Origin of the sequence: Embleya scabrispora DSM 41855 (assembly GCF_000372745.1) — a bacterium.
Lineage (GTDB): Bacteria > Actinomycetota > Actinomycetes > Streptomycetales > Streptomycetaceae > Embleya > Embleya scabrispora.
Window position 1 is genome coordinate 1 of sequence record NZ_KB889711.1, and the last position, 45,481, is coordinate 45,481.

The following is a 45,481-nucleotide window of genomic DNA, read 5'->3' on the forward strand; positions in this document are numbered from 1 at the left end:
CCCGGTGCTCGCGTCCCGCCCACCGCATCGCGCCGCCCCACCGTCTTCGTTGGCATGCACCCACCCTGCCGGAGCGAGAGAGCACACCCACAGGGGCGACCTACTCAACCGAGCGCGTCCACGTACTCAACCGACCGCGCTCACCCCGGCCGTCGCCAGGACCCACGCGAGGCGCGGCACAGGCCGGAGACCGGGCCCGCGCGCGTGAACGCCGGGGGCCGCACCCGCGAATGGCGCACCGCGGTGGGTGGTCCACGTACCGTCGGCACGGCGTTGTGTCGGGACAGGCCCGACACAACGCCGTGAAAGTTCGCCGAGCCGGGCAACTTCGCGCAATCGTGCCCGTGTTGAGTGACGCCCGCTCGACCGTCCGGCAGCTCATGGCCCGGCTCAACCGCCCGCCCTCAACCCGGGCCGGTACGGAGGTCGTCACGGGCATCGAGGACGAACACCTCTTCGTGATCCGCGATCGGGATTCAAAAAGGAGAGGTGGCGCGCGGGGCGGCCGTGCAGGATGCGGTCATGGTGAACCGTCGCGTGTATGTGGACCTGGACCAAGTCGAGGATCTCGATCACGACTGGCTCTACGTGGTTCTCGAGGGGCCCTCGGGTTCGTCTACGAGATCCAGCACGGAGGTCATTCCTGTTGCCAGGGCGCGATCGAGGGTTACCTGGTGCCGGTCGAGTCGCTGGACGGGTACGCCGCGCTGATCGACCTGTTCGTGAACCGACTGCACAGCGCGCCGGTGGCGATGGCGTCCATTCCCGAACATCTGCCCGCATTGCGCGCGGCCGTCGCCATGATCCGGATTCCGGCGAGCAGCGGGTCCTCGCGCACGCTCGACTACGACCTGAGCCCGATCGTCGTCGACGAGACGCGCCTGGAGGAGATGACCGAGGCACACGTCCCGGTGACCACGGAGTTCGGCCCCGGCATCCTGGTCTGGTCCAACTCCGACTGAACCCCGCCACCGAACGAAGCAACGACCGCCTCGGGCTGCCGTCGGGGTCAACACGGTTTTCGAACACCGGATGGCGGTTGCGTGTTGTCGGGGCGGGTGCCGGTTCCCCCCGCGGCCGACGGCGGATCGGTTCCCGACCCGACGGACCCGCCGATCCCGCGGACACGGGCGGTACTGCCCATGAACCCGGTCGCGACCCGCAGCTGTCCACGGCGGCGCGGCGCGTTCGTCGAGGATCGAAGCGGCCCGCCCGGCTCCGGATCCATCGCCTCCTGCGGACAGCCGTCACGTGCCGACGACAGAGCCAACCTGCCTGCGATACAGGGCACTTGTCCCCCGACACCGAGCGCAGCGCCGCCACCGCGTCGTAAGCGCGTCCGGACTCCCCCGACCGCTCCATCGGGGAAGCGGGGCCGGCGGGCGCGGAAACTGCCGGCGAGCAGGCGCAGCTCGTCCGGGCGGTCGTGTCGGGCCGGGATCGCGGTCGACTCGTCGGGCCTCGTTCGTCGACACATGCCGTGTCCCGTGGATCCGCGCGCGGCACCTCGACCGTCTCGTCCGTGAGGCACGGCCTGTGTCGACGACCGGGACACGCCTGGCCGCCGCCCTCGACAGCGCGAGATGTCCCCGAGGGATCAGCCGGCGCTCCCCCGGCTTCGGTGCCCGTAGCGGCTCAGGTCCGCGGAACGCCGCCCCGGGGGTTGGAGGTCGGCGTAGGGGTGCCGGCGGGCGCCGGTGCCGTGGACCAGGACGCGCCGCGGCTGTGCGGGTGTGGGGCGGGGGCGTGGCGGGCCGGACTTCTTCGACGGGAGAGGTCCGGCGTGTCCCTGTCGACCCCTGCGTGACGCCGGGCGGCCGGGTCGTCGTCGGTGTCGGCCACGACCGTGTACGCGTCGGCCGGCTGTCCTGCGAGACACGGGCGTGGCTCGCCGAGGCGACCGGTCTGGGCACCACGGTCGTCCACGTCACGCACGACCTGGCGTCGGCGCGGCTCGCCGACCACTGCCTGCTGCTGCACGGGGGTCGATTGGTCGCGGAGGGCGTCCCCGAAACGGTGCTGACCGGTGCGACGTTGCGGCGCGTGTGGGGCCTCCCCGACTCCCTCTGACCGGGACGACACCGGACACGACAAGGCACTGCGCTCCGGCGCTCATGCCGCACGGCCGGCTCTCGAAGGACGCGAAGGGATCCGATGTGCGCGGGGTCGGTCAATGACCGAAACGCCGTCGCCCTCCCGGATACCGAGACACTCGGGGTGAAGCACGGCCACCGACCGGTCGTCCCCTCCACAGGAGGGCGCGACGAACGAGCTCGGCTCCGACCGCGCGTTGCCGCGGTCGGAGCCGTGCTGAGATCGGCACAGCCGCGGCGCGCCCCGCCTGGGGCGCAGGCTCCGGACCCGCCCTCGGTTGCGGCCGACCCGTGACGAAACGTCCGCAACAATCACGGGCCGGCCGTACCCTCCGTCGCGCGGCCGCCGCTGTCGACAGTTCGCCGTTCCGTGCGGCCGTGACGTCCTCGTCCCGGGCCTCGTTGGGCACGCTCCGGCGCGGACGGTCGCCGAGGTGCGCCAAGAGGCTGGGCCATCGTCGACAAGACCGGGAGGAACCTGGGCGACGTCCGCTCGCACCCGACGAACGACACGTCCTCGAACCGAAGCCACCCCGCTGTCGACGGCACTGAAACAGCGCGAGCTGCTCAGCGAGGCCGTGGGTCGAGCCAGGCCGGGCCTGCGGTGGGTCGGCTCGTCGCCACGACGCGGCCTCCCGCGCCGGTCCGTGGACGCCTCCTCCCCCGTGACCGGCGGTCCGGGAGTCACCGGGGTTCCCTGGCGGGGAGTGACGTGGTTGGCCGCAGCGGCTCGGAGATGAACGACCTGTTCGTGTTGCATGGCGAGCAGTGCCCGGGCCTGGTGCGAAGGTTGGTGAGCTCGTCGATCACCTGCTCCGACTGGGCCGCCGCGAAGTTGTCGTTCGCTCTGTCCGTGCAGTCGGACTGTGTGGTCAGGTGGTCTGCCGGAGTGCGCTGACCAGTGCGCGCGGATCGTCGGCGTGGAAGCGGATGGTGTGGGCCTGTCCCATCACGCCGAGTGGGCGGGTGAAGGGGAGTGGCCGGTTCAGCTCCAGGGTCACGGAGGTCTGGCTGCCCACGATCAGGTCGAGGACCCCGTCCTCGGACAGGGTGATCAAGCGGCCTTCGGGGTAACGCCGGTCGACCCGGACCGAGGCGACAGCGTCGGACGGCACGGCGAGGTCGAAGAGGACTCCGTAGCGGATCCGCACAGAGCCGTCGGGGTGCACGACGTGCGGCCGAGTGACGCAGGCGGCGTGCAGGCCCAGCACGAGGACGACGCCGTACACATCGAGTACCAGGATCACCCCGTGGAGCGCCGGCCAAGGGATGAGGAAGGCCAGGCCGACCGTCTCGACGACCAACACGAAGAGCAGCCCGTACATCATCGCGGTCTGGGGCCCGGTGTACGCGGCGGCGACATCCCCGGGGCGCACCCCGTGGGTGCCGCGCCGGATCCACCGACCCAGGGAGGCGAGGTTGCGCAGCTCGTGGAGGACCAGGCGGCGGACCGGCACCGGCACCGCCTCCCGTATGGTGGCTCGCCGCGCCGCCTTGCGGTCCGCGCCGCGGGCGCGCGCGGCAACGTACAGCGAGCGCAGCACGCAGGCCTCCAGCAGCAGCACCGCGAGCACCAGCGCCTCGGCGCCCGCCGGCACCCACCCCGGTGGCCGGACACCGGCCGCCAGGCAGACCACCATGACCAGTTCCCCCGGCAACACGGTGGCCATCGCGACCCGCGCCGTCCGTATGCCCCGGCGTCCGCCGCTCATCCCCGGCCCCTCTTCATGAACGCGTCCATGAGTCGGCGCACGACTTCCGCCTGCGCGGGGGCGTACTCGGCGAGCAGCGCCTCCTTGAGCCCGGCCACGACCACCCCGTCCTGAGGGATCGCGGCGAAGAGCTCGTCCGGGACGGCTGCCATCAGGTCGGCTGCCAGAAGTACGATCCGCGGATCGTCGGCGGGGGCTTCGGCGAGCGCGTCGAGACGCTCGTAGAGTTCGACGACCGCGGGGTCGGCGACCAGCGTTGCGAGCAGCGCGAAAATCTCCTGGCTACCGGTGCCGGTGGCGTCCACCAGCGTGAGGTACTCGCGGTCCTTGGCCGCGCTCGGCGAGTCCGTCCGGGGAGCCTGGGCCAACAGGGCGGCAAGGCCGGGTGAGACGGGCCCTGTCGCGCCGGGCGGCTCGGCGAGCAGGGCGCCGAGCCGGCGGCGGCGCTCCCGGATGTCGGCTTCCTGGCGGGCCAGGTCGGCGTCGAGCTCCTTCAATATCTCGGCCAGTTCGCGTCCGGCATCGTCGGCGAGGGCGTCGCGGACTTCATCGAGGCCCAGGCCGAGTTCGGTGAGCCGGCGCACCCTGGCGAGCAGGACGGCGTCGCGGACGCTGTAGGCCCGATAGCCGTTGGGACGCCGCTCCGGTTCCGGGAGCAGTCCGACGTGGTGGTAATGCCGGATCGCCCGGGTGGTGAGCCCGACGAGCGCGGCGATCTCTCCGATTCGCATGCCTCCAGTAGAAACCCTGCCGTTGCGTCAAGGTCAAGGGCTCGGCAGCCTCGTCGAGGAGGCCGAACGACTCGAAGGTGGGCGGGCTCCGGGCCGCCGAAGTCGAGTGCGGCCCGGTTGCGGCGCCGGTGCCGTGCGTGGTGGTGAACGTGGACTACCGGCTCGCCCCCGAACACCGGCGACACGCCGAACTCACCGGCGCCCGCGTCGCCACGACACCGCTACCTCCGCCACCGTCCCAGCCGCGACGGGCCGTCCGGCGCGTCGGAGCCGACGGCACCTTCGCCGTCGTCGCCCCCACCTCCGCCCCGGCATCGCACACGCGGCAAGACCGTCACCGTCGTCATCGAGCCGAAGACGGTGCGCAACCTGACGATCCCGCCGCCATCAGGACACCGGCGCCCGGCCGTCTGTGATCGTCTCCGCCGCCGCATCCGACTGGTCTGGGCCGACGGCTCCTACACCGGGCCCCTGGTCGACTGGGCCGCCGACGCCCTGGGTATCGCGTTGACGGTTGTCCGACGCCCCGACGGCACCCGGGGGTTCACCGTGCTGCCGCGCCGTTGGGTGGTGGAGCGCACGTTCGGCCGGCTGATGCGTTCACGCCGCCTGGCCCGCGACTACGAAACCCGCCCCGTCGCAAGCGAAGCGATCGTGATGTGGTCGATGACGATGCTCATGACCCGGCGTCCGGCCCGCCGGGCTGCGGCGCGCCCACAGACCCAGCCCGCGGCGGCAGCGTGAACACCCCCGGCATCTGTTCGGCCGGCCACCCGCGAGCCACCAGCCGCTTCGCCTTCGACCGCACCCCCTCCAGCTTTCCCGGCACCGGCTCCAACCCCAGCCCACGGGCCGGGTCCTTCAGCCGCGAACCCGTTGCGGCCTCGGGAGCATCCACCAACTCCACGATCCGCCGATAGACCGGCGCCGGCACCTCCACCGACCCCCCTTCCCGCCGATGCGGCACCACCGAACCGGCCACCGCGGTCTCCACGACCACCGGCTCCGGCGGCCCGCCCGCCGCTTCCCGCGGACCATGCGTTTCGAGGGCCTCCGCCAACTCCGCCACCGCGATCACCCGCCGCTCCAGCACCGCTTCGGTGTCCCGCAACGCGGCCGGCACCCGATCCGCCTCCGCCCGCAACTCCTCCACGCGCACCCGAGCCGCGGTCTCCCGGTCTTCCAGCAACCCCATCACCGACGCCACCACAACCCCCACGAGTGAGACGACCCGACGCGGTCATCCCTCCCGCACAGCAACGGACTTCATGCCTGACCAGCAGAAACTCAGCGATCACATTCGATAGGACAACGGCTTCTAATGCCACATCACGGGTCATCACGTCATGGCTGCGGACACTCGGTAAGCGCTGCGCATGGGTCGGGCGCTGTTCGGTTACGTCGCTGCGTGAGAAGCAGGAGGACGAGTGAGGCGGCGACGCCTGCGGCAGCGATCAAAGGCAGTAGTTTCAGGTTCTGCGCGACCACAAGACCTCCTCCTCCCGCCCCGGCCGCGATGGCGATTTGCATGACCGACTGGTTCAAACTCATGAGGACGTCGGAGGCATCGGGGGCCAGCGAGGCCACGCGGATCTGCTGCGTGGAAGTACTTCCCCAGGCAGCTATGCCCCACAACAGAACTGCGCCTACTGCACTGCCGGTTGCGACTCCGAGCACCGGGAGGGCGATGAGCACCAGCACGTGGAAGGCCTTGGTCACCGTCAGCGTTCGATGAGCTCCCACACAGTCCGTCAGGAAACCACCGATTCGTATGCCGACGATGCTGGTGAGGCCGAAGAGCAGTAGGACGAGGCTCACCGCGCCACCGTCGAGACCGACGACACGGACCAGGTATGGCGTGAAGTACGTGTTCAATACGGCGTAGCCGCCGAGCCAGAGAAATGTGACCGTCAGGCCCAGGATGATGCGCGAGTCGGCGAGCAGGCCGAGTTGGCGGCGGAGCGGCACAGGAGCATGGGGAACGGTACGCGGGAGTGTCGCCCGCACCAGGCCCGCCACGAACACCGCGAGCGCGGCGTTGAGCGGGAAGGTGGTTGTCCAGTCCCAGTGTTCGGCGATGGTGCGCCCGGCCGGTACTCCGAGGACGAGGGACGCCGTCACACCCATGACGACGGTTGCGACCGCTCGGGCGCGGCGTTCCGGAGGCGCGAGGCGTACGGCGAGACTCAGTGCTGCGACGACGACGAGCCCGGTACTCGCCGCCATGACGACTCGCAGCGCCATGATCGACAGGAAAGTGGGGCTCAGCCAGGACACGATGTTCGCGGCCGCGAAGACGAGCAGCGCTACTGATATGAGAAGGCGCCGTTCGACTCGTGCCGTCATCACGACAAGCACAGGAGTCGTCAGCCCGTATGCGAGGGAGAAGACGGTGACGAGCCGGCCCGTGGTCGCTTCACTGATTCCGAGCCCTTGGGCAACGAGGTCAAGCTGCCCGGGCAAGATGTATTCGGCCACTCCTGCTGTGAACGTCGCGCAGAAGAGCACGGCGGTGATCAGCGCGGAATGATGTCTCACAACGATATTCCCAGATTTGCGGGGGTATGAATGGTGATCGATGTCGACTCATGGGGATTGATTGCTGGGCGTATATCGACCGGAAAGCCGTGGGGGCCTCCTGGCGGCGCGAGACCGGGCAGGTCCGCTCAGCCTTGAGGCCCCCACGGCGTGCAGGCCGCTTCAGCTCGCCGAGCTCGGCGGCCGGGTGCGGTTACAGATGCGCGGCCAGGAACGGCAGGACGACGTCGGCCATCTCGTCGGGCACTTCCTCCGCGAGGTCGTGGCCGGCGTCGAATACGTGTCCGGTGACGTCGTGGGCCATGAGCCGCATCTGGGACTCGTTGCGGTCGCCGATGAAGGCGGATCCGCCGAGCGCCAGGACCGGGATGTCCAGCTTCTTCTGCGCGGCCTGCCGGTTCTGTTCGGCGTCGACGAGCATCGCCCGGTAGATCGAGAGCATCGCGCGGATTCCGCCGGGCATGGAGTAGCAGCGCACGTATTCGTCGACCGCGTCGGAGCCGGCGCTGTCGGGGTGGCTGCGCTCGAACTTGATCATGTAGGTGATCAACTCACGCTCGTGTCCGGCGATCAGCATCTCGGGTACGTCCGGCTGAAAGTAGAAGCCCAGATGCCACAGGTGCATGCCACCGGCGACATTCTCGGGGGTGAGGGCCGCGTGGTCCTCGAAGCCGAATCCGGGGAACAGGGCCTCGGCGAACACGAGGGCGGTGACGTGGTCGCGGTGGCGGGCGGCGAGTTGGTAGCCGATCACCGCTCCCCAGTCCTCGCCCGCCACGGCGTACGTCTCGTGTCCGAGGTGGGTCATCAACTCGGCGATGTCGTCGCTCATGGTCGCGGAGTCGTAGCCGTCCGCGGGACGGGCGGAGTCGCCGAGGCCGCGCAGGTCCGGTACGACGACGGTGTAGTGGGGCGTCAGCTTCGGGACCAGCCGGCGCCAGTGGTAGCCGGTCTTGGGCACGCCGTGCAGGAGTACCAGCGCGGGGCCGAACCCGGCCGTGCGGTAGTGCAGACTCGTTCCGTTGACGGCGGCTCGGCCCGTGCGGACGGGCATTTCGTCGTGGTCGAACATCATGTTCTCCAACCTTTCTGTCCTACCTCGCGATACGGGTGTCAGTGGGCTTGGGGAGGGTCGACGACAGTCACCAAGCGGCTCGGTCCGGTGCCGTCCGTGGTTGTCCGGGCGGCGATACGGCCCGCGGAGCGCAGAATGACGTTCTCCGGGTAGAGCCGACCGAGCAGGGCCAGCAGCACGAGGTCGTCCTGGCCGGTGGCGTCCAGGGTGACGTCGCCTGCTTGCGTCCACACCAACCCCGGTGCGCGCAGTGCGGACCACACAGTCGCGGTGCGAGGCGCGGCATCGGAGTGCGCGTCGTCCGCGGCGGGGTCCGGCCGGTGGGCGAAGCGGTGGCCGCGCAGGGCCTGGCCGAGGTCGACGTGGGCGGTGGCGCCGTCGTGGGTGATCTCGATGCGCGCGGTGCGGGTCCCGTCGCCGACCGGCCCGGTGCCGGTGCGGGCGGTGAGCGGCCCCGACACGGTGACGGCGGGCGGCAGGTCCTCAACGAGGGTGCGGGGGGCGGCGTAGTAGTCCTGCACCTCGGCGACGTACGTGGTGGTGTCTTCGGCGGCCGGGTCGGTGCGCCAGGTCAGCAGGTGCCGTGGTGCGGTCAGGGGTGGCCGGTCGAGGACGGCGGGCAGGGCGGTGCCACCGCCCGCCTCGAAGCCGTAGCCGGCCGGGCCGGAGGTGCCGGTGACGACGCGGCGGGCGAAGTCCACGATGCCGGCGTGCCGGATCTGGCGGACCAGCAGTTCGGTGAGGAACGCGTCGCGGGCCGGTTCGGTGTGCCGCAGACCGGTCGGGGTGATCAGGAGCGGAACGTCCTGCCAGTTGGTGAAGGGCAGCAGGGCATCGCGCAGCAGGACCATCTGGTGCAGCCACTCGTTGTAGAGCTGCATCGTGACGGGCCCGCCGCGCCGGCCTCGGAGCAGATCGGCCGCGGGAGGGGTGAGCACGTGGCCGTAGCAGTGGCTGCGGACGACCAGCGGTCCGGCGGGCAGCGGGATCCGGCTGATGAACAGCCTCTCCAGGGCCGAGGCGGCCCAGGAGGCGAGCTCCCGGCCGATCGTCTCGGCCTGCCCGCCCAGTTCGCGCACTGCCGAGGCGCTGTCCGGGCCGATGCCCAGCGGCAGGGAGGTCTCCCGGGTGCCGAGTGCAAGTGTCGCGCGGACCTGATCCCCCAGCACCTTGCCGTCGGCGCTGGTGAGGGCGTTGTCATCGATGATGCCCTGCAACAGCGGCTCGGTGGCGGTGAAGAAGTCGCGGGCTGTCAAGGTGGTACCGGCCGCGGCAAAGGTGTTCCAGCGGCTACCGCCCAGAGCGGGCGTGCTCGGGATGGGTGCGGGGGGCATGCGTCCTCCGAAGTCTTCGATTGAAGCAGGGCGGGGTCGCCGGATCCCGTGTTCGGGCGGGCAGGCGACTTTTCTGGATCGTCTGATACAGATTGCGGCCATGAAAAAGGGCTCTGTCTCCGGAAGCGTGAATGATCTTCGAGTCGCGGGATCAGACGGGGTGAACCAGGCCTGGAACAGCGCCGATTCCTCGCCGCCGTCGCCAAGCAGCCACGGCGGCCTGGGAATTCACGCTTCCGGAGACGGAGACTGAAAAAATCAGTCGAGGGCGGCCAGCGCGACCTCAACGAGGGGTTCGAGGGCGTGGACGTCCGGGGTGATCTTCGCGGAGACCAGCAGTCCGTTGAGGAACGTGACGAGGAAGGCGGCCAGCGTGTGCGGGTCGTGTCGCGTCGCGATCTCGCCGCGCTCCGCCGCGACCCGCAGCACCTCGGCGAGCGCGTCCCGGCTGGCGTCCTGCATGTCCCGCACGGTGCGCCGGATCGCCGCATCCTTCGGCAGGCGCTCGCAGGCGGCGTTGACCACCAGGCAGCCTCGGCCGTCGTCTTCCACGGCGATCCGGACCCGCTCGACCAGCATCACACGGATCGCCGACCGGGCGTCCGCCCCCTCCTCCAGGCTGCGCAGGGCGGCCGCCGCGAGGGTGGTGCGGTAGTGCTCCAGAGCCGCCCGGTACAGGCCCTCCTTGTCGCCGAACGCGGCATACAAGGATCCCTGCCCGATCCCCAGCTGCTGGGTCAGGTCGCGTACCGAAGTCGCCTCGAAGCCACGCCTCCAGAACAGTTCCATGGCGCGGCTCACCGCCGCCTCGGTGTCGAACTCCCGGGTTCTTGCCATGACCCCACCGTAACCTATCTGGATCGATTGCTCAAGAAAAGGGATTGCGTCCTGACCACGCGCCGCCTCACAGGCCGTACGCCCGCCCCGGCGTCGGCTCGTCGCTGAACGCGCCCCCCGCCGCCCGCCGCCCGCCGCCGCAGGTGAGTCCGAGCACGTCAGGACTTCAGGATCATCCCGTTGCCGCTTTGGCGCGTATCTCGGTCACACCCCTGGTCCTCGTCGGCGCCGTCGGGGTCGCGATGGGCTTCCGGTCCACGAACGCCACGGCACTGGAGCTCGCGGCGTTCGGGCTGATCACGCTGTCCTCCTGGCACTCACCTGGATCGCGGTCGGCATGGGCGCGGCCAGTCCGAACCCCGAGGCGGCCGGCAATACGGCCATGCCGCTGATCCTCCTTCCGCTCAACGACAACGACGCGGCGGCGCAAACGCCATGACCCCGGCACAGCGGGCCACGCCGGCCGAGATCGACGTCGATGTGACCGCACCGCAGGAACGGCCGGCGGCACGTCAGCTGCGGCGACGAGGGCGGACAGGTGGACCCTCACCCTCGCACCTGTACCGCTCCATCCCTGCCCGACACCGCCCCGAGAGCCCGGTGCGAGAACTACGCGACGTCCTGTCGGCTTGAGCCGGGGCGGCCGAGGGGCCGATCCGTGGGAGCGGCAGGTGTTCCGGCCCGTTTACCGCACGAGACCCAACCCCTGCGCGCCAGTCGGTATGCCCTGCCGGTGCCCGGTCCGGGCACCGTGCGGGTCGTGGACCGTCGCGGTCGAACCGCAAGCACCGTGCGTGAAAGGCAAGATCGGTCGCAGGCGGGCGCCACCACCACATGGTGGTTGACGCGTCGGATGCGCCACCGCCGACAGGGTCACACAGCCGCGGTTACCCGGATGTTTCCGGAACGCGACGCGTTGCTCGGGGCGGTGTCGAGCTCGAACTACTCCCAGAGCAGCGGGCCCAGAACGACGAGCGACTCCCGGTACATCTCCTCGAGTTGCCGGCGTCGCGCGCTCGCGGAGTGGCCGAAGAAGACCTCGAGATCACGCATCCAGCCGTTCAGGGCGAAGAGGACCATGTGAGCCGCCGACGCGTACAGCGACGACGCCGTGGTGCTTCCGCCGTCGGGCGTGAGTGTTCCGGGCTCCCGGTCGAGGGCGTCGCGGTGGCGTGCGCTCGAACTCGCATTTCCTGCGGGATTGTCGTCCGGTGTCCATACTCTCCGGACGGGCGTGCGCGGATCGGTCGCGCGCCCGCGGGTCGTCGGATGCGTTATCGGAGGTCGGGCGTGGAAGCGGACGTGTGGGCCGTGGTGGAGGAGTCGCGGCGGACGGCGTGGTCGTCCGCGCCGTTCGGCGTGGTGGCGGGTGACCGTTCCCCGCCCGTCGGGGAGCGGCCTCTGCGAAGCGTCGCCCTCGCGCCCACGACGGTTCGAGGCGCCGATCCGCTCAAGGATGCCCTCCGGGGGCGCAGCGCCGTCGCCGGCCTCATTCGCCACCCGCAGCCGGACAGTGCCGGTGAGAATCCTTCCGCCGCATTGCAGGCAGCGGCAAGGGAGTGGATCGACCCAGAGACTCTCAGCCCGCTCGTTGCGCGGTGGATGCCCATCGCCCGTGGCACCGCAGAAGCGGTCGACGCACTCGTCGGCTTGATCGAGACCGCGTCGGAACCCTGGCAAGCCGCCACCGGACTCCAGTGGATCGACGAGTTGATCGGCGACAACCACGCTGCCGTCGCGTCCCGATCCTGGCGACTCGTGCCGTGGTTGGAGGCACTGAGTACGTCATCGCACCTTCGCCCCCCAAGTCTGGCTCGGCTCCGGCACATCGTCGACGGCCTCGCCACCCACGGCGACAGCCGGGCAGCAGCACTGCAACGCCTCGATGGTTGATACGACGCTCTGTTCGTCCTCCTGCGGATAGCAACCTCAGGCTCCCTACGCGCCACCGGACGCCGACACCCCGAATGATCGCCGCATCGACCAGGCTCCGTTCGGAACGTGGCTGCCACAGCGTGGAGTTCTTCGCAAGTCGGCCGGCAGGTCTTCCGCATGCTCGGTCGCGGAGGTGCGGCCGAACAGCGACACCGTGACGTCCCGGCGAGTTGCCGTCGCCGTGCCGCAGACCCCGGCAGGGTCGACTGCGCCACGTCCCGGCGCCGCCGGCCTTGCGTGACGGGCTCACCCGGCAGATGCCCGGCCGAATCGGTGATCAAGTGACGTATTGCAGCGTGCCCAACGAGGTCCCGGCCTCGGCTGCGACGGCGCGCAGGGACGCCCGCACCACTCCGTCACGGGCCGGCGCGTTGCGTACAACCGCGACCGGGTGTTTGCGACGAACCGGAGCCTCGACGTACGACCTGGCATTCCCTCCCGGTCGGATGACCGAGGTTTCGTCGTGCCCGGTCCGTTGTCCGAGGCGTGCCGTCAGCTTGCCTCGGCATCGAAACCGGCTGCGCGCAGGTAGTCGCCGACGGCCGTGTGGTTCTTCGTGAGAACTTCGATCTTCTCGGCCATGCGATCGCGAACCTGCTCGAGGGCGGCAACCATGTCCGGCGTCAGATAGGGCATGTGAATCGTTCGAGGGCTGTCCAGGCACGGCAGGATCTGCCTGATGATCTTCGTCGGCAGGCCGACGTCGAGCAAACCCCTGATCTGGCGGACCCGATCGACCACGTAGTCGTCGTAGTCCCGGTATCCGTTGTGCAGACGCTCCGACACGATCAGATTCCGCGCCTCGTAGTAGCGCAACATACGCACCGGCGTACCCGTGCGCTTCGACAGCTCACCGATCCTCACGTGCGACCCTCCCCACGAACGGCGCAAGTCATCGATTTGACCCTGACATCAATGTCATCCGTTGATCGTATGGCCATGCCAAGAACGGATCGCACCACGTCGATTGCCGCCGCTGTCCCACGGTTTCCCCTCGCGGGGCTGCTGGCACTGGGCACCGCAGGACTGATCACCCTCCTGACCGAGACGATGCCCGCCGGAGTACTGCCCGCGATGAGCCACGATCTGGGGGTGAGCGAGTCGGCAGCCGGTCAGACGGTCACGACCTTCGCCCTGGGGGCACTGCTGTCGGCTCTCCCCCTGACACGAGCAACCATCGGATGGCCACGCCGACACCTGCTGCTGTCCGCGATCTCGGGATTCGCCGTGACCAACACGATCACGGCCCTCTCGCACAACTTCCCCCTCACGCTTGCGTCCCGGTTCATCGGAGGTGTCGTCGCGGGACTGCTCTGGGCCCTGCTCGCCGGGTACGCCCGTCGCATGGTCGCCCCGCACCAACGCGGCAGGGCCATGGCAATCGCGATGGCAGGCACTCCCGTCGCGCTCTCGGTCGGTGTACCCGCCGCCACATTCCTCGCGAAAGTCGTCGGCTGGCGTTTCGCCTTCGGACTCACGACCGCAGCCACCCTGGCACTGATCGTCTGGATCATCGCCACCGTGCCCAACTTCCCGGGACGGCCCAAGGAGTCCCGGCTCCCGCTCGCCCGAACTCTGCGCATCCCCGGTGTCGCCCCCATACTCGTCGTGACGCTGACCTTCGTACTCGCGCACAACACCCTCTACACCTACATCGCGCCTTTCCTCGACTCGCTCGGCATGGCGGACCGGGTCGACGCCGTCCTCCTCACCTTCGGACTGCTGTCGTTGGCGAGTATCTGGATCACCGGCGCACTCATCGACCGCCACCTGCGCACCCTCATGATCACCAGTTGCGCCCTCTTCGCCACGACGGCTCTGCTCCTGGGAGTCTTCACCGGCTCCCCCATACCGGTCTTCGTCGGCACGGCCGTGTGGGGGCTCGCGTTCGGCGGCACGGCGACCCTGCTCCAGACCGCCGTCGCCGAAGCAGCCGGTGCGGCCGGGGACGTGGCCCAATCCCTGCTCGTGACCGGCTGGAACACCGGCATCGCCGGCAGCGGCATCCTCGGTGGACTCCTGCTCGGCGGACCCGGAGCAAGCTACCTCGGCTGGAGCGCCCTCGCGCTTTTGCTACCGACTCTGGCGATCGTCGCCGGTGCACGCAGGAACGGATTCCCCGCGCACCCACTCCACCACGCCGAAACGACGCCAGGATGAAACCACCCCTCCTCGAATGTGACCGCGGCCCTGACGCCCAGGCGGCGACGACCGTGTTCGCAACCTGTGGCATCCGGCGCCCCGCCCCCGCTTCCCGCCCGGGCCGCCGGGAGCCGGGAATGTCGGTGCCGGCGTAGCGGGCGGGACGAGTCCGACTGCCCAGCGTCGCGTGCCTCGCTCCAAAGACGCCGGTGCTCGTGCCGGCCCGAAGCGCGCTTCGGGCCGGCCGCGGCTTTCGGATTCGGTCCTGCCCGGCACGCCGGTCCCGAAGCGGCGGCGGGCCGGGAGACGGCCGGTGGCCGACTCGCACATGGCCCGCTCTCCCCTTCCTGGGGGGCGGGAGGGAGCGCCTGGATTCAGGTGACGGCTCCGAGCGAGGATAGAGGTTCGTGTGACCACCCAACGCTACGGTGATCTGGAACTGCGCTTCACCCCGGACCTTCATGGTCGAGGACCCGCCCGCAACGCACACTGGCAGATCCGCACCTCGCCGTTCTACCGGATCCGCCGCATCCGGCACTTCGATGTCGCCCTGTTCCGCGACAACCGCAACGGGATGGTGCCGCAGGAGCAGTCGGAGACCGTCACCAGCGGCGCCAGTCGGGAGGACAGCACCACCTTCAGCATCACCACCGGCATCACCGTCGGCGCGTCGCTCGGCATCGAGGTGTCCGCGAAGCCCTTCGGCGTGGGCGTCGCCGCAACCACCACGTACTCGGTGTCGGCGACCGTCGAACTGGGCTACGAGACGCGCCGGAACGTGACCGTGATGAACCAGGTGGCCAGGATGTACGCGCTGACCGTGCCGCCGCGCAGTTCCGGTTGCCTGTGGATGGAGCACCACGAACTCGTCCCGGTCCGCGCGGACGGCAGCGTTCTCGGCCCCCGGGCCTCGCTCGGCTTCCGCACCGACCACTACGTGACCGGTGAGTTCCCCGGCGGGCCGGCGTACGCGCCTTCACCGGGGAGGACGGAGGCGAACGGACACCACTGCCCGACAACCTCCCGCCCACCGTCATCCCCGCGGCCGCGGCCGCGGCCGCGGAGGGCGATCCGTCCTGACCGGGGTGCCGCGCCACCCGTCGGGGTGACGCCCTGCTCCGCCCACCCGGCGGAACTCACGCCGAAGGCGTCCGTGACGTCGTCGGGGTTCATCGCCTCGTCGCTCGTGCCGGTACCCACGCGGCGCGCCCCCGGGGGAGGTCACCGCGACGACCACGCCGAGTCCGGCGGGGGTCCGGGTCCGGACCCGGACCGGTACGGGTCGGACCCCGGACCCGAAGCGGGAAGCCGGGGTTCGTTCGCTGCGGGGTGCGCTGCGCGGTGGGTTCGACGGTGAAACATGCCCGGGCCGAGCCGGGCGTGTTTTGCCTGGTCAAGGGCCGTGGACAAAGGGTCGTCGGGGCGCCGACATCTCTCCCGGTACGTGTGGCTGTACCGGGCGGGATGCCTTTCCCTCCCTCCTCCATCCGGGCGGCGCGGGGCCCGGCGCCGCGCCGCCGCTGCGAGCGGCACGCGCGGTGGAGTTTGGACGCGAACGCCGACGGCGTGCCGGAACACCTCGCGTTGCACGAAGTACCGGAGGTGGTCCAGGCGCAGCGGCGGTGGGCCGGTGTGGCGCGGCGCGCGGCGCGGGCGGGGGTGGGGGTGGGTAGCAGGGCGGGCATAGGTCGAGCAGCCACGCCACGGCCGTCTCCTCCCACCCCTCGACACCGGGCGGACGGACGCCCCGAGGCCACCCGGGCGGCGCGATCCCGTCCCGGCCGCGGGGCTTGAGCGCAGCGGCGGTGTCCCGGCCCGGCTGCTCCCATGGTGGGGGTCCGGATCGCCGCTTTCGTACATACATTCGATTACGGCTGGTCGTACGGAACCATGTGTTCCGATATTGCGTGTCCGGTGACACCGAACCACCAGGACCGTACGAATGAATGCAGGGGTGGGGAACATGATCGTTCCGGTGCTGCTCGGCGTTGTGGCGCTCGCCGCCGGCGGATGCGCGTGTGTGGTGTGGGCAGAGCGCGGCGGACCCCGATGGGTCCGCGTCGTGGCGACCATGACGCTTGCCGCCGGCAGCCTGCTGCGCCATGCCCGGAAGCACCGGCGCCGGAGCAACAGCGGGGACGCAGGCAGCGGCAGCGACGGCTAGGAACCTCAACGAACCGCCCCCGATCCACTACGGGCACAGCCTCGGACCCGGGCGGGCAACAGCCCGGGGCACGAGTTGGGGGGCACGGCGCAGACTCGGGCACGGCCCGACGGCGGCCCCGAGGAACCGGGGGCGATCCGCGTGGACGAACAGCGGCGGATCGAGTCCGTGACGGCAACACACTCCGAGCGCGCCCGCCACCGACGGCAAACGCGGCGACCCACGATGGCCGGCGTTCGCCACCCGCCACGGCTTCGACGTCGACCACCGCGTCCAATGAGGTCGAGGCGCTGGAACCCTCCGAGCTGCGCCGCCTGGTCCTGGCCGCCGTCGAACCGTGGATCGACCGCGAGGTCCTGGCAACCAGCGCGCGCCACCGGTCCCGCGCGGACCGGTCGCCATCGATCCACCGCGCCGGCGACGGGGTGTCGAGCCGGAAGTCGGCCATGAAATGGCCGATGTCGACGTAGTAGGCGTAGTCACCTCCCCGGGTGAGCTCACCCAGGCGGGAGATCGACGCCGTGATCTTCTCGCGGGCACCCTCGACGGCGTGGTGGAAACACAGGGCGAGTTCGAGCGTGGTCGCGACCGAGGCCAGGCCGGCAACGCCGATCTCGGCGCGCAGTACGAGGGCGCGGTCCTCGATGTCGGCGGCGGTAACGGCGTCGCGGACGAGTTCGGCGATCCGGGTCTGGCACGAGGTGGGCATCGGCGGCCCCGACGACACCGAACTCAAGACCCGGATCACCGGCCTCGAACAGCAGGTGGTCGATCTGGAGCTCAAACTCCAGGACCAGGGCGACGAGCCGGCCGCCGCCCGCGCGACCAACCGCGAGCTCATGGCCCAGGTCAACCGCGACCCGTCCCGCCCGGACTGAAAGCACAGGTCAGGCACCTCGGACGCCGCGCGGTGTTTCGCGCCAATCTCCCGGACACGCCCACACGGCGGCCACGCCGGGTGGGAAAACCGGATCCGGCCGCGCGATGCGGTGCCCTGCGCGCGTCGGTGACCGGGGCATTCACGCTCCGGCCAAGTCCCGTCGGGAAACGGCCCGATGTGCCGGGCCATGCCGACGGGCACGTCGGTTGACCTTCGATTGCCCGCTTTTCTGCCATCCGCACGGAGCACCTGATTCATGGGGGTCCACGCCTGTTCTCCTTGACGTCCGCTTCGCCGGCCCCGGAGGATCGGTGATCGATTGGGTGCGAGGAGTGATCACGATGCCGAAGCACACCGAATCGGCCACCGTTGTCCCGAACGAAACGGGTTCCTCATGCGGCACCTTCCCGGGTCGCCACGTCGAAAGGCCCCCTCGTGCCCGAGCAGTTGGTGGATACGTTCTTCACGATCGCCGCAGGACCACACGGCGAGCAGACCGGGTTCGTGGTCCAGGGGAACCGCGTCGCCCGTTACGGGTGGGCGAGCGGCCGGGTGCTCGACCGCACGTACGTCACGCTCGGGCGGAAGTGGCCGAACCTGCCGGAGGCCTTCCAAGCGGGCCTGGACGCCGCCTTGACCACGCCCGCGGACGACCCGTGGACACTGGTCTTCCGCGGGCCGCAGTGCCTGCGGTTGCACCCCCTGCTCGGGACGGTCGCCGAGGTCGGCACGATCGCCGCCCGATTCCCGGGGCTGCCCGCGGAGTTCGCCTCCGGCGTCGACGCGGCCCTGCCCGGGACCGGCGCCAACCAGGTCTTCCTCTTCCGCGGCGGTCGGTGTGTCCTCTACGACACGCGGATCCCAGCCGTGGTCGAGACGAAGTCGCTCGCCGACATGTGGCCCGGGCTGCAGAGCAAGGCACCCGCGTTCGCGAACGGGATCAGCGCGGCCACCCTCGATCCGGGCAAGGGCGAGTTCCACTTCTTCCGCGGCACGCAATTCACCAAGGGCGTCCTCGCCACCCGCACCATCACGCTGAACGCGACCACGATCGACGACACCTCCTGGCCCGGTCTGGTCGGCGCCCTGTCGGCCGGCTTCCTCTACGTAGGCGGGGGCTGGCGGGTGACGAGGATCTTCGATCTGGACACCCGCCGGGTCGTCGAGGAACTCCCGATCGATACCTACAACCAGATGGAGCGAACCGTCGCCACGGGGCCGGACGGCAGGTACCTGTACCTCTCCAGCTCCTATCAATCGAAGACGTGCGTGGACACGACCACCAGGACGGGCGTCGCGCAGATCCCGAACGAGTGGGGCCTGAACGGCGGGATGGCATTCAGCCCCGACGGAAACCGACTCCATCTCGTGTATTTCGTCCGCGGCAACGGTGACGCACACCTGGACACCTACCGCGCCGGTTCGTTCGAACGCCTCGGTCGGATCCCCCTGCAACTCGACGGAACCACGCCGCCCACCGGCCACTGGCCGAGCCCGGTCGTCGCCGCGTCCGACGACAGGACCGTCTTCATCGGCCGCGGGAGTATCGTTTTCGAGGTCGACGTCCACAGCCAGAAGGTTCGCCAGGGGTTCCACCCCAACCACGGCGAAATCATGGACCTCGCACTCTCCCCGGACGACCGGACCCTGACCATCGCCAACGGCACGAACGGCACGTTCGCGCTCGACACCTACACCGGCCAGGTCGTCCGGAACCGGATACTCCCGGACTGTATGCGCTTGGAATCAACCCCGAACAGAACCGAGCTGTACTGCATCCCCTCCACACATCCCGCGAGCCTGCCGATCGCCGACCCCACCAGTCATCGGGAGCTCCACGAGATTCGGTTCCCCGGCTCCGCTTCTCCGAGCGAGGCGGTATTCAGCCCCAGCGGCGAGTTCGCGTACGTCGAGTCCGTGTCCGGGGAGGACACCAAGAGCCTGGCGGTCATCGACGTGGCCGCGCACCGGATGGTCGACTTCTTCCCCATGCCGGGCATCGTACGAGTCACGGCCATCGCCTACTCCCCCTACTGACGCTCCGGGACATCGGCGAGGCGGTCGTCGAGTCCGCTGACCCGGTCGCCCGTCGGCCGAGGCCCATCCGCCGACCCAGGGCCGCCGCGCGTCGTCGGTTCGGCTCGACCGCCACACTCGCCGAGGTCCACGCCGCGCGAGCCGCGTCGGTCAACGCGGACGCCGCCGATCGTGAAAGGACGACGGCCGAGCGGTTGCGGCGTTCGTGCGCGGGGCGTCACCCGGGGCGGGCCCGGTCGTCGGGCCCGGCGTGGTGGTCCGGCGTGTCCCCGTCGCCGGGATGTCGCCGCGCCGGTCGGTTCATCCCCCGAGGCCGACCGGGCGGGTCGCGGACGGGCGCCGGGCGGCACGACACCGGCGCCCGCCCCGCGACCGGCGGGCGGGCGGCGGGCGCCTTTCGGGTGGACCCGCGCACGCGAACGATAACCGCGCGAACCTGAGCGGCGCGAACCTGATCGACGTGCGCCCGCCCCAGCGGGCTTGACGCACCACTACGGTGACCGCGTTCGACGGCCGGCCGGAGGACGTCGGGCCGGGGGTGTGGGTGACGACGACCAGGAGCAGGCGGGCGAAGCCGCCCGCCGAACGAATCGCGGCGTCGGACGCGTCGGGCAGCACGGCCGTGAGGGCGGCGGGCCGGGCCGGCCGGTGGGTGGGTGGGTGGATTGGGGTTGCTCACGATGAACCCCATATACAGTCTGCGCATCCGCGAGGGTGCACATCCGCCCCGACCGGCCCGAACACCGCCGTGGGCCCCGTCGTTTCCCAGTGCGACGGGGCAGGCCACGGGCAATCGGTCGGCCGGGCCGGCAGTCGGGGTGCGCCGTGGATGCGTGTCTATTGGCAGGTCACCGAGCCGCCGGGGCCGATGAACGCCACGGTGGTCGGCCCGTCGGAGTCGGCGCACACGGAACCGCCGACCTTGTCGTCGTTGTACGTCATGACGCCCACGTATCCGTCGTCTTCGGCGAGGGCGCTGCCACCGGCGGTGGTCAGGAGGCAGGTCAGGGCCGGGGCGGGGCGATCAGGGCGTTCGGATACGCATCGACTCTCCCGAATGATTACGCAGAGTGGTTTTCGGGGTTCATATTGTCACTGTGCGGTGTCGTCGTGTGTCGGCCGTCGCCCGTGTCGCCGCACCGGCCGGATGCGCGTCCCGGGTGTGAGGCCGCGTACCGCCGGGGGCGCACACCCGCCCCCGACCGGCCCGGACGCGGCCGTGGGCCCGTCGTTTCCCGGGACGACGGGGCAGGCGACACCCCGGGCGACGGGCGATCGGTCGGCCCAGCCGGCGGACGGGGTGCGTGGCGAACATAGGGCCGACGTGTGGGTCGTGTCGGATCCGCGTCCGGTTCACGAGGGGTCCGGGTTCTCGCCGGGAACGGATCCCTGGGCGGCTGACGTCCGTCACGCCTCGATCGTCGACCTCCGCGTCGGACTCGGGGTGTGTTCGACGAGGCCGGCGGTGATTCAGGTCCGCCTTCGTGTGGTCGTCGACGAGGAACCCGGGCCTCGGGCCACCACTCCCGGTGATGACAGCGGCGAGCCTGCGCACACCCGGCGTGTTCTTCCGGCCGCTTTCGACCCTTTGCTATAACCATGTGGTTGGTCGGTGGTCCCACCGGCCCATCACGCATGGTTCGCTTCGCGCGCCGGATCCCCCGCGAGGCGCGCCAGCAACGCGAAGGAGGAGTGATGTCGGTCGACTTCACTCGCGACATCGACGCCGTCACCTTCTGCAACGGCAGCTTCTGGTTCTTCAAGGGCGACGAATGCGTCAGCATCGACGGGAGCAGCGACAAGGTCGACAAGGGCCCCATGGAGATCATCGCCGCCGGGGCCTTCCCTGCCCTTAAAAGTCCCGGTTGCGCGCAGTTCGCGGACACGCCGGACGCCGTCGTGGCCCCCACCGGGGGAGGCGGGTTCTGGTTCTTCAAGGGTGACCAGTGCGTCAAGGTGAACGGCGCAGGCGACGAGATCGTCTACGGTCCGTTCGGGATCACCGCACCGGACGCGTTCCCCCACCTCCCCGGCCGCTGACGCCCCGCACCGGACAACGGTCGGTCCGGGCGAAACGCGCGTTCCCGCGCCCGCGGGAACGCGCCGACGCGAACGACACGGCACCGGCTTCGACCCGCGTGCCACGCTCGCGAACGACCGCCCCGCCGACTCCGACCCCCCGGCCCCCGCGAGCCCTCCGCCGGCGGGGGCCGAGGCGCGTGTGCCCGACACGGGCCCGGCACCGCCGAGTGGAGCACCGGGCCACCGCCGGAGGGGCGGACGACCGCTCGACATCGCGGGGGGAGTACCCGATGCCGAGCGGTCGACCGGACGGTCGACCGGGCCCTCGCGCGGGCCGGGGGAACCCGCCTTACGGGTGATCCCGCCCGGTGGACCGGGCGCGTCGCACGCCCCGTGACGCCGCGACAACAACGATGACGACACCACCGCTTCCCCATTCCGCAAGGAGACGTCCATGCGCGTTCGCACCGCCGTCGCGGCCCTGTCGCTCGCCGCCGTCGGCATCCTCGCAGCCGCCGGCATCGCACACGCCGACGACGACTGGCACGTGCAGGTCACCAGGCCCGCCCCGCTGGGCACCGGGGACTGGTCGAACACCGGCTCCGTCGACGTCTCGCCCGACGACTCCCGCGGCCTGTGCCTGAGCGACCTCTACTGCTGACGGACCCCCGGGGGCGACGACCGCGTCGGGCCCGACGGCCGGCGCCGGCGCGTGTGCCTGCCCCCGGACCGCCGGGGTGGGGGCATCGAGGGGTCGTTTCGGGGGTCGTTCCTCTTTCGAGTGAATCGCCGGGCGCGGTTGTGCGGATTGGTTCCGGGCGCGGGTACCTCGGTCGGCGGGAGTGACGCGGTACCGGATCGATTCGGGTTCCGGCGCTCCCGGACGTGTCCCCTTGTGTGAACCCCGGATGGGAGTCCCCCTCATGCGCATGCTCCTCCGCCCGCGCGTGGCCCTCGTGGTCACCGCCGGCGCCCTCGCCCTGTCCTTCGTCGCCGCCTCGACCGCCACCGCCGCCCCCGGGGCCGTGATCATGGACAACGGCACCCAGTCCAGGGAGGTCCGGGACCCGAAGGCCGTCCAGTGCCACCCCGGCCTCGGCCCCGGCACCGCGATCACCAACCTGACCGCCGGCACCATCCTGCTCTTCCCCGACGGCAAGTGTGCGACGAAGGTCCTCAACCCCCTGGGACCGGGCGAGTTCCGACCGGACGAGAACGTCGGCAGCTTCCAGGCCCTCGACTGACCCCACCCCCCGTCGCCCCCCGGGGCATCGCAGCCCGGTTCCGCCACCCGGCCGCGATGCCCCGGGGGCGATCGCAGTCGCGACGTCCACCGATCAGGGGACGGGCCGCCTGCGGTGCGGGTGCCGGCTTCACATCACGATCCACGGAGCCGGGTGACGAGGCCCGCGCAGTCTCCACCGTCGCCGTGACGGCCCGTCCCGGCTCGGTCGATACCGGGGTGCCGTCCGTCCGGTCCGCCCGGGTTCGGTCGTCAGGTGCGGCCGCGGCCGGTGGTGTTCTCCCACACGTAGGTCCCGGCGACGATGTTCCGCAGCCCGGCCACGTGGCGTCGGAGGTCCGACGTCGGCGCGGCCGGCGGCGGGTTCGGGTCGACGGTGTGGCGTTCCAGGTGTTCGAACCGCTCGTATCGCTCGCGCAGCATGCCCGCGAGCCGCCGCAGCGCCGCGTGGCGGGTGAGGCCCCGGGTGGTTTCCAGGACCAGCAGCAGGTTGTTCCGGAGGTCGCCGCGTGCCTTCTCGCGGTCCGCCGACACCACGTCGTTGTCGATCGCGACGATCTCGGCGGCGATCAGCCGCAGTTCGGAAAGGCCCGGCATGTGCGCGACCAGGTCGTCCACCTCGTAGCCCTCGACCCGCTCCGCGAGGTCGCAGACCACCAGGGTGGAGGTCGTGCTCACCCGCCGGTGCAGACAACTCGTCGGATCCGGCATCGAACCGCGGCAACGGTCGACCACCTCGGCGAACTGCCCGGCGAGGTAGTCCTTCCAGTTCCGTGCCGCCCGCAGGCGCCAGGCAGGGGACATGCCCGCGACACTACGGCGGAACAGGTCCGCGAAGGCGCGCACCACCGGGGGTTGCCCCGGGCCGGCCACGGGCAGCGGCCGGTCCACGTTCGCGGTCATCTCGCCCAGGAGCCGACCCGCCCCGACCGGATCGCGACCCAACTCGCCGTCGAACAGGTCGTCGAACGGCGCGAAGTACCAGCCCATCAGGTCACAGGCCAGGTCCAGCCCCTCCGCCGTCGCGTCGGGGAAGCACATCGCGGCGAGCTCGCCGATCCTCCAGTCCCGCAACTGCCGCGCGTTCGCCCGCGGATCCTCGACCAGAGCGAACCGGTACATCCACTCGGCCGTGTGCCCATGCGCCCGCTCCAGGTGCGGACTCGTCCGCACCGGCCACGGACACACCAGGTCCGGATCCGCAACCGGACGGCCGGCACCGGCCGGCCGGGCCGCCGAGGTACCCGGACCCACCGGACCCCACGTCCTCCCCGGCCCCGCGGGCCCGGCCGACCGACCGAGAACGAATCCCGCCGCCGAGGTCCTCGAACCCCGCGGGTCGGCGGCCGACCCCGGATACTCCTCACCACTCATGCACGGGACAACGCCCCACCGGCGACGAACGACACGACCCACCCCGCGCGAAGCCCCCACACGCATCAGCCCGGGCCTCGGCCGCGCCTGCGGCCCGCCGCCGCGCGGCACCCGGCCAGCCCATGGACGCGAACCCGACCGGTGCGTGCGCGTCGCTCCCGAGCCGGAACGCGCCGCGGGCCGAGCCGGGCGTCGGCGTGCGCAATCCGAGTGATCATCCGGCGAGTTGGTCGCGTTCGGCGCGGCCGGCCCGGTACGGATGACGCCGTGCCGCGGAACGCGGCCCGTCCCCGGAGAGAGGCTCTTCCCGTGAAACTCGTGCGTTGTCTCGCCGTCGGCGGCCCGGCCGTGTCCGCTCCCGCCGCCTCGGCAGCCGACGTCCCGACGTACACCTGCGCCTTCAAGATCAATCTCGAGGACCACCAGTCCGTCCCCGCCGCCGACAAGGCGCGCGGCTACAAACTCGCGCGCGCCGAGGGCTGCGACGACATCCCGAACCAGGCCGAGGGAGGCGAGAACGGCACCTTCGACCTGGGCCTGTCCACCAAAGGACACACCACCCGGCCGTTCAGGCTCAGGAACCGGGACAAGACCGTGCTGTGCGACGTACCCATGTACACCAACATCCTGGGCGAGAAGGTCTACGGCAACACCACCCAGGACCGCGGCACCGTGCGCACGACGGCGTTCTGCAAGCTCGTGTGAACACACCCACCACCCGCACCGCACGGCCCACCAGACAACGATCAGCCAGGTCCAGCGGTCCGCCGCTTCGGCCTCTCGCAGTCTCGGAGCGGTCCAGCCGAGTGTCTGCTTGATCATTCTGAAGAAGTGCTCGATGTCGAACCGCCGCAGGAAGGCTTGCCGGGCCAGGTCGGTCTCCGCAGGGCCGGCTTCGGGTCGGGACCACCACAGCCACAGAGGCTTGGGGTCGCCGCCGCTGGGCAGGCGGTCGACCCGGAGGCGGATCACGGTGCCCTCGATGACGGGGAGTTTGCCGGGGTGCTCCCGCCAGGCGGCGCGTTGTTGGAGTTCGGGGTGGAGGCGGTCCCGGCTCCGGGCGTGGGCGGTGCCGTAGCGGGTGGTCTCGGTTTTGGTCTCCGCGTCCGGGGCGCCCCAGGTCCTGTTGTCCTTGAAGATGAACTCGCTGCCGTGCTTGGGCGGTCGGCCCTCGGCGGGGTTGGCCGCGGCGAACTCCGCGCGGGTCGGTGCCGGGCGGCGCATCACCCGGTCCGAGCGCAGGTGTCCCAGGATTTCATCGGGCAGGTCGCGCAGGAGGTGGGACAGGCGCATCACGTCGTAGCCCGCGTCGGCCACGATCCACACCGCGGGGTCCCCCGGATGCCACTGGCCCACAGCGATCAGGCGCTCGACCGGGTCCCGCAGCTGCGAGGCGGTCACCGCGGCGAGGTCGTCGCCGGGCCGAAGCCGGACGGCATCCAGCGGGGCGACCCACGAGGTCCGGCCCGATTCCAGGGCGACGACCCACGGGTAGGGCCGGCCGGGGATCATCAGGTGCTTGCTCTCGCCGCAGCCGTAGACACCTCAGAGGACGTCTCGCTCGCCTGAGTGATAGTTCAGGGATTGTGCCAGGTTATGGTGCTTTCGCCGGTTGCTCGCTTCGCGAGATTGGAAATCATGGCGAGGCGGATCATGCTCTCGGAGTGCTCGGGCCTGGTCTCGTAGTCGCGGGCCAGTCGGCGGTGCATCATGATCCAGCCGAAGCTGCGCTCGACCACCCACCTCCGCGGAACGACCGAGAAGCCCTTGACCTGTGTGTTTCTCGGTACGACGTCGACGTCGATGCCAAGCTCCGCTCCGTGTTCGACGGCCTGGGTCTTGTAGCCGGTGTCGACCCAGGCCTTGGTGATCGTGGGGTGGGTGGTGGCGAGTTGTGTGAGGAGTTGTTTTCCGGCGTCGTTGTCCGAGACGCCGGCGGCGGTGACCGTGACGAGGAGAAGAAGGCCGAGGGTGTCGACGACGATGCTGCGCTTGCGGCCGACGATCTTCTTCGCCGCGTCGATGCCCTGGGTTGCGGTGGGCACACTGGGAGCGGTCTTGATGCTCTGCGCGTCGATCACGCAGGCGGTCGGCTCGGCCGACCGGCCTTCCTTCTCACGGACCAGGTGGTGGAGTCGGACGCCGAGCCGCTCGATCGTGCCGTCGGCCGTCCAGGCGCTGAAGTGGGCGAACACGGTGGTGTGCGGCGGGAAGCCGTGCGGAAGGTAGCGCCAGGCGATCCCGGTCCGGTTCACGTACAGGATCGCGTTCATGACCTCCCGCAGGTCGGAGACCCTGCCGCCGAGGCCGAGCGAGGTCTTCTGCCGTTCGGTCCGCCACGCGGTCAGGACCGGCTCCACCAGTGCCCAGCGGGCGTCGGACAGATCACTCGGATAGGCTTTGCGCTGCGGCGAGTTCTTCACAACTCCACTGGTACATAAGGGAGTTGGAGTCTGCCATCGCTCGTCCGGGTGAACCGCCACGGACAATTCGCGACCTTTTCGAACCGGACGGGAGCTTTCGGTGCGAGACGGGATGGATCGCAGCGGTAATGGCGCCCGAGTAGCTGCGCGAGGCCCGCAAGGCCGGCAGCAGCGGGGAGGAGGTGGTTGAGCGGGTCCACCGCGACCAGACGCAGGCCCGCGACATCCGCCGCAGTCTCGCGGAGCAGGTCCAGGGTGAGGTCGGTGCCGTCGTCCAGGAGCAGTCCCCCGGCGGCCAGACGTGTCGATGCCGCGTCGGCGGCGTGGCGTTCGATGTCGGTGAGGGTGCCCGCGCGCAGGCGTCGGTGGTCGACTCCGGCGGCGGCCGCCGTCAGGCGGGCGGCGATGTCGGCGCGGGGGCGGCCGGGCGTGCACGACAGCACCGCGTTCGGCGCGTCGGGGTCGTCGGCCGGGGCCAGGGTCGCGGACAACACCGTGCCCGCCGCAAGCAGGCCCGCGCCGGCGCCGGGCGCACCGACCACCACCAGGCGGCCGGGCAACGCGCCACCACCCAAGGCCTCGTCCAGGGCGGCGGGGCCGAACGAGACCGCGCGGCGGCGGGCGGTGGTCGCCTCGCCCAAGGCGGTCGCGAACGCCGCGACGCGCCGCCCGGTCTTCGGGGTCGTGGACGGCGCCGGCGCAACGACATCGGCGTCCCGGTGCGTGATTGCGGCGGCCGGCACGGCCTGGACGGTGGCGGCCGCGCGGGTACTCGCGGGGGTAGCGGTGGGGGCGGGTGCCGCGGAGAGGTGGGTGATCTGGGCATAGACGGTGCGGTAGCGCAGCACCAGCTGCGGCGTGCCAGCGGCGGCGCGAACCAGGTTGCCCAGGTGCTGCCGGGCCGCGGTCATCGTGAACACCGGCAACTCCCCCTGCGCGGCGATCACATCCGGCGTCGGTGGCGCCAGCACGGCCCGCACACCGTGCGGAGCGTGGACCACGATCCGCGCGCCGGCGACGGCATCGGCCACCACCTGGGCCCACTTCCGACGGACCTCCTCCACACCCACTGCCACGTCGGGACCTGATGCCCCGCTCTCGTCGCTCATCCGCCCGACCTCTCGCACGATGACATCGACCGGATCGGATGTGCCCTCGCGCGTGGGCCCGGGCGCTCGTCGGCACCTCCGGCCGCTCCACGATCCGCTGCTTCACGTCGTCGATGCCGACCCATTGTCGGTTGGCCGTCTGCCGGGGAGGTGTGACCGCCTCCTCGGTGGCGACGAAGCCCGACAGAACACACGTCACGCGCACGCCCCGTCGACCGACTTCCGTGGCCGGCTCGCGGCTGCACGCATCCAGCGCTGCCCGCGCTGCGGCGCACGGCGCTTCGGCGGGCCGAGGAAACCGTCCGGCGATCGAGGCGACGTGTCCCCGAGGGCATCGACCGGAGTCCGTCGCGCCGGTACCTCAGGAGTTTGTCGAGGGCGGGGTGTATCCACGGGTTTGTACAAAGTCGTGGGTGAGTCGGGTGAAAACGCGGGCGGCGGCGCTGCGGTAGGTGCCGTCGCGGTGCAGCAGGGCGACGGTGCGGGCGGGCAGCGGCGGTTCGAGGGGGACCGGGGTCAGGCGGGGGTGGTCGTGGGTGATCGCGTCGGGCAGCACGGTGGCCAGCGCGGTGCGCTGGACGATTTCGGTGAGGGCCTGGATGGAGTTGGCTTCGACGGTGATCCTGGGGCGCACGCGGTGACGCGTGAGGTAGGCGTCGATGTGGGCACGTGTGGCGAAATCTCGGCTGAGCAGCGCCAGTTGCCGCTGATCGAGGGTGCGGACCGGGGCCGGGGCCTGCTCTCGTGCCCCGGTGTGCGGGTCGCCGGTGACGAGGCTGAGTGTTTCGGTGAACAGCGGCGTGGCCGTGATGCCCGGCAGGTGGGTGCCCGTGAAGGCGATGCCGAGGTCGAGGTCGTCGGCCACGAGGGCGGACTCGATGCGGTCCTGGGCCGCCTCGGTCGCCGCGAGACTCAGGCCGGGGTGGCGGTTGTGGAACTCGGCGGCGAGAGGGCCGACGAGGTAGGCGGTGAAGGTGGGAGTGACGCCGAGGCGCAGGTGGCCGCGAGTGAGGTCCTGGACGTCGTGGACGGCGCGTTCGGCGGCGGCGAGGTCGCGGAGCGCGCGCCGGGCGTGGTCGGCGTAGACACGGCCGGCGTCGGTGAGTCGTACCGCGCGTCGCCGGCGGTCCAACAGCTGGACGCCCAGGGTGCGTTCGAGCTGTCTGATCTGCTGGGAGAGGGTGGGCTGTGAGATGTGCAGGTCTTCGGCTGCCCGGGTGAAGTTGCCGTGCTCGGCCACTGCGAGCAGGTAGCGCACATGACGCAGTTCGAGTGCCATGGACGAACTATAGATGAGGCCAATGGAAGCTGGTTCCAAGGCGTATTGGACGCTATGGGTTGAGGTTGTGCATGGTGGTTTCACCGGCCTGCGGGTCCGGTCGATCACCGGAAGGAAGTGCCGCCATGTCAGACCTTGCCGAGGGCGTCGCGCGTTTTCAGCGGGATGTCTTCCCGGCCAAGGCGGAGCTGTTCCGCCATCTGGCCTCGCACCACACGCCGCACACGCTGTTCATCGGCTGTTCCGACGCCCGCGTCGTCCCGGAGCTGATCACCGGCAGCGAGCCGGGCGAGCTGTTCGTCGTACGCACGGCAGGCAACCTCGTCCCCGCGTACGGCTCCGGCGACGCAGCGGTGGCAGCGAGCGTCGAGTACGCCGTCGCCGTGCTGGGGGTGTCCCGCATCGTGGTGTGCGGGCACTCGGCCTGCGGCGCGATGACCGCCCTCGCCCGGGGCGGCGTGGGCGCCACCCCGGCCGTCGCGCGCTGGCTGCGCCACGCGGACGCCGGGCGAGTCCGCTCCGCCGGCCCGGACGATGTGGCGGCGCTGGTACGCGACAACGTCGCCGCGCAGTCGGCGAACCTGGCCACTCATCCCTCGGTCGCCCGGTCCCTGGTGACGAACGCCCTCACGCTTCACGGCTGGGTCTACGACATCGGCACCGGCCGGGTCGACACAGTCGACGTGACGCGCGCCGCCTGAGCGGTGCCCGCATGCTGTCCGCCGGGACCGCGTCGGCGCCCCCACCCACCTCTTCGCCGTCCGCCGATTTTCGAGGGCGGCGCCCGGAGAACCCCGAGAAAGCACGAGATAGAAGGAGTGTCACCGATGATGCACGCCCAGTTCGACCCCGCCGCCCGTGAAGCGCTCGCCGCCGAAGCCGTCCTCGCCAAGACCCGCAAAGACCTGACATGGCAGCAGATCGCCGACGCGGCCGGCCTGTCCGTCGCCTTCGTCACCGCTGCCGTCCTGGGCCAACACGCTCTTCCGACCGACTCCGCCAAGGCCGTCGCCGAACTCCTCGGCCTCGACCAGGACGCCGAACTGCTGCTTCGGACCATCCCCACCCGCGGCTCGATCCCCGGCGGTATCCCCACCGACCCGACGATCTACCGCTTCCACGAGATGCTCCTGGTCTACGGCACCACCCTCAAGGCCCTGGTCCACGAGCAGTTCGGCGACGGCATCATCTCCGCGATCAACTTCAAGCTGGATGTGCGCAAGGTCGCCGACCCCGAAGGCGGCGAACGCGCCGTCATCACACTGGACGGCAAGTACCTGCCGACCAAGCCCTTCTGACCACCGACGGACACCCCCTTCCAGGACCTGGCGAGCGGGCCAAATCCGTGCCCCCTGCCGGCCCGCCCCGCCTCTCACCCCATATTGCGCGGACGACCGTTCTCCTAGAGTGGTGACCAGAGAACGATAAGTCCGGGCGGACTACGCGGAACTCGACGCCGCCGTCGCCCTCGGGCGCGGCTTCGCGGGGCGGTGTTCGGCGGGTACGCAGCGTCGGTATGGCGCCGGCGGGGCCTGTCCACGTCGAACGACCCTGCGGCCGCGATGCTCAGACGGAGCGGGGGCCGTCGGCTGCGGCGGCGTCGAGGAGGAGGCGGGCGGCCTCGCGGGCCTGGTGTGCGGGTTCGGGGCTGCCGAGGATCGCTGCCGTTGTCATGGCTCCTTCGGCCAGCAGGGCCAGGTGGTCGGCCAGCGGGGTCGGCGCGTCGGCGGCCGTCGCCAGGTCGGCGAGGTACCGGAAGAATTCCTCCTTGTGTGCCCGGGCGGCCTCGGCGACGGCGGATTCGGTAGCGCCGAGTTCCCCNAAGGAGTTGACGAAGGCGCAGCCGCGGAAATCGGGCTCGGCGAACCAGTCGTGGAGCCAGTCGAAGACCGCCAGGATCCGTTCTTGCGGGTGGTTGCGGGCGTCGACGTACGCGGCGAGGTTCCGGCGCCAGCGGACGTCGCGTCGCCGCAGGTATGCCCGCACCAGGTCCGCCTTGGAAGGGTGGAGCCCGTAGAGCCGCTTGAGGGAGACGCCGGACGCGGAGCGGATCTCGTCCATGCCAACGGCCTGGATGCCCCGGGCGTAGAACAGGGACTCGGCAGCGTCCAGGACCCGGAGCTCCGCGGTCTCGGAGTCGATCACTTCCCTCGCCTTCTCTCTACTTGCAGCGAGAACCATCGTTCTCCTATCATAGCAGCAAGATTGAGAACGATCGTTCTCCTCGGGGGAGGCCGACAGATCGCGAGCCTTGTCATGTTCGTCTCACCGACCATCGCACAACCGCCCCGGGCTCGGTGCCGATGTGCCGCCGCGGCACTGCCGGCGCAGGAGTGCCGGGTTCCCGGCGCCCGTCGTTTCGCCCGCGCTCTCCTGGCCTTCTGGGGTGTGGCCGGAGACGATCTGGACTCGGCCGTCCTCGTCGTCGGCGAACTGGCCGGCAACGCCGCCCGGCACGGCCGGGCCGACATGACCCTCGTCCTGGCGCTGACCGACTGGGTCCTGAGGATCGAGGTCACCGACCACGGCGAACCGGACGAGCGCCCACACCCCCCGTGTGCCGACGACGAACACGGCCGGGGCCTGGCCATCGTGGAACACCTCGCCGAAAGCCTCGAAACCCGGGAGGACCCGCGCCGCCGCACCACCCACGCGACCCTGCGCCTCGCGCAACTCCCACCCCGGGGCGACCCGCACCCGATCCCGTCGACCGAACATCGCGTTCGACGTGCTGCCGGAACGGGTCCGCGAGGCTTGGGTTCGCTGCTCGCAGACGGCGACTTCCGCATCGCCACACCCGTCCGCGACGACCGTGGGAGCGACGTCATGCATCCCGATCGCCGATTGGCACTGTTCGCGGGCCGGCGAATCGAGACCGTGCGCGGCTGACGGAATACGCCCGCCGAGCGGACGGGGTCACGCGGTAAATCGATCCGCTCGTTTCGGGAGCCGGATATCGGGCGGCACACATGCCCGCGCACCGGTCGGTGCGCGGGCTCCACCTCTCAGTCGGCACTCCGCAATCACCCGCCGCGGATCTGAGCGCGAGCCCCGGTCGTGGTAATGCACCCCAGGTTGCCGAGCCTGCCCTCCAGGCCCTTCCAACACCTGCCGCCAACGTCCGGGGTGCCGCCACCGTGGTACTCGCGTGTCTTGTCCTCGTGGAACGCGAATCCCCGGGCATCGGGCATTCCCAGGCGTTTCTTCTATGGCGGTCCCCCCACACCGTTGCGCAGCACCCGGGACAGGCCGAGTGCGGCCGTCCGTACAGCGGGCGCGAGGTGGGCCGGCCGGAACTGTTCCCGGGGAACGGCGACAGAGAGGGCCGCGACGGCAACGGCGCCGGCGAAGACGGGAGCGGCGATGCAGCTCACCCCCGGTGCCGCCTCCTGCTCCTCGTATGCCAGTCCGGATACGCGCGTCTGCTCGAGTGCTGTACGCAGGCGTGCCGTGTCGGTGATCGAATGGGGAGTGAGTTGCGGCAGCGGTCCCGCGAGTAGTTCTTCGGCGACTTCGGGCGCGGAGAAGGCCAGGAGTGCTTTACCGATTGCGGTGCAGGTCAAGGGGAGTCTGCCGCCGATTCGTGAGGGAAGGGCCAGCGAGTCGTGTCCGTGGATGCGTTCGAGGTAGACGACATCGGCGCCGTCCCTTACTCCGAAGTGCACGGTCTGGCGCGTGCTTTCGAAGAGGTCCTGGAGGAACGGAAGTGCGGCCTCACGCAGGTCCAGCCGCCGGGAGACGAGGGAGCCGAGTTCGAACAGCCGGTTGCCGAGCCGGTAGTACTCGCCGGTGCGCTCCAGAAACCCCAGCCGGACGAGGTTGCCCGCGAGACGGAAGACCGTGGTCTTGGGAAGGCCGGCCTTGGACGCCACTTCCGACAGACGGAATTCACCGCCCGACGGGCGGAAGACATCGAGGATCAGGGCGGCCTTGTCGAGCATGTTCCCGTCGGCGCTGTTCCGTGACATGGAACAGATCTTGGCACACGAAGCGGGAGTCACCTATACCTGAGCCACACCACAGCTCCCCCCATTTCGGAGGTCTTCCATGTCGATTGCCAACCTGCCTGGGCATTTGTCGTGAACAAGTTCGTTCACGACTCCCGCGCCGCCGTCCGGAAGGCTGCGGACCTCCTGGCGGATGCGGCCGCGAGTGGGGTTCCCTGTTCCCCTGTACGGAATCTGTTTTCGACGGGGGATGTCGAGATTGCGTATGCGGTGCAGCGGCTGAACACCGATCGCCGGGTCGCCGCGGGACATCGGCTGGTAGGGCGCAAGATCGGATTGACCTCCGCAGCCGTACAGCGCCAACTCGGTGTCGATCAGCCTGACTTCGGCACCCTGTTGTCCGACATGGCAGTGCCCGGGAACGGCCTCGTGCCCTTCGGCCGGCTGCTGCAGCCCAAAGTGGAGGCGGAGGTCGCGCTCGTCCTGAACGCCGGGCTGCCGAATGCCCGGTGCACGATCGAGGACGTAGTGGCAGCCACCGAGTTCGCGGTACCGGCGCTCGAAATCGTGGACAGCCGAATCACCGGCTGGGACATCACCCTCGTCGACACCGTCGCGGACAACGCGTCCTCCGGCCTCTACGTTCTCGGGGAGCGGGGTGTGCCCCTCGACGAGGTGGATCTGCGCACGGTCCGGATGAGCATGTCCCGCAACCTCGACGTGGTCTCCGGGGGCAGTGGCACCGACTGCTTCGGCAGCCCGCTGCACGCCGCCCTGTGGCTGGCCCGCACGCTGGCCGACCTGGGTGATCCGCTGAAGGCAGGGGACGTCGTTCTGACGGGCGCGCTGGGTCCGATGGCCGCCGCCGCACCGGGGGACGTCTTCGCTGCCTCGATCACCGGGCTGGGCGACGTATCCGTCCGGTTCGCCCCGGGAGCCACCGTCAAGGGAGAGACCAGTGAGTGACCGCGCCAAAGTAGCCGTCATCGGGTCGGGCAACATCGGTACCGATCTGATGATCAAGATTCTGCGACGGTCGGAACGCCTGGAAATCGCGGCGATGGTGGGCATCGACCCGGACTCCGACGGCCTGGCCCGGGCACGGCGTCTGAAGGTCGCCACCACGCACGAGGGTATCGACGGCCTCGTCGGAATGGACGAGTTCGCCGACGTGGAGTACGTCTTCGACGCGACATCCGCCGGTGCGCACCGGCGCCACGACGAGGTGCTCCGCGGCCTGGGACGGACGGTTGTCGACCTGACTCCGGCGGCAGTGGGTCCCTATGTGGTGCCGCCGGTCAACCTCGACCAGCACCTCGACGCGCCCAACGTCAACATGGTCACCTGCGGAGGCCAGGCCACGATTCCCATCGTGGCCGCAGTGGGCGCTGTCACGCCCGTGCACTACGGCGAGATCATCGCGTCCATCTCGTCACGCTCCGCCGGCCCCGGCACCCGGGCCAACATCGACGAGTTCACCGAAACCACGTCCGCTGCCATCGAGAAGGTCGGCGGCGCGTCGCGGGGCAAGGCGATCATCATCCTGAACCCGGCGGAGCCTCCGCTGATCATGCGTGACACGGTGCACTGCCTGGTCTCGGTCGCCGAGACAGAGGCCATCACGGCGTCGGTGGAAGCGATGGTCGGCCGGGTCCAGGCGTACGTGCCCGGCTACCGGCTCAAGCACAAGGTCCAGTTCGAGACCGTCACCAGCGACGATCCGGCGTGCACCCTGCTGCCCAGGGACGCGGCCGGCACCGCGACCAAGGTGTCCGTCTTCCTCGAGGTCGAGGGAGCGGCGCACTACCTGCCCGCCTATGCCGGGAACCTCGACATCATGACTTCCGCGGCACTGCGCACTGCCGAGCGCATCGCCGCCCACCGCGCCGAGAGGCCCACCCGATGACCAGTCTGTACATGCAGGACGTGACTCTTCGGGATGGCATGCATGCCGTCCGCCACCGGTACACCGTGGGACAGGCGCGGGCGATCGCCGGTGCGTTGGACGCGGCGGGCGTCGCAGCGATCGAGATCGCCCATGGTGACGGCCTGTCGGGCTCGTCCATCAACTATGGCGTCGGGGCGCACACCGACTGGGAGTGGATCGAGGCGGTCTGCGACGTCACCGTGCAGGCCGTCCCGACGACGCTGCTGCTGCCGGGCATCGGTACGACGCACGACCTGCGGCAGGCGCACCGACTGGGCATCCGTTCGGTGCGGGTTGCCACACACTGCACCGAGGCCGACATCTCCGCCCAGCACATCGCTGCCGCGCGGGAACTCGGCATGGACGTGGCGGGCTTTCTCATGATGTCCCACATGGCCGAACCCGCCGAACTCGCACGCCAAGCCAAGCTGATGGAGTCCTACGGCGCCAACTGCGTATACGTCACCGACTCCGGCGGCCGCCTGACCATGGACGCCGTCCGGGACCGCTTTCGCGCCTACCGCGACGTCCTGGCCCCCACCACCGAGATGGGCATCCACGCCCACCACAACCTCGCCCTCGGAGTCGCCAACAGCGTCGTCGCCGTCGAGAACGGCGCCGTCCGCGTCGATGCCTCCCTCGCCGGGCAGGGTGCCGGAGCAGGAAACTGCCCGCTGGAGGCATTCGTCGCGGTAGCCGACCTCCTGGGCTGGGACCACGCGTGCGACCTGTTCCCACTCATGGACGCCGCCGACGACCTCGTCCGGCCACTACAGGACCGGGAGGTTCGTGTGGACCGCGAGACCCTCAGCCTCGGCTACGCCGGCGTGTACTCCAGTTTCCTCCGCCATGCCGAGGCGGCCGCAGCACGCCACGGTCTCGACACACGAGCGATCCTGGTGGAGGTGGGCCGCCGCGGCATGGTCGGCGGCCAGGAGGACATGATCACCGACATCGCACTCGACCTTGCCGCTGAGGCCACCGGCTACCACCGGTAGTCCCACAAACCCGGCGGTGGGTCGATGGCAGGACGGGTCGGTCGTAGGGCGGTGGTAGGAGTCAACTGCCGTTGCGGAGGCCGAAGATGACTGCCGGCCGCCCGTTCCCCCGCCTGGAGCAGGCGTGGCCGCGCGAAGTGACGCCGCTCATGCGGCTTTTCGGTAGCGCGTTCGCCGACGTCGGCGGCGGTTGGCCGAGTCGGGTGCACCGGAGGGGCAGCCGTTCCTGATCAGCCGGAGGGGCAGGTACGACGTCGAGTTCGCCGTCTGCGCGGTTCGTCCGGGGCCGGTGCCGGCCAGCGGGAGTGACGCGCTGGCGCGGCGCGCCCGAGCCTTCGGCGAACGCGCCGCCGAAGAGAGGACTTCGTTCGGAGGGCGCGACGGATCCACCGGAGGCGTTCCCGACGCGATCGGGAGTCTTCAGCTCCTGCCCTGGCCAAGCGCCCGATTCATGTGGTCGATGGCCCCGAGGATGTGGTTTCGCGTCAGGGCACCGAGTCGTTCGGGGTCTCTTGCGGTCAAGGCGTCGACCATTTGCTGATGCTGGTGGACGCTCTCCGTGTGGGGTCTCCAGACCACCTGCGGGCCTCGGCTGGGCAGAACGTTCCAGGTCTGCCTGATCAGTGAAATCAAGTGATCGCAGTGGCTGCTGAGGAACAACTGCTCATGGAATTCCCGATTCGATCGGACCACCTCGGGATCATCCGGTTTCAAGCCCTTCATGTGCTCGTTCAGTTCCACCACCCTCGCGAGCTCTTCGTCGGTGATCCGCGCGCAGGCGAGTTCCGCCGCGTAGCCTTCGAGTGCGGCTCTGATGCCATAGATCTCGGCCTTGTTCTCCGCTGCCGGCTTGACCACGCTTGCCCCTCGATGGGCATGCACCACGAGCAGCCCCTCGGCCTCGAGCCGGCTCAGCGCCTCGCGGACCGGCGTCGCGCTCACCTCGAACCGTTCGGCCAGGTCGCGTTGCCGTAGCACATCGCCCGGCCGGATCTCGCCGGACCGCACGAGTTCACGGATGGAGTCGGCCACCAGGTCTGCCTTGGTCTTGTAGGTGAACAAGGAGGTCACCGCGCCTCTCGTCTCAGGTATTTGGTATATCATGCTTGACAGACAATACACGGGCCCTTACGGTCGCCGCAACGACGCAGGCGATCCGTGTCGTAGCGGCCCGAACCGGTGTATTGCCGCGCTCCACGGAGTGAGAGGACCTTCAAAGTGTTCTTGGATGCGACACAGTGGCAGGACAAGATCTTTCTCGATGGGACATGGGTGCCCGGCTCCGGTGGCACCACCGACGTAGTCGAGCCCGCAACCGGCGCCGTCCTCGGCCGGATCGGGCTGGCCGACGCCACCGACCTCGCCCGAGCGGCGAAGAGCGCCGCGGCCGCGCAGCTCGAGTGGGCCGCCACTTCCCACGTGGAGCGGGCGGCGGTGCTGCGCCGTGCAGCCGCGCTCTGGGCCAAGCACGCCGACGAGGTCTCATGGTGGAACATCCGTGAGGTGGGGGCCGTACCCGCGATGGCCGAGTTCGCCTTGCACGTCGGCGAGCAGGAGTGCTACGAAGCCGCCGCACTGCCCGGCCATCCGTACGGCGCGCTGATTCCCAGCGAGCAGCCCCGGCTGTCGATGACCCGCCGGGTTCCGGTGGGTGTGGTCGGGGTGATCTCGCCGTTCAACGTGCCGATCATCCTCGGGGTGAGGGCGGTCGCACCCGCGCTGGCGCTCGGCAACGCCGTCATCCTCAAGCCCGACCCGCGAACAGCGGTGACCGGTGGTGTCACCATCGCCCGGATCTTCGAGGAGGCGGGACTGCCCGCCGGCGTGCTGCAGATGCTGCCGGGCGGGCCCGGTGTCGGCGAGGCAATGGTGACCCACCCTCTGGTCCGGGTCATCGCCTTCACCGGCTCCACCGAGGCCGGACGCCGGGTCGGCGAGCTGGCGGGCAGGCACCTCAAGCGCGCGCACCTGGAGCTCGGCGGAAACTCAGCGTTGATCGTCCTCGACGACGCCGACCTCGACAGGGCCGTCAACCTCGCCGCCTGGGGCAGCTTCCTCCACCAGGGCCAGATCTGCATGACCACCGGCCGTCACCTGGTTCACGAACGGCTCCATGACGACTTCGTGGAGCAGCTCGCGGCCAAGGCCGCCGGGCTTGCGGTCGGTGACCCGGCCCGCGACAAGGTCGCCCTCGGCCCGCTGATCGATGCCGCGCAGCGCGACAGGGTCCACGCCGTCGTCACCGCCAGTGCCGATCACGGAGCGCGCATAGCGGCCGGCGGCCGCTTCGACGGACTCTTCTACGCCCCGACCGTCCTCGCGGACGTCTCGCCGGACACTCCGGCGTTCGCGCAGGAGATCTTCGGACCGGTGGCCCCGGTGGCCCGGTTCTCCGGCATCGAGGAAGCCGTACGCCTGGCCACCGCGACCGAGTACGGGCTGTCGCTCGGCATCGTCACCCGGGACGTCATGAAGGGTCTCGCGCTCGCCGACCGCGTGCCGACCGGCATCGTGCACATCAACGATCAGACCGTCAGCGACGAGGCCAACGTGCCCTTCGGCGGTGTCGGAGCCTCCGGCACCGGTGGCCGGTTCGGCAGCGCGGAGGCCAATATCGAGGCCTTCACCGAAACCCGGTGGGTGACCGTGCGCGGCCAGGCCCCGACCTATCCCTTCTGACCGGCCGGCGGGAACACCCGCGGAGATCACCGCGGCAGGACGGCGTCGCGGTAGCCGGCTTCCAGCAAACACCGACCGGTGACGGCTGAACCACCTCTTCGTCGCCGGCGACTGGTCCGGCCGAAGTCGATCATTCTTGGTATATCAAATATCACAGGAGGAGCAATGAGACCCAGACGCCTGGTCACCGCGCTGGCCGTGACTGCGGCACTCGTCGCCGGCGGATGCGGCGGATCCAAATCCGCGTCCGGAGGCGGCGGGGGGAAGAAGGAGAACGTCACCTACCTCACCTCCTTTGGCACGTTCGGCCGCGAGGCCTACGCCTACGTCGCGCTGGAGAAGGGGTACTTCGCCGAGGCCGGATTCGACGTCACCATCGCCGTGGGCAGCGGCACGGTCGACGACATGAAGATGGTCGCCGGTGGGCGGGCGGACTACAGCGTCGGCGATTTCACCACCTACGCGATCACCTCCGCCAAGGAGCAGTTCCCGCTCACCGTGGTCGGAGCGATCCACCAGCGGTCACTGGCCGGGATCATGGCCCTGGAGGGCAGCGGCATCGGCAAGCCGGGTGATCTGGTCGGGAAGAAGATCGCCGATCAGCCCGGGTCGACGAACCAGGTCATGTTTCCCGTCTATGCCAAGGCTGCGGGCATCCCCGCCGACAAGGTCGAGTTCGTGCCGTCGGCGCCGACGGCACTGCCGCAACTGCTCGTGTCCGGCCAAGTCGACGGAATCGGCCAGTTCGCGGTCGGCAAGCCGCTGATCGAGAAGGCCACCAAGGGCAAGAAGGTGGTCGTGTTGCGGTACGGCGATCTGCTGCCCGACTTGTACAGCAACACCCTCTTCACGCGCAAGGACATCGCGGACAAGCACCCGGAGCAGGTGAAGAGGTTCAGCGCTGCCCTGCTCAAGGGCCTGGCCGATGCCGTCGCCGACCCGGAGGCCGCCGCGCGGATCCTCAAGAAGTACAACCCCACACAGGACGCCGAGGTCGCCGCCGCAGAGCTGAGGCTGATGGCGGACTACGTGAAGCCGCCGGGCTTCACCGAGCCACTGGGCTCGATGGACCGCAATCGCGTGTCGACGATCGTGCGCATTCTGGAGGATTCGAAGGCGATCAAGAAGGACGCGTTCGGCATCAACGACTACGTCTCCTTCGGTCTGGTGCCGGGGGGGTCGGCCTCGTGATCCAGGTGGAGAAGGTCACCCAGGTCTTCGCGTCGCGCGGCGGGTCCGTGCACGCGCTCGACGGCATCGACCTGCACGTCCGGGAAAGGGAGTTCGTCACGTTGATCGGCCGCTCGGGTTGCGGCAAGTCGACGTTGCTCCGGCTGATGGCCGGACTGCTGACACCGACCCAGGGCAGGGTGCAGGTGGCGGGGGAACTCGTCACCGCGCCACGACCCGACGTGTCGGTGATGTTCCAGCGCCCAGCCCTGCTGCCGTGGCGCTCGGTGGTGTCCAACGTGATGCTGCCGGTGGAGATCTGCGGCGGTGACAAGAAGCGGTACCGCGACCGGGCGCACGAACTGCTCGAGCTCGTGGGCCTGACCGGGTTCGCGGGCAAGTACCCGCACGAGCTGTCGGGCGGCATGCAGCAACGGGTCTCGCTGTGCCGATCGCTCATCACGCGGCCCAAGGTCCTGCTGATGGACGAGCCCTTCTCCGCGCTGGACGCGCTGACCCGGACCGAGATGTCGGAGGAGTTGCAGCGGATCCAGATGGAGTTGGCGACCACCATCGTCTTCGTCACGCACTCCATCGAGGAGGCCATCGTGTTGGCCGACCGGGTCGTGGTGCTCAGTCCGCACCCCGGCCGGCTGCGAGAGACCGTGGACATCGAGATCCCGCGGCCGCGGGATCTCGGCCTGGACACCCACGCGGCTGACGTGGCCCGGCTCAGCAGCCGGCTGCACGCACTGCTGGCCGCACCGCCGCGCGAGACCACCGACCACAGGATGGTGCACCAGTGAGCCTGACTGCTCCCCGGGCCGCACGGAGCGGCTCGCTGTTCGTGTCGATCGCCGCACCCGCCCTCAGCATGTTCGGGGTGATCGGCCTGTGGTGGCTGGCCACCATCGTCTTCGAGATCGATTCGTTCCTGCTGCCAAGCCCGAAGGACGTCGTCGAGGCCTTCCTCCGGCAGCCGGACTACCTGATGGACCAGACCTGGGTGACCGTGATGGAGACGGTCGAGGGGTTCCTGCTGGCAATCGTGGCCGGCGTACCGATCGCATTGCTGATCGCGCGCTCGGAGCTGCTGGAACGGATGATCTACCCGCTGCTCGTGGCGGTGCAGGCGATTCCCAAGATCGCGGTTGCGCCGATCCTGGTGGTGTGGATGGGTTTCGGCTCGACGCCGAAGGTCGCGATGGTCTTTCTGGTCTGTTTCTTCCCTGTGGTGATCTCCACCGCATCCGGGATGAAGTCGACGCCGAGCGAGCTGGCCGAACTGCTCCGCTCGCTGAACGCCGGCCGCGCCCAGGACTTCTTCAAACTGCGCGTCCCGTACGCGCTGCCGCAGATCTTCGTCGGCCTGAAGGTGGCGATCTCACTTGCCGTGATCGGCTCGGTGATCGCCGAGTTCGTCGGTGCGAGCGCGGGGTTGGGCTTCGTGATCGTGCAGTCCGGCGCCAGTGCCGACACCGCGCTCGCCTTCGCCGCGATGGGCCTGCTGAGCGTGGTCAGCATCGTGCTGTACTACGCGTTGGTCCTGCTCGAGAAGCGGCTCCTGCCCTGGGCGGAGGAGAACCGATGACGGGGCCGGCACCCCGGCCGGCCACCGAGTGCGCGCCCTGGCGGACCGGGCCGAGGGGACCCGCGCGGCGCCGTTACAACGGCCCAATCCCCCGGTACGGCGCCCACGCCGGTCCCCGGTCCCCGTGGCCCGGCCCCACCGCAGGCCGCGGCTGGCCGGCCCCAAACACAAGCCGGAACTGCCGCTGGAGCGGTGCCACGCGGAACCGGCCGTACCCCCTATCGACTCCACGACGCAGCGACGGAGGATCACCACGATGAGAGCCGCGGTACTCCACACGCTCGGCGGCCCGCCGGAATACGGCGAGTTCACCGAGCCCACGTCGGCTCCGGGGCACACGATCGTGCGCGTAGCGGCGGCAGGCGTCCACCACTACGTCCTCCATGTGGCGTCCGGCTCCTTCTACACCGGGCCTCCCAGGCTGCCCTCGGTTCCCGGCAGCGACGGCGTCGGCCGGCTCCCCGACGGCCGGCGCGTGTACTTCGACACCACTCGCCCGCCGTTCGGATCCTGGGCGGAGTACGCATCGGTCCCCGAGGCCGCCTGCCTTCCGGTCGCCGAGGGCATCGACGACGCGACGGCCGCCGCGCTGGGCAACACTGGCCTTGCCGCCTGGACCGCCCTCCAGTGGCGGGCGGGGCTCCGGCCGGACGAGACCGTGCTCGTCCTCGGAGCCACCGGTTCCCTCGGGCGGGTCGCCATCCAGGCGGCCAAGGCACTGGGCGCAGGCCGTGTGGTCGCCGCCGATCTGGACAGCGACCGGCTGCGTGCCCTGACGGCGCAAGGGGCGGACGCGGTCGTCGCGATCGACGGTCGGGGCGACCTGGCCGAGCGATTGCGCGATGCCGCGGACGGCGGCGCCGACGTGACCATCGACCCCCTGTGGGGTGCCCCCGCGCTCGCCGCGATGCAGGCCGCGGCGCACGGCGCACGCCACATCCAGCTCGGCACCGCCGCCGGCGAGACACTCGAGTTCACCGCGGCCGCTCTCCGCTCGCACATGATCGACCTGCGCGGATTCGCCGTCTTCCGGTGCCCGATCGACGTGCGTCGGCAGGCTTACCGCACGCTCACCCGGCACGTTGCCGACGGAGCCATCGCCATCGACCTCGAAGTCGTGCCTCTGTCGGACGTCGCCACGGCCTGGCATCGGCAGCTGACCGGCGCCGGGACCAAGCTCGTCCTCGACGTCTCCACCGCCCCCCACCCACCGCAACACCGGCCGTGACCGCACACGGCGCCGAACCGGCGGGTCCGCCACACCGGCGGCAGACGAACGTGATCATCTGGCCGGCGATGTCACCCATGCCGAGCAACCCGAGCCCAGGAGGAAACCCGTGGATGACCGACCCGACACCATCAACGACTACAGGGCGACGTACGAGAGGATGCTCGGATTCGTCCCGCCGCGGGTGCAGTCGCGCTTCGATACGTCGTCCAAGGCCAATCCGGAGGTCCTGCTCGCCCAGGAACGCCTCCGCAACCTGATCATGTATCCCACCGCGCTGGACCAGAAGACCGTCCAGCTCGTGCTGTTCGGCATCCTCCACGCCAGGCTGAGCGACGCCGCCAAGCTGCACGGCCTCGCCGCGCTCCGCGCCGGCGCCGGCTGGGACGAACTGCGCGCCGTCATCGACCTGGCGTTCCTGTTCACCGGGATGTCCGCTGCCAACCGCGGACCGAGCGTCCTTGAAGAGATCGCGGAACTGGAGAAGAAGAGCCATGGATGAACCGCTGTACGAACTGGCCCACCTGGGCCACGCCGAACTTCTCACCCCCGTGTACGAGGAGAGTCTGGCGTTCTTCGTCGACGTCTACGGGCTGGACCTGGTGGCAGAGGCCGACGGCAGCGCCTACCTGCGGGGGTGGAGTGACCACGACCTCACCACGCTGAAGCTGACTGCCGCAGACCACGCCGGGCTCGGCCATGTCGGCTGGCGCACGGTCAGTCCCCAGGCACTGGATCGTCGTGTCGCGGCGTTGGAAGAACGCGGCGCGGCCGGAAAATGGATCGACGGCGATGTGGGACACGGCAAGGCGTACCAATTTCGCGCGCCGAGCGGACAGCAGATGGAGCTCTACTACGAGGCCGAGAAGTACCAGGCGCCCGCCGACAAAGCATCGTATCTACTCAACCAACCGCAGTCCTCGGTCAGCCGGGGAGTCGGCGCCGCCCGCATCGACCACATCAACGTCCTGTCCCGGGACATCCCCGACGCGCGCAAGTTCATGTGCGACACACTCGGCTTCAAGCTCCGCGAACACCTCGTCCCCCCGGGGCAACCCGAGGTCGGCGCCTGGCTGAGCCTGATGAACAAGGCCCACGACCTCGCCATCACCCGTGAACCCGCAGACACCACCGGCCGACTGCACCATCTCGCGTACGCGGTGGAGAACCGCTCGGACGTACTCCGCGCCGCCGACGTGTTCTGCGAACTGGGCACCCCGATCGAGTTCGGGCCCGCCAAACACGCCCGGACCCAGGGCTTCTTCCTGTACGTCCTCGAACCCGGCGGCAACCGGATCGAGATCTTCGCCGGCGGGATCCACATCTACGCGCCCGACTGGGAACCGGTCACCTGGACCACCGAAGGCGACGGCCGATCCACCGGTTGGGGCCTGGCCGTGCCGGACAGCTTCCACACCCACGCCACCCCGACCCTGCCGTGACATGAGGAGCCGACGGCACACCCGGTGACCCGGTCCGGTGCCGCCCGGGAGACGCCCGCCCTCGGCCTCCGGGCGTCTGCTCCGGCTGCTTGCGCCACGCCGAGACCGCCTCCACCAGGTAAGGCACCGTGCGCACCCTGGTCCTCCTGCCGGTCGGCAAGCCGGCCGCCGCCGTACCGACGAGCAGGAGGACACGATCGTCGACATTGCCCCCGACCCCGTCACCTTCGGGAGGCAACGATCCCCGTCCTGTCGATCCTTCCGGAAGGCAGGATCCACTCCGGCGCTCGGGCGCACCGCAGGCTCCTACGGTGCCCGCGTCGCAGTCCGGCCCGGGGGCCATGCTCGAACTCGCGGGAAGGAAATCAGAAATGGCACATTGGACCGAGCAGAGCATTGCCGATGAGCTGTACCAGGCCGAGGCCGAGAGACGTGATCGGCGGCCCTTCACCGACGACTGGCCGTCCCTTGACGTCGAAACGGCGTATCGTACCCAGGCCCGACTCATCCAAAAGAAGACAGCTACGGGACAGACCGTCACCGGCGTGAAACTCGGACTCACCTCCCTGGCCAAACAAAAGCGCATGGGAATCGCGTCCCCCATCACCGGCTGGATAACCGATCGGATGCAGCTCGCGGAAGGCACTCCCATACCCATGGGCGACCTCATCCACCCCCGGATCGAGCCGGAAATCGCATTCGTCATGGGGCGACGACTGGAGGGCCCCGACGTGACCGCGGAAACAGCTCTCTCCGCGGTGGAATCAGTCCGAGCCGCGTTCGAAGTCATCGACTCGCGCTATCAGGACTTCCGATTCCAACTCCCCGACGTCATCGCCGACAACGCCTCGTCGTCACGGTTCTTCCTCGGCAGCCTCAGCCGTCACCCCAAGGACCTGGACCTGGCCGCCGAGGAATGCGTTCTGCGCATCGACGACCGCATCGTCGGCTCGGCCACAGGATCAGCCGTTCAAGGACACCCGGCCGAGGCCCTGGCACAGGCCGTCAACGCGCTCGCGGAACGCGGGATCGCCCTCCGACCCGGGTGGATCGTCCTCACCGGCGGGTTGACGGACGCCGCCACCGTCAACGCCGGCGAACGAATCACGGCAGAGTTCGCGAATCTGGGTTCGCTTACTGTCGTGGGGAAATCACCTCACTGAGCTTGACTCTGTCGGTGATCTTGGATGGTCGAGGTCAGGTGCCAAGGGTGCGCCAGGACTTCGATCGGGGAAACGCCTGCTGGTCCAGGAAGGTCTGGAAGGCGGTCGGCGGTCTCGGTGAGCAGGTCTTCTCGGCCCCCGACCGGCCGCTGAGTCGTTCGATGTTCACGGCGATGGCTGTGAGTACGTGTTGCAGGTGGGCTTTCGGTTGTCCTCGGTAGCGGCAGTGGCGCATGCCGTGTCCGTGGCCGAACTCGTTGATGGTGCCCTCGACTCCGGAGCGGACCGCGTAGCGTGCCTTCCATTCGGGTGTCTGTTGCTCGGCGCGGACGCGGACTTGCAGGTCGCGGGGCTCCCGCGAGGGAAAGCCCACGTTGCGGGTGCTCTCGCGGGAGTTGGTGCACCGGG

General features: G+C 70.0%; 44 protein-coding genes and 3 pseudogenes. 29 read left to right on the plus strand and 18 right to left on the minus strand.

Going from position 1 to position 45,481, the window contains the following annotated elements:
• Positions 1-380 precede the first annotated feature (380 nt).
• Positions 381-962: a DUF6210 family protein gene (locus A3IC_RS71875; RefSeq protein ID WP_245599818.1), complete on the plus strand. Its 582-nt coding sequence runs from the start codon at positions 381-383 to the stop codon at positions 960-962.
• Between the two features lie 841 nt (positions 963-1,803).
• A complete protein-coding gene (locus tag A3IC_RS73235) occupies positions 1,804-2,070 on the plus strand; it encodes a hypothetical protein (protein ID WP_020556183.1) in 267 nt (88 codons plus the stop codon).
• 895 nt (positions 2,071-2,965) lie between these two features.
• Here the strand turns inward: A3IC_RS73235 and A3IC_RS0142610 are convergent.
• Positions 2,966-3,805 carry a hypothetical protein gene (locus tag A3IC_RS0142610; RefSeq protein WP_026219377.1) on the minus strand — a complete coding sequence of 280 codons (840 nt, stop codon included), beginning with the start codon at positions 3,803-3,805 and terminating at the stop codon, positions 2,966-2,968.
• A complete protein-coding gene (locus A3IC_RS0142615; protein WP_020556185.1) occupies positions 3,802-4,536 on the minus strand; it encodes a MerR family transcriptional regulator in 735 nt (244 codons plus the stop codon). Before A3IC_RS0142615 ends, A3IC_RS0142610 begins: the two co-directional genes overlap by 4 nt.
• Positions 4,537-4,613: 77 nt before the next feature.
• Between A3IC_RS0142615 and A3IC_RS73850 the strand changes: the two genes are divergently transcribed.
• A complete protein-coding gene (locus A3IC_RS73850) occupies positions 4,614-4,952 on the plus strand; it encodes an alpha/beta hydrolase fold domain-containing protein (protein WP_020556186.1) in 339 nt (112 codons plus the stop codon).
• A pseudogene (locus A3IC_RS67980) lies at positions 4,858-5,280 on the plus strand (transposase); the annotation flags it as partial. The gene A3IC_RS73850 and the pseudogene A3IC_RS67980, both read left to right, overlap by 95 nt.
• On the opposite strand, the gene A3IC_RS59770 reads toward A3IC_RS67980, so the two are convergent.
• From A3IC_RS59770 to A3IC_RS0142645, 5 genes are all read right to left on the minus strand, one after another.
• Positions 5,213-5,755 carry a hypothetical protein gene (locus A3IC_RS59770; RefSeq protein WP_026219379.1) on the minus strand — a complete coding sequence of 181 codons (543 nt, stop codon included), beginning with the start codon at positions 5,753-5,755 and terminating at the stop codon, positions 5,213-5,215. The pseudogene A3IC_RS67980 and the gene A3IC_RS59770 sit on opposite strands and share 68 nt — an antisense overlap.
• A 125-nt stretch (positions 5,756-5,880) precedes the next feature.
• Complete coding sequence (locus A3IC_RS0142630) at positions 5,881-7,074, minus strand: MFS transporter (RefSeq protein WP_026219380.1); 1,194 nt, start codon at positions 7,072-7,074, stop codon at positions 5,881-5,883.
• Positions 7,075-7,267: 193 nt separating this feature from the next.
• Positions 7,268-8,149 carry an alpha/beta fold hydrolase gene (locus A3IC_RS0142635; RefSeq protein WP_020556189.1) on the minus strand — a complete coding sequence of 294 codons (882 nt, stop codon included), beginning with the start codon at positions 8,147-8,149 and terminating at the stop codon, positions 7,268-7,270.
• Positions 8,150-8,187: 38 nt separating this feature from the next.
• A complete protein-coding gene (locus A3IC_RS0142640; protein ID WP_020556190.1) occupies positions 8,188-9,483 on the minus strand; it encodes a hypothetical protein in 1,296 nt (431 codons plus the stop codon).
• Between the two features lie 258 nt (positions 9,484-9,741).
• The gene (locus tag A3IC_RS0142645) at positions 9,742-10,320 is read right to left on the minus strand and encodes a TetR/AcrR family transcriptional regulator (RefSeq protein ID WP_020556191.1); all 579 of its coding nucleotides are present in this window, start codon (positions 10,318-10,320) and stop codon (positions 9,742-9,744) included.
• Between the two features lie 209 nt (positions 10,321-10,529).
• Between A3IC_RS0142645 and A3IC_RS66080 the strand changes: the two are divergent.
• Positions 10,530-10,726, plus strand: a pseudogene (locus A3IC_RS66080) (ABC transporter permease); the annotation flags it as partial.
• A gap of 536 nt (positions 10,727-11,262) precedes the next feature.
• Here the strand turns inward: A3IC_RS66080 and A3IC_RS69355 are convergent.
• Positions 11,263-11,400, minus strand: coding sequence for a hypothetical protein (locus A3IC_RS69355; RefSeq protein WP_020556193.1), 138 nt, complete (start codon positions 11,398-11,400; stop codon positions 11,263-11,265).
• 210 nt (positions 11,401-11,610) lie between these two features.
• On the opposite strand from A3IC_RS69355, the gene A3IC_RS59775 reads away from it, so the two are divergent.
• A complete protein-coding gene (locus A3IC_RS59775) occupies positions 11,611-12,213 on the plus strand; it encodes a hypothetical protein (RefSeq protein ID WP_158696328.1) in 603 nt (200 codons plus the stop codon).
• Positions 12,214-12,747: 534 nt separating this feature from the next.
• On the opposite strand, the gene A3IC_RS0142665 is transcribed toward A3IC_RS59775, so the two are convergent.
• Positions 12,748-13,119 carry a MerR family transcriptional regulator gene (locus A3IC_RS0142665; protein WP_020556195.1) on the minus strand — a complete coding sequence of 124 codons (372 nt, stop codon included), beginning with the start codon at positions 13,117-13,119 and terminating at the stop codon, positions 12,748-12,750.
• 69 nt (positions 13,120-13,188) lie between these two features.
• On the opposite strand from A3IC_RS0142665, the gene A3IC_RS59780 reads away from it, so the two are divergent.
• From A3IC_RS59780 to A3IC_RS0142710, 8 genes are all read left to right on the plus strand, one after another.
• Positions 13,189-14,415, plus strand: coding sequence for an MFS transporter (locus A3IC_RS59780; RefSeq protein ID WP_020556196.1), 1,227 nt, complete (start codon positions 13,189-13,191; stop codon positions 14,413-14,415).
• 391 nt (positions 14,416-14,806) lie between these two features.
• The gene (locus A3IC_RS0142675) at positions 14,807-15,754 is read left to right on the plus strand and encodes a hypothetical protein (RefSeq protein ID WP_026219381.1); all 948 of its coding nucleotides are present in this window, start codon (positions 14,807-14,809) and stop codon (positions 15,752-15,754) included.
• 585 nt (positions 15,755-16,339) lie between these two features.
• Positions 16,340-16,561, plus strand: coding sequence for a hypothetical protein (locus A3IC_RS0142680; protein WP_245599815.1), 222 nt, complete (start codon positions 16,340-16,342; stop codon positions 16,559-16,561).
• 491 nt (positions 16,562-17,052) lie between these two features.
• Positions 17,053-17,439, plus strand: a complete 387-nt coding sequence (locus A3IC_RS69360; protein ID WP_158696329.1) for a hypothetical protein — start codon at positions 17,053-17,055, stop codon at positions 17,437-17,439.
• A 437-nt stretch (positions 17,440-17,876) separates the two neighbouring features.
• Positions 17,877-19,478: a hypothetical protein gene (locus A3IC_RS59785; protein ID WP_020556199.1), complete on the plus strand. Its 1,602-nt coding sequence runs from the start codon at positions 17,877-17,879 to the stop codon at positions 19,476-19,478.
• Positions 19,479-21,173: 1,695 nt separating this feature from the next.
• Entirely contained in the window at positions 21,174-21,518 is a 345-nt protein-coding gene (locus A3IC_RS0142700; protein WP_026219382.1) for a hypothetical protein, read from the plus strand.
• A 436-nt stretch (positions 21,519-21,954) separates the two neighbouring features.
• Positions 21,955-22,161, plus strand: a complete 207-nt coding sequence (locus A3IC_RS0142705; protein WP_020556202.1) for a hypothetical protein — start codon at positions 21,955-21,957, stop codon at positions 22,159-22,161.
• Positions 22,162-22,423: 262 nt separating this feature from the next.
• Positions 22,424-22,744, plus strand: a complete 321-nt coding sequence (locus A3IC_RS0142710) for a hypothetical protein (RefSeq protein ID WP_020556203.1) — start codon at positions 22,424-22,426, stop codon at positions 22,742-22,744.
• Between the two features lie 251 nt (positions 22,745-22,995).
• Here A3IC_RS0142710 and A3IC_RS71885 read toward each other — a convergent pair whose 3' ends face one another.
• Positions 22,996-23,865, minus strand: a complete 870-nt coding sequence (locus tag A3IC_RS71885; protein WP_245599816.1) for a terpene synthase family protein — start codon at positions 23,863-23,865, stop codon at positions 22,996-22,998.
• 561 nt (positions 23,866-24,426) lie between these two features.
• Here A3IC_RS71885 and A3IC_RS71890 point away from each other — a divergent pair.
• Positions 24,427-24,822, plus strand: coding sequence for a hypothetical protein (locus A3IC_RS71890; protein ID WP_020556205.1), 396 nt, complete (start codon positions 24,427-24,429; stop codon positions 24,820-24,822).
• Between the two features lie 36 nt (positions 24,823-24,858).
• Here the strand turns inward: A3IC_RS71890 and A3IC_RS71895 are convergent.
• The 4 genes and pseudogenes from A3IC_RS71895 to cynR all read right to left on the minus strand — a co-directional run.
• Positions 24,859-25,656, minus strand: a pseudogene (locus A3IC_RS71895) (transposase); the annotation flags it as partial.
• A gap of 38 nt (positions 25,657-25,694) precedes the next feature.
• Positions 25,695-26,540 (minus strand): IS5 family transposase, encoded by an 846-nt coding sequence (locus A3IC_RS0142730; protein WP_020556207.1) that lies wholly within the window; start codon positions 26,538-26,540, stop codon positions 25,695-25,697.
• Positions 26,537-27,649: a DnaB-like helicase C-terminal domain-containing protein gene (locus A3IC_RS0142735; RefSeq protein ID WP_245599817.1), complete on the minus strand. Its 1,113-nt coding sequence runs from the start codon at positions 27,647-27,649 to the stop codon at positions 26,537-26,539. Before A3IC_RS0142735 ends, A3IC_RS0142730 begins: the two co-directional genes overlap by 4 nt.
• Positions 27,650-28,010: 361 nt before the next feature.
• Complete coding sequence (gene cynR, locus A3IC_RS0142740; protein ID WP_020556209.1) at positions 28,011-28,928, minus strand: transcriptional regulator CynR; 918 nt, start codon at positions 28,926-28,928, stop codon at positions 28,011-28,013.
• A gap of 125 nt (positions 28,929-29,053) precedes the next feature.
• Here cynR and A3IC_RS0142745 point away from each other — a divergent pair, with 125 nt between their 5' ends.
• Positions 29,054-29,629 (plus strand): carbonic anhydrase, encoded by a 576-nt coding sequence (locus A3IC_RS0142745; RefSeq protein WP_020556210.1) that lies wholly within the window; start codon positions 29,054-29,056, stop codon positions 29,627-29,629.
• A gap of 126 nt (positions 29,630-29,755) precedes the next feature.
• Positions 29,756-30,226 (plus strand): cyanase, encoded by a 471-nt coding sequence (gene cynS / locus A3IC_RS0142750; RefSeq protein WP_026219384.1) that lies wholly within the window; start codon positions 29,756-29,758, stop codon positions 30,224-30,226.
• A 268-nt stretch (positions 30,227-30,494) separates the two neighbouring features.
• Here the strand turns inward: cynS and A3IC_RS0142755 are convergent, their stop codons facing one another.
• On the minus strand, positions 30,495-31,073 hold the full coding sequence (locus A3IC_RS0142755) for a TetR/AcrR family transcriptional regulator (RefSeq protein WP_020556212.1): 579 nt from the start codon (positions 31,071-31,073) through the stop codon (positions 30,495-30,497).
• Between the two features lie 111 nt (positions 31,074-31,184).
• Here A3IC_RS0142755 and A3IC_RS63990 point away from each other — a divergent pair, with 111 nt between their 5' ends.
• The gene (locus A3IC_RS63990) at positions 31,185-31,817 is read left to right on the plus strand and encodes an ATP-binding protein (RefSeq protein WP_020556213.1); all 633 of its coding nucleotides are present in this window, start codon (positions 31,185-31,187) and stop codon (positions 31,815-31,817) included.
• Between the two features lie 317 nt (positions 31,818-32,134).
• Here the strand turns inward: A3IC_RS63990 and A3IC_RS0142770 are convergent, their stop codons facing one another.
• Complete coding sequence (locus tag A3IC_RS0142770) at positions 32,135-32,869, minus strand: IclR family transcriptional regulator (protein ID WP_026219385.1); 735 nt, start codon at positions 32,867-32,869, stop codon at positions 32,135-32,137.
• A 138-nt stretch (positions 32,870-33,007) separates the two neighbouring features.
• On the opposite strand from A3IC_RS0142770, the gene A3IC_RS59800 reads away from it, so the two are divergent.
• The 3 genes from A3IC_RS59800 to dmpG are packed head-to-tail and all read left to right on the plus strand — an operon-like array spanning position 33,008 to position 35,800.
• Positions 33,008-33,841, plus strand: a complete 834-nt coding sequence (locus tag A3IC_RS59800; protein ID WP_040878182.1) for a 2-keto-4-pentenoate hydratase — start codon at positions 33,008-33,010, stop codon at positions 33,839-33,841.
• The gene (locus A3IC_RS0142780; protein ID WP_020556217.1) at positions 33,834-34,781 is read left to right on the plus strand and encodes an acetaldehyde dehydrogenase (acetylating); all 948 of its coding nucleotides are present in this window, start codon (positions 33,834-33,836) and stop codon (positions 34,779-34,781) included. The genes A3IC_RS59800 and A3IC_RS0142780 overlap by 8 nt, the downstream gene beginning before the upstream one ends.
• Positions 34,778-35,800 (plus strand): 4-hydroxy-2-oxovalerate aldolase, encoded by a 1,023-nt coding sequence (dmpG, locus tag A3IC_RS0142785; protein ID WP_020556218.1) that lies wholly within the window; start codon positions 34,778-34,780, stop codon positions 35,798-35,800. Before A3IC_RS0142780 ends, dmpG begins: the two co-directional genes overlap by 4 nt.
• A 420-nt stretch (positions 35,801-36,220) precedes the next feature.
• On the opposite strand, the gene A3IC_RS0142790 is transcribed toward dmpG, so the two are convergent.
• Positions 36,221-36,862: a GntR family transcriptional regulator gene (locus tag A3IC_RS0142790; RefSeq protein ID WP_158696330.1), complete on the minus strand. Its 642-nt coding sequence runs from the start codon at positions 36,860-36,862 to the stop codon at positions 36,221-36,223.
• Positions 36,863-37,018: 156 nt separating this feature from the next.
• Between A3IC_RS0142790 and A3IC_RS0142795 the strand changes: the two genes are divergently transcribed.
• The 8 genes from A3IC_RS0142795 (at position 37,019) to A3IC_RS0142830 (ending at position 45,073) form a co-directional block, all read left to right on the plus strand.
• Positions 37,019-38,479: an aldehyde dehydrogenase family protein gene (locus A3IC_RS0142795; RefSeq protein ID WP_026219387.1), complete on the plus strand. Its 1,461-nt coding sequence runs from the start codon at positions 37,019-37,021 to the stop codon at positions 38,477-38,479.
• 165 nt (positions 38,480-38,644) lie between these two features.
• On the plus strand, positions 38,645-39,670 hold the full coding sequence (locus tag A3IC_RS0142800; protein WP_020556221.1) for an ABC transporter substrate-binding protein: 1,026 nt from the start codon (positions 38,645-38,647) through the stop codon (positions 39,668-39,670).
• Positions 39,667-40,455 (plus strand): ABC transporter ATP-binding protein, encoded by a 789-nt coding sequence (locus tag A3IC_RS0142805; RefSeq protein ID WP_020556222.1) that lies wholly within the window; start codon positions 39,667-39,669, stop codon positions 40,453-40,455. Before A3IC_RS0142800 ends, A3IC_RS0142805 begins: the two co-directional genes overlap by 4 nt.
• On the plus strand, positions 40,452-41,240 hold the full coding sequence (locus A3IC_RS0142810; protein ID WP_020556223.1) for an ABC transporter permease: 789 nt from the start codon (positions 40,452-40,454) through the stop codon (positions 41,238-41,240). The genes A3IC_RS0142805 and A3IC_RS0142810 overlap by 4 nt, the downstream gene beginning before the upstream one ends.
• Before the next feature lie 256 nt (positions 41,241-41,496).
• Entirely contained in the window at positions 41,497-42,468 is a 972-nt protein-coding gene (locus A3IC_RS59805; protein ID WP_020556224.1) for a quinone oxidoreductase family protein, read from the plus strand.
• Positions 42,469-42,577: 109 nt separating this feature from the next.
• Positions 42,578-42,970: a carboxymuconolactone decarboxylase family protein gene (locus tag A3IC_RS0142820; protein ID WP_020556225.1), complete on the plus strand. Its 393-nt coding sequence runs from the start codon at positions 42,578-42,580 to the stop codon at positions 42,968-42,970.
• A complete protein-coding gene (locus A3IC_RS0142825) occupies positions 42,963-43,910 on the plus strand; it encodes a VOC family protein (RefSeq protein WP_020556226.1) in 948 nt (315 codons plus the stop codon). The genes A3IC_RS0142820 and A3IC_RS0142825 overlap by 8 nt, the downstream gene beginning before the upstream one ends.
• Positions 43,911-44,281: 371 nt before the next feature.
• Positions 44,282-45,073 carry a 2-keto-4-pentenoate hydratase gene (locus A3IC_RS0142830; RefSeq protein WP_020556227.1) on the plus strand — a complete coding sequence of 264 codons (792 nt, stop codon included), beginning with the start codon at positions 44,282-44,284 and terminating at the stop codon, positions 45,071-45,073.
• Positions 45,074-45,107: 34 nt separating this feature from the next.
• Here the strand turns inward: A3IC_RS0142830 and A3IC_RS0142835 are convergent.
• Positions 45,108-45,481: transposase (locus A3IC_RS0142835; protein WP_020556228.1), on the minus strand; the 374-nt coding region annotated here is incomplete at its 5' end.

What these genes read in the sequence shown, in the direction of transcription:
- A3IC_RS71875 (WP_245599818.1), top strand. Translation starts at nt 381, where the DNA reads ATGGCCCGGCTCAACCGCCCGCCCTCAACCCGGGCCGGTACGGAGGTC.
- A3IC_RS0142610 (WP_026219377.1), bottom strand. Translation starts at nt 3,805, where the DNA reads ATGAGCGGCGGACGCCGGGGCATACGGACGGCGCGGGTCGCGATGGCC.
- A3IC_RS0142615 (WP_020556185.1), bottom strand. Translation starts at nt 4,536, where the DNA reads ATGCGAATCGGAGAGATCGCCGCGCTCGTCGGGCTCACCACCCGGGCG.
- A3IC_RS0142635 (WP_020556189.1), bottom strand. Translation starts at nt 8,149, where the DNA reads ATGATGTTCGACCACGACGAAATGCCCGTCCGCACGGGCCGAGCCGCC.
- A3IC_RS0142640 (WP_020556190.1), bottom strand. Translation starts at nt 9,483, where the DNA reads ATGCCCCCCGCACCCATCCCGAGCACGCCCGCTCTGGGCGGTAGCCGC.
- A3IC_RS0142645 (WP_020556191.1), bottom strand. Translation starts at nt 10,320, where the DNA reads ATGGCAAGAACCCGGGAGTTCGACACCGAGGCGGCGGTGAGCCGCGCC.
- A3IC_RS69355 (WP_020556193.1), bottom strand. Translation starts at nt 11,400, where the DNA reads ATGGTCCTCTTCGCCCTGAACGGCTGGATGCGTGATCTCGAGGTCTTC.
- A3IC_RS59780 (WP_020556196.1), top strand. Translation starts at nt 13,189, where the DNA reads ATGGCCATGCCAAGAACGGATCGCACCACGTCGATTGCCGCCGCTGTC.
- A3IC_RS0142680 (WP_245599815.1), top strand. Translation starts at nt 16,340, where the DNA reads ATGAATGCAGGGGTGGGGAACATGATCGTTCCGGTGCTGCTCGGCGTT.
- A3IC_RS0142700 (WP_026219382.1), top strand. Translation starts at nt 21,174, where the DNA reads ATGTCGGTCGACTTCACTCGCGACATCGACGCCGTCACCTTCTGCAAC.
- A3IC_RS0142705 (WP_020556202.1), top strand. Translation starts at nt 21,955, where the DNA reads ATGCGCGTTCGCACCGCCGTCGCGGCCCTGTCGCTCGCCGCCGTCGGC.
- A3IC_RS0142710 (WP_020556203.1), top strand. Translation starts at nt 22,424, where the DNA reads ATGCGCATGCTCCTCCGCCCGCGCGTGGCCCTCGTGGTCACCGCCGGC.
- A3IC_RS71885 (WP_245599816.1), bottom strand. Translation starts at nt 23,865, where the DNA reads ATGTACCGGTTCGCTCTGGTCGAGGATCCGCGGGCGAACGCGCGGCAG.
- A3IC_RS0142735 (WP_245599817.1), bottom strand. Translation starts at nt 27,649, where the DNA reads ATGAGCGACGAGAGCGGGGCATCAGGTCCCGACGTGGCAGTGGGTGTG.
- cynR (WP_020556209.1), bottom strand. Translation starts at nt 28,928, where the DNA reads ATGGCACTCGAACTGCGTCATGTGCGCTACCTGCTCGCAGTGGCCGAG.
- A3IC_RS0142745 (WP_020556210.1), top strand. Translation starts at nt 29,054, where the DNA reads ATGTCAGACCTTGCCGAGGGCGTCGCGCGTTTTCAGCGGGATGTCTTC.
- cynS (WP_026219384.1), top strand. Translation starts at nt 29,756, where the DNA reads ATGATGCACGCCCAGTTCGACCCCGCCGCCCGTGAAGCGCTCGCCGCC.
- A3IC_RS63990 (WP_020556213.1), top strand. Translation starts at nt 31,185, where the DNA reads ATGTTCGTCTCACCGACCATCGCACAACCGCCCCGGGCTCGGTGCCGA.
- A3IC_RS0142770 (WP_026219385.1), bottom strand. Translation starts at nt 32,869, where the DNA reads ATGCTCGACAAGGCCGCCCTGATCCTCGATGTCTTCCGCCCGTCGGGC.
- dmpG (WP_020556218.1), top strand. Translation starts at nt 34,778, where the DNA reads ATGACCAGTCTGTACATGCAGGACGTGACTCTTCGGGATGGCATGCAT.
- A3IC_RS0142800 (WP_020556221.1), top strand. Translation starts at nt 38,645, where the DNA reads ATGAGACCCAGACGCCTGGTCACCGCGCTGGCCGTGACTGCGGCACTC.
- A3IC_RS59805 (WP_020556224.1), top strand. Translation starts at nt 41,497, where the DNA reads ATGAGAGCCGCGGTACTCCACACGCTCGGCGGCCCGCCGGAATACGGC.
- A3IC_RS0142825 (WP_020556226.1), top strand. Translation starts at nt 42,963, where the DNA reads ATGGATGAACCGCTGTACGAACTGGCCCACCTGGGCCACGCCGAACTT.
- A3IC_RS0142830 (WP_020556227.1), top strand. Translation starts at nt 44,282, where the DNA reads ATGGCACATTGGACCGAGCAGAGCATTGCCGATGAGCTGTACCAGGCC.